The 44,393-nt window shown below is 30.0% G+C and carries 36 protein-coding genes and 8 pseudogenes (1 of these 44 cut by a window edge); 22 read left to right on the top strand and 22 right to left on the bottom strand.

Annotated features, from left to right (window positions below; genetic code table 11):
- The 4 genes from AJN70_RS05415 to nspC all read right to left on the bottom strand — a co-directional run.
- Nucleotides 1-2,057, bottom strand: partial view of a formate dehydrogenase subunit alpha gene (locus AJN70_RS05415; protein ID WP_079264430.1) — the 5' portion only. The gene continues 748 nt to the left of window position 1, outside the view; the window shows 2,057 of its 2,805 coding nt (coding positions 1-2,057); it begins with the start codon at nt 2,055-2,057; its stop codon lies beyond the left edge, outside the window.
- Entirely contained in the window at nt 2,057-2,248 is a 192-nt protein-coding gene (locus AJN70_RS05425; RefSeq protein ID WP_002851537.1) for a twin-arginine translocation signal domain-containing protein, read from the bottom strand. Before AJN70_RS05425 ends, AJN70_RS05415 begins: the two co-directional genes overlap by 1 nt.
- Entirely contained in the window at nt 2,223-2,936 is a 714-nt protein-coding gene (locus AJN70_RS05430) for a molecular chaperone (RefSeq protein ID WP_002851502.1), read from the bottom strand. Before AJN70_RS05430 ends, AJN70_RS05425 begins: the two co-directional genes overlap by 26 nt.
- Nucleotides 2,937-3,239: 303 nt before the next feature.
- Nucleotides 3,240-4,388: a carboxynorspermidine decarboxylase gene (gene nspC, locus AJN70_RS05435; RefSeq protein WP_044778903.1), complete on the bottom strand. Its 1,149-nt coding sequence runs from the start codon at nt 4,386-4,388 to the stop codon at nt 3,240-3,242.
- 123 nt (nt 4,389-4,511) lie between these two features.
- Between nspC and cueO the strand changes: the two genes are divergently transcribed.
- Genes cueO through AJN70_RS05455 form a run of 4 tightly spaced genes read left to right on the top strand, consistent with a single transcriptional unit; the run spans nt 4,512 to nt 7,917 of the window.
- Entirely contained in the window at nt 4,512-6,053 is a 1,542-nt protein-coding gene (cueO, locus tag AJN70_RS05440; protein WP_070292223.1) for a multicopper oxidase CueO, read from the top strand.
- Between the two features lies 1 nt (nt 6,054).
- Nucleotides 6,055-6,276, top strand: a complete 222-nt coding sequence (locus AJN70_RS05445) for a MoaD/ThiS family protein (protein ID WP_002779488.1) — start codon at nt 6,055-6,057, stop codon at nt 6,274-6,276.
- A complete protein-coding gene (locus AJN70_RS05450) occupies nt 6,277-6,723 on the top strand; it encodes a molybdopterin synthase catalytic subunit (protein ID WP_002855371.1) in 447 nt (148 codons plus the stop codon).
- Between the two features lie 3 nt (nt 6,724-6,726).
- Nucleotides 6,727-7,917, top strand: coding sequence for a molybdopterin molybdotransferase MoeA (locus AJN70_RS05455; RefSeq protein ID WP_070295578.1), 1,191 nt, complete (start codon nt 6,727-6,729; stop codon nt 7,915-7,917).
- A 296-nt stretch (nt 7,918-8,213) separates the two neighbouring features.
- Here AJN70_RS05455 and AJN70_RS09480 read toward each other — a convergent pair whose 3' ends face one another.
- From AJN70_RS09480 to cas9, 3 genes and pseudogenes are all read right to left on the bottom strand, one after another.
- The gene (locus tag AJN70_RS09480; protein ID WP_173405586.1) at nt 8,214-8,360 is read right to left on the bottom strand and encodes a hypothetical protein; all 147 of its coding nucleotides are present in this window, start codon (nt 8,358-8,360) and stop codon (nt 8,214-8,216) included.
- A 23-nt stretch (nt 8,361-8,383) separates the two neighbouring features.
- Nucleotides 8,384-8,658, bottom strand: a pseudogene (locus AJN70_RS09345) (type II CRISPR-associated endonuclease Cas1); the annotation flags it as partial.
- Nucleotides 8,655-11,572, bottom strand: a pseudogene (cas9, locus tag AJN70_RS05465) (type II CRISPR RNA-guided endonuclease Cas9). The pseudogenes cas9 and AJN70_RS09345, both read right to left, overlap by 4 nt.
- 203 nt (nt 11,573-11,775) lie before the next feature.
- Here cas9 and dcuC point away from each other — a divergent pair.
- Nucleotides 11,776-13,232 (top strand): annotated as a pseudogene (gene dcuC, locus AJN70_RS05470) (C4-dicarboxylate transporter DcuC).
- A 20-nt stretch (nt 13,233-13,252) separates the two neighbouring features.
- Here dcuC and purM read toward each other — a convergent pair.
- A complete protein-coding gene (purM, locus tag AJN70_RS05475) occupies nt 13,253-14,242 on the bottom strand; it encodes a phosphoribosylformylglycinamidine cyclo-ligase (protein ID WP_002862173.1) in 990 nt (329 codons plus the stop codon).
- Nucleotides 14,243-14,302: 60 nt separating this feature from the next.
- On the opposite strand from purM, the gene coaE reads away from it, so the two are divergent.
- The 3 genes from coaE to AJN70_RS05490 are packed head-to-tail and all read left to right on the top strand — an operon-like array spanning nt 14,303 to nt 16,360.
- Complete coding sequence (gene coaE, locus AJN70_RS05480; protein ID WP_002860686.1) at nt 14,303-14,908, top strand: dephospho-CoA kinase; 606 nt, start codon at nt 14,303-14,305, stop codon at nt 14,906-14,908.
- Nucleotides 14,905-15,654, top strand: coding sequence for a diaminopimelate epimerase (gene dapF, locus AJN70_RS05485; RefSeq protein ID WP_002867218.1), 750 nt, complete (start codon nt 14,905-14,907; stop codon nt 15,652-15,654). Before coaE ends, dapF begins: the two co-directional genes overlap by 4 nt.
- Nucleotides 15,629-16,360 carry a glucosaminidase domain-containing protein gene (locus tag AJN70_RS05490; protein WP_002855377.1) on the top strand — a complete coding sequence of 244 codons (732 nt, stop codon included), beginning with the start codon at nt 15,629-15,631 and terminating at the stop codon, nt 16,358-16,360. The genes dapF and AJN70_RS05490 overlap by 26 nt, the downstream gene beginning before the upstream one ends.
- On the opposite strand, the gene AJN70_RS05495 is transcribed toward AJN70_RS05490, so the two are convergent.
- The 7 genes from AJN70_RS05495 to tupB form a co-directional block, all read right to left on the bottom strand.
- Nucleotides 16,357-17,394, bottom strand: a complete 1,038-nt coding sequence (locus AJN70_RS05495) for an ATP-binding protein (RefSeq protein ID WP_002855524.1) — start codon at nt 17,392-17,394, stop codon at nt 16,357-16,359. The genes AJN70_RS05490 and AJN70_RS05495 overlap by 4 nt on opposite strands.
- A gap of 64 nt (nt 17,395-17,458) precedes the next feature.
- On the bottom strand, nt 17,459-17,908 hold the full coding sequence (locus AJN70_RS05500; RefSeq protein ID WP_002851546.1) for a Dps family protein: 450 nt from the start codon (nt 17,906-17,908) through the stop codon (nt 17,459-17,461).
- Nucleotides 17,909-18,035: 127 nt separating this feature from the next.
- Nucleotides 18,036-19,256, bottom strand: coding sequence for a glucose-6-phosphate isomerase (locus tag AJN70_RS05505; RefSeq protein WP_002867077.1), 1,221 nt, complete (start codon nt 19,254-19,256; stop codon nt 18,036-18,038).
- Entirely contained in the window at nt 19,250-20,074 is an 825-nt protein-coding gene (gene galU, locus AJN70_RS05510) for a UTP--glucose-1-phosphate uridylyltransferase GalU (RefSeq protein WP_002871129.1), read from the bottom strand. Before galU ends, AJN70_RS05505 begins: the two co-directional genes overlap by 7 nt.
- Before the next feature lie 81 nt (nt 20,075-20,155).
- Nucleotides 20,156-22,129, bottom strand: coding sequence for an acetate--CoA ligase (acs, locus tag AJN70_RS05515; protein WP_070295579.1), 1,974 nt, complete (start codon nt 22,127-22,129; stop codon nt 20,156-20,158).
- 137 nt (nt 22,130-22,266) lie between these two features.
- A complete protein-coding gene (gene tupC, locus AJN70_RS05520; protein ID WP_044778913.1) occupies nt 22,267-23,262 on the bottom strand; it encodes a tungstate ABC transporter ATP-binding protein TupC in 996 nt (331 codons plus the stop codon).
- Nucleotide 23,263: 1 nt separating this feature from the next.
- Nucleotides 23,264-23,950: a tungstate ABC transporter permease TupB gene (gene tupB, locus AJN70_RS05525; RefSeq protein ID WP_002871132.1), complete on the bottom strand. Its 687-nt coding sequence runs from the start codon at nt 23,948-23,950 to the stop codon at nt 23,264-23,266.
- 78 nt (nt 23,951-24,028) lie between these two features.
- Between tupB and tupA the strand changes: the two genes are divergently transcribed.
- From tupA to AJN70_RS09485, 4 genes and pseudogenes are all read left to right on the top strand, one after another.
- Nucleotides 24,029-24,838: a tungstate ABC transporter substrate-binding protein TupA gene (gene tupA, locus AJN70_RS05530; protein WP_002862184.1), complete on the top strand. Its 810-nt coding sequence runs from the start codon at nt 24,029-24,031 to the stop codon at nt 24,836-24,838.
- Nucleotides 24,839-24,977: 139 nt separating this feature from the next.
- Nucleotides 24,978-25,541 (top strand): annotated as a pseudogene (locus AJN70_RS05535) (5-oxoprolinase subunit PxpA).
- 9 nt (nt 25,542-25,550) lie between these two features.
- Nucleotides 25,551-26,270 (top strand): annotated as a pseudogene (locus AJN70_RS09615) (5-oxoprolinase subunit B family protein); the annotation flags it as partial.
- A pseudogene (locus AJN70_RS09485) lies at nt 26,256-27,078 on the top strand (biotin-dependent carboxyltransferase family protein); the annotation flags it as partial. The pseudogenes AJN70_RS09615 and AJN70_RS09485, both read left to right, overlap by 15 nt.
- Here the strand turns inward: AJN70_RS09485 and AJN70_RS05550 are convergent.
- Both AJN70_RS05550 and AJN70_RS05555 read right to left on the bottom strand, forming a co-directional pair.
- A complete protein-coding gene (locus AJN70_RS05550; RefSeq protein WP_070278709.1) occupies nt 27,064-27,960 on the bottom strand; it encodes a DMT family transporter in 897 nt (298 codons plus the stop codon). The pseudogene AJN70_RS09485 and the gene AJN70_RS05550 sit on opposite strands and share 15 nt — an antisense overlap.
- Nucleotides 27,961-27,992: 32 nt before the next feature.
- The gene (locus AJN70_RS05555) at nt 27,993-28,571 is read right to left on the bottom strand and encodes an NAD(P)H-dependent oxidoreductase (protein ID WP_002867872.1); all 579 of its coding nucleotides are present in this window, start codon (nt 28,569-28,571) and stop codon (nt 27,993-27,995) included.
- Between the two features lie 99 nt (nt 28,572-28,670).
- On the opposite strand from AJN70_RS05555, the pseudogene rrpA reads away from it, so the two are divergent.
- Nucleotides 28,671-29,017, top strand: a pseudogene (gene rrpA, locus AJN70_RS05560) (MarR family transcription factor RrpA).
- On the top strand, nt 29,005-29,454 hold the full coding sequence (locus AJN70_RS05565) for a lipocalin family protein (RefSeq protein WP_070278710.1): 450 nt from the start codon (nt 29,005-29,007) through the stop codon (nt 29,452-29,454). Before rrpA ends, AJN70_RS05565 begins: the two are co-directional and overlap by 13 nt.
- Nucleotide 29,455: 1 nt before the next feature.
- Here AJN70_RS05565 and AJN70_RS05570 read toward each other — a convergent pair whose 3' ends face one another.
- On the bottom strand, nt 29,456-30,532 hold the full coding sequence (locus tag AJN70_RS05570) for an NAD(P)-dependent alcohol dehydrogenase (RefSeq protein ID WP_053872489.1): 1,077 nt from the start codon (nt 30,530-30,532) through the stop codon (nt 29,456-29,458).
- 442 nt (nt 30,533-30,974) lie between these two features.
- Between AJN70_RS05570 and AJN70_RS05575 the strand changes: the two genes are divergently transcribed.
- From AJN70_RS05575 to AJN70_RS05605, 7 genes and pseudogenes are all read left to right on the top strand, one after another.
- Complete coding sequence (locus tag AJN70_RS05575; RefSeq protein WP_070274150.1) at nt 30,975-31,853, top strand: aminoglycoside 6-adenylyltransferase; 879 nt, start codon at nt 30,975-30,977, stop codon at nt 31,851-31,853.
- A gap of 61 nt (nt 31,854-31,914) precedes the next feature.
- Entirely contained in the window at nt 31,915-34,218 is a 2,304-nt protein-coding gene (gene hsdR / locus AJN70_RS05580) for an EcoAI/FtnUII family type I restriction enzme subunit R (RefSeq protein WP_070274645.1), read from the top strand.
- Between the two features lie 78 nt (nt 34,219-34,296).
- Nucleotides 34,297-35,586: an AAA family ATPase gene (locus AJN70_RS05585; protein WP_070295580.1), complete on the top strand. Its 1,290-nt coding sequence runs from the start codon at nt 34,297-34,299 to the stop codon at nt 35,584-35,586.
- The gene (locus AJN70_RS05590; protein WP_070287193.1) at nt 35,576-36,232 is read left to right on the top strand and encodes an RloB family protein; all 657 of its coding nucleotides are present in this window, start codon (nt 35,576-35,578) and stop codon (nt 36,230-36,232) included. The genes AJN70_RS05585 and AJN70_RS05590 overlap by 11 nt, the downstream gene beginning before the upstream one ends.
- Nucleotides 36,222-37,445 (top strand): restriction endonuclease subunit S, encoded by a 1,224-nt coding sequence (locus AJN70_RS05595; protein WP_251822601.1) that lies wholly within the window; start codon nt 36,222-36,224, stop codon nt 37,443-37,445. The genes AJN70_RS05590 and AJN70_RS05595 overlap by 11 nt, the downstream gene beginning before the upstream one ends.
- Nucleotides 37,446-37,565: 120 nt before the next feature.
- Nucleotides 37,566-38,636, top strand: a complete 1,071-nt coding sequence (locus AJN70_RS05600; protein ID WP_070274642.1) for a Fic family protein — start codon at nt 37,566-37,568, stop codon at nt 38,634-38,636.
- Nucleotides 38,636-40,118: pseudogene (locus AJN70_RS05605) on the top strand (N-6 DNA methylase). The gene AJN70_RS05600 and the pseudogene AJN70_RS05605 overlap by 1 nt, the downstream one beginning before the upstream one ends.
- A gap of 76 nt (nt 40,119-40,194) precedes the next feature.
- Here the strand turns inward: AJN70_RS05605 and AJN70_RS05610 are convergent.
- From AJN70_RS05610 to AJN70_RS05625, 4 genes are all read right to left on the bottom strand, one after another.
- On the bottom strand, nt 40,195-40,950 hold the full coding sequence (locus tag AJN70_RS05610; RefSeq protein WP_070295581.1) for a carboxymuconolactone decarboxylase family protein: 756 nt from the start codon (nt 40,948-40,950) through the stop codon (nt 40,195-40,197).
- A 106-nt stretch (nt 40,951-41,056) separates the two neighbouring features.
- On the bottom strand, nt 41,057-41,476 hold the full coding sequence (locus tag AJN70_RS05615; RefSeq protein ID WP_070247970.1) for a cupin domain-containing protein: 420 nt from the start codon (nt 41,474-41,476) through the stop codon (nt 41,057-41,059).
- 58 nt (nt 41,477-41,534) lie between these two features.
- Nucleotides 41,535-42,512: an aldo/keto reductase gene (locus AJN70_RS05620; RefSeq protein ID WP_070295582.1), complete on the bottom strand. Its 978-nt coding sequence runs from the start codon at nt 42,510-42,512 to the stop codon at nt 41,535-41,537.
- A gap of 126 nt (nt 42,513-42,638) precedes the next feature.
- On the bottom strand, nt 42,639-43,064 hold the full coding sequence (locus tag AJN70_RS05625; protein WP_070295583.1) for a MerR family transcriptional regulator: 426 nt from the start codon (nt 43,062-43,064) through the stop codon (nt 42,639-42,641).
- A 223-nt stretch (nt 43,065-43,287) separates the two neighbouring features.
- Here AJN70_RS05625 and AJN70_RS05630 point away from each other — a divergent pair.
- Nucleotides 43,288-44,393: cache domain-containing protein (locus tag AJN70_RS05630; RefSeq protein ID WP_222555531.1), on the top strand; the 1,106-nt coding region annotated here is incomplete at its 3' end.

The following is a 44,393-nucleotide window of genomic DNA, read 5'->3' on the forward strand; positions in this document are numbered from 1 at the left end:
GGATAACCTGTATCAATAGGCGAATTTAAAGGCGCATTTTTAGCAAGTAAACTCTCTCCTTCATACTCAAGTCCAAAATTGTTTCTAAAGCCCATACCACCTTTTGCTACTTCAATGTCGGTATTATAAAGCACAGGAGAACCTGGATGCTTATCACTCCAACAAGGCCAAGGAAGCCCGTAATACTCGCCAGCAACTTCGTCTTTTCCTTCTAAAGTTACCTCATCAAATTTATCCCAGTATAAAGTATGTTTTTTAAGCCTTTCAGGACTCCAACCATTAAGCCCTATACTTCTAACTGCTTTTGCAATTTCTCTTGTTGCATTTTCAGGCCAAACGATCTCACCTTTTTCATCGCGTAAAGTCTTGGTAAAGTCTTCATAAAAACCTAATTTTTTAGAAAGCTCAAATAAAATTTCTTGATCTTCCATGCTTTCATAAAGTGGATCTACAACCTTAAATCTCCATTGTCCACTACGATTTGTAGCTGTTACACTTCCGCTTGTTTCAAACTGTGTTGCTGCAGGTAAAAGATAAATCCCATCTTTTCTTTCTGCGATAATCCCTGCTTCATTTACAAAAGGATCAGCCAAAACTAAAAGCTCTAAAGCTTCCAAACCTTCTTTAACTTTTACTTGTTGTGCGGTTGAAGTGATACCATTTCCCATAACTACTAAAGCTTTTAAAGGCGTTCCTGCATTATCGATAGCATCATTTCCATCTTTTCCATTTAAAGCTGCTGCCCACCATCTAGCAAGTGAAAGTCCGGTTTTATGCATCCAATCTTTACTTACAAAATTTCCTAAAAGCCATTCATAATCCACACCCCAAATTTTGGCATAGTATCTCCAAGTCGCTTCATTTAAAGGATAATAACCAGGTAAATTTTCACTCAAACAAGCCATATCCGAAGCACCTTGAACATTATCGTGTCCGCGTAAGATATTAACTCCGCCACCAAATTTACCTATATTTCCAAGTACCATTTGCACAATAGGTGCTAAACGTGTATTTGAAGTTCCTACAGTATGTTGAGTTAAACCCATAGCCCAAATAAGCGTAGTTGGTTTGTTTTTAGCTACTTCGTGAGTGATTTGCACCAAAAGTTCTTTAGAAATTCCCGTAACATTTTCTACTTCTTCGGCTGTCCATTTTGCTGCTTCTTCGCGAATTTTATCAATTCCAAAAACTCTTTCATCAAGATATTTTGTATCTTCTAAGCCTTCATCAAAGATGATTTTTAGCATTCCATACATGAAAGCAATGTCAGTTCCTGGACGAATTCTTGCATAAATATCCGCTTTTGCTGCACTTTTTGTAAATCTAGGATCTACAACGATAAGCTTTGCACCTTTTTCTTTTGCTTTTAAGAAATGTCTAAAACCCACAGGGTGATTTACCGCTGGATTTGCTCCAATGATAATGATACATTTACTTCTTTGGATGTCTCCAAGATGGTTTGTCATAGCGCCATAACCAAATGTATTCGCCACACCGGCGACTGTTGCGCTGTGTCAAATTCTAGCTTGATGATCTACATTGTTCGTTCCAAAAAATGCTGCAAATTTTCTTATATAATAAGCTTGTTCATTATTAAGTTTTGCAGAACCTAAAAACATAACACTTTCAGGATTTTCTTTACGATAAGCAGCTAGTTTTTCTCCGATCTCACTTAAAGCTTGCTCATAACTTATGCGTTTCCATTCTCCATTTTCTTTTTTCATAGGATATTTTAAACGCACATGTGAACGCACCATATCGATCATATCAGATCCCTTGCAGCAATGTCCACCTGAACTCACAGGATGATCTTGAGCGATTTCTTGACGCACCCAAACACCATTTTGCACTTCTGCAATAATCCCACAGCCTACAGAACAGGCTGTACAAACTGTTTTTACTTTTTTACTACCTTCATAAGCTTCTTTAAGCTCATCAGCACTCGCTTCTCTTAAAGTTTCACTTCTAGCAAGCAACGGTGTTGCTAGGCTTGAAAGTGCTGCCATTTTAAGAAAAGAACGACGCGTAAGCTTGATATTTTCACCTACACTTGACATTACTCAGCCTTTATATAATAATTTTCCCAATTAGCACTTCTTTGAAAAAGCACTTCTTTTTTCTTACTTTTACCTTTAACCAAATCTTTTCTTTCTTCATCTTTAGCTAGAGCTAAAGTTGTGCTACCAAGCACTCCAGCAGCCCCTAAGGCAAAAGCGGATTTTTTAAGAAATTCCCTGCGATTTTTCACGAGTCCTCCTTTGTTTATTTGCTTCTCTTCTTAAAAATTCTGAACGCGATAGATCGTTTTGCACTTTTTTAGAATTTATTTTTGCAGGTTTTTCCACTTCAAAGCAAAGTCTTTCAAATTCCATAAAAGCCGATGCAATACTTGCAATTTCCTTATATAAATTCGCATTTTTATTCATGAAAACATCGCCTAAAAACTCATCAATGCTTTTATTGATCACTTTTTCAAAAAGCTCTTTGGCTAAATCATCTTCATTTTGCCTTAAAAATTCACTCATCAACAATAAACAAAATCCAACACTATCTTCACTTTCTTTAAAAAATTTTTCATTGCGTCTTATTTTACTTTTGACTAAAATTTGACGCACGCAAAGTAAAGGATTTGAATTTTCAAAACCTTCTTCTATGTAAGAAAAAGTCGTTGGAATACTATTTTTAAGACTTAAAAAAAGCAAATCATATTCTTTAAAAAATGCTTGTATAGAATTTTCATCATCTAAATGCTTAAGCAAGATATCAAAATTTGATTTTAAATTTTCATCAAATAAACATTCTTGCATTGTCTTTAAATACTCTTGTAATTTTGACAATCTTTCTTCAGAAAATGAAAAAACAAAAAGCTCTCCTAGACATTGATAATAAAGACTTCTAGCTAATCTTAATTTTTCCAAATCCATTAAAGCCCCCATGCATTCAAAATTTTCAAAAATAGCTTTAAATTTTGCTTGAATGAATATTATGCAAAATATACCTAATATTCATTTTAAAGCCGATTTTTAAATCGATTTATCTTAATACTATTTGATTTAAAAATCACTGAATTTCAATAAAATTCCACAAGGATTTAAAATATTAAAAAATCATACCAAAATATTGAAAATTAGATATTTGAGTTGATTTTATATTTGAAAAAATAAAATACTTTGCATAAAATTTATATCTTTGATTCTCTTCCAAATAAAATTAACATTTTATGCAAATTATAAATAATACTAATTTCTTAAAGAATAATCCTTATAAGAAAATTCTCTTATCATTTGAAGTTCATTTTTTGCATTTAAAAGCATGAGATTTGGAAGTCTTATACCATTAAAAGTTGTGTTTTTTACAATGGTGTAATGAATTTGATCTAAAAAAACAATTTTATCGCCGATTTTAAGCTTTTTATCAAAGGCGTATTCTCCCATTACATCACCCGCTAAACAAGTATTTCCAGTAAGCAAATAGGAAAATTCGTTCTCTTTTAAGTCTGAAATTTTTTCATTTTCTCTTGTGGCTAAAATTCTAGCATTTAAAACTTCACTTGTATAAGGCATGATGATAGTATCTGGCATATGTGCTTCGCTTGAAGTATCTAAAATGGCAATTTGTTTTTCATTTTCTATGATATCTACTACACTAGCCACCAAATTTCCTGTTTGCCAACCCACCGCTTCACCTGGTTCAAGATAAACTTGTACACCATATTTATCACTGAAATTTTTACACAAAGCAATAAGTTTTTCAACATCATAGCCTTTTTTAGTGATGTGATGTCCTCCTCCAAAATTCACCCATTTCATTTGCCCTATCCATTTACCAAATTTCTCTTCAAAGACCTTTAAAACAGCTTCTAAAGCGTCAGCACTTTCTTCACAAAGTGCGTGAAAATGAAGTCCTTCTATAGCATTTAAATCCACATTTTCAAAATCTTTAGCACGAATTCCAAGTCTTGAGTATCTTCCACAAGGATTGTAAAGTTCTTTTGGGGCTAGAGAAAATTCAACATTACAACGAAGACCTAAGGAATTTTTTTGTGTTTTGCTTTGAAATTTATGAAATTGAGCTAAAGAGTTAAACACTATATGATGAGATAAACTGGCTATTTCACCTATTTCATCTTCTTTAAAAGCAGGTGAATAAGTATGAATTTCTTTATCCATGTATTCTTTAGCAAATTTTGCTTCCCAAAGTCCGCTACAAGTACAACCTTTTAGGTATTCTCCAACAATTTTCATCGCTCCTGAAAAAGCAAAACCTTTTAAAGCTAAAAGCACTTTAGCACCACTTTTTTCACCAACACTTGCTAAAAGCTCACAGTTTTTTCTTAATTTATCTTCTTCTAAAATATAAGCTGGAGTTTGAATTTTTTCATAAAACATTATTTTTCCTTGATTAAATTGCTAAAATCATAACAAAATTAAACCAAATTTTCAAAATAAATATTTACTAAAACTAAAAAAATAATGACTATAATACAAAAAATCAAGCAAAAGGAAAAACTAATGAATAGAAGAAATTTTTTAAAATTTAATGCACTCACTCTAGCAAGTATGGGTGTAGCCTATGCAAATCCTATGCATGATATGCACTCCATGCATAAAAATCATTCTATAAATCATGACTTAGATACTTCTTTTATAAACTTTGCTCCAAAAAATTTAAAGCTTTTAGATCCAAAACAATTCCCCCAAGGAGAAATTTTAAAAGCCTTGCCTTTACTCAAAAATGAAAGTAAAGAAAAAAATATTTTTCGTGCTACCCTAGAAATCAAAGAAAATCATATAGAGCTTATCAAAGGTAAAAAAACCTTATTTTATACTTACAATGGTCTAGTACCTGCTCCAAAAATAGAAGTTTTTGAAGGAGATAAACTTGAAATTTTAGTCAAAAACAAACTCAAGGAAGCTACAACTATACATTGGCATGGCGTTCCTGTGCCACCTGATCAAGATGGAAGCCCACATGATCCTATCTTAGCAGGAGAAGAAAGAATATATCGTTTTGAAATTCCTCAAGATAGCGCAGGAACTTACTGGTATCATCCACACCCTCATTATACCACTTCTAAACAAGTTTTTATGGGTTTAGCAGGGGCTTTTGTGATCAAAGCAAAAAAAGATGCTTTAAGTCATTTAAAAGAAAAAGATTTGATGATTAGCGATTTGCGTCTTGATGAAAACGCTCAAATTCCAAACAACAACCTAAATGATTGGCTAAATGGTAGAGAAGGAGAATTTGTACTCATCAATGGACAATTTAAACCTCAAATCAAACTCGCCACAAACGAACGCATACGCATTTATAATGCTACTGCAGCAAGATATTTAAATTTACGCATACAAGGAGCTAAGTTTATACTTGTTGGTACTGATGGTGGACTTATAGAAAAAGCTATTTATAAAGAAGAACTTTTCTTAAGTCCTGCTTCTCGCGTAGAAGTTTTAATCGACGCTCCAAAAGATGGGAATTTTAAGCTAGAAAGTGCTTATTATGATAGGGATAAAATGATGGTAAAAGAAGAACCTAATACCCTATTTCTAGCCAATATTAACCTAAAAAAAGAAAATGTAGAACTTCCAAAAAATTTAAAAATTTTCAAACCTTCAGAAGAACCTAAGGAATTTAAAGAAATAATCATGAGTGAAGATCATATGCAAATGCATGGTATGATGGGAAAAAGTGAAAGCGAATTAAAAATCGCTCTTGCGTCTATGTTTTTAATCAATGGCAAAAGCTATGATTTAAAACACATTGATTTAAGCTCCAAGCTTGGAGTAGTTGAAGACTGGATAGTGATAAATAAATCTCACATGGATCATCCTTTCCATATACATGGCACGCAATTTGAACTCATCTCATCAAAACTCAATGGCAAAGTTCAAAAAGCCGAATTTAGAGCCTTAAGAGATACTATAAATGTGCGTCCTAATGAAGAATTAAGACTTAGAATGAAACAAGATTTTAAAGGACTTAGAATGTATCATTGTCATATTTTAGAACATGAAGATTTAGGAATGATGGGAAATTTAGAAGTAAAGGAATAAAATGGTAAAAGTGGAATTTTTAGGCCCCATAAATAAAGAAAATTTAGAACTTGAGGTAAAAAATTTAAAAGAATTAAAAGAAATTTTGCAAAAAGATGAGAGTTTAAAAGAATGGCTAGAACTTTGTGCCGTATCTTTAAACGATGAAATCATTTTTGATGAAAACACTAAGTTAAAAGATGGTGATAAAATAGCACTTTTACCGCCAGTTTGTGGGGGTTAAATGGAACATTTTACACTCTATCAAGGCTCTTTAGATATTCCTAAAATTTATAGCCAATGGTATGAATTTGCCAAGGATAAAAACTGCGGTGCTTTGCTGACTTTTTGTGGTATTGTGCGTGAAGAAGGAGGCATTGAGGCGCTTAGTTTTGATATTTATGAACCGCTTTTAAAAAAATGGTTTGATGAGTGGCAAAAAAGAGTAGATTTTGATGGTATTAGCTTGCTTTTTGCTCACTCTATAGGCGATGTGGCGGTTCATGAAAGCTCTTATTTTGCAGGAATTTTAAGCAAACAAAGAAAATTAGGACTTAAACTCCTTAATGAATTTGTTGAAGATTTTAAAGCAAGCGCACCTATTTGGAAGTATGATGTGATAAACAAAGAAAGAATTTATGCTAAAGAAAGATCAACCAAACTTTGCGGTGCAGGACTTTTAAAAGGATAAAAAATGTTAATGTCTTATGAAGAAAGTTTAAAAATTTTACACTCTCATATCAAAACCTATGAAAAGATTGAAAAAATAGCTCTTACAGAGTGTTTAGGACGCATTTTAGCTCAAGACATAAAAGCCCCTAAAAATCAGCCTGAATTTCCAACCTCGGCTATGGATGGTTATGCGATCAAATTTGAAGATCAAGATAAGCCTTTAAAAATTTTAGGCCTCACACCTGCAGGCACTATGCCACAATTTAGCGTGCAAAATGGCACTTGTGTAAAAACCTTTACGGGCTCACTCATGAGCGAAGGAAGCGATACTTTAGTCCCTGTTGAAAATGTACGCGTAGAAAATGATACTCTTTTTATAGAAAAAAAAGTTCCCCAAGCTTTTGCCGTGCGTGCGGTAGGAGAAAACTATAAAAAAGATGAAATTTTACTCAAAAAAGGCACAAAGTTAAATTATAGCGAGATAGCTCTTTTGGCTGAACTTGGATTTTTTCACATTAGTGTGTTTATAAAGCCTATTGTAGGGGTTTTAAGTAGTGGAAGTGAGATAAAAGATCTAGGAGAAGCCTTGGAAAATCCTGCTCAAATCCGCTCTTCAAATCATATCGCCATAGCTAATTTAGCTAAAAATTTAAATTGCGATACAAGGGTTTTTCCTCTTTTAAAAGATGATGAAAAAGCCACTTTTTCTACCCTTGAAAGTGCTTTGCAAAGTTGTGATATTTTAGTTACAACGGGCGGGGTTTCTATGGGGGATTTTGACTTTTTAAAAAAAGCCATCAAAGAATACGAAATCATCATCGATAAAGCCGACATAAAACCAGGTAGACATATCAAAATAGCCAAGGCTAATGAAAAATTCATTATCGCCTTACCAGGTTTTCCTTACTCGGCTATGGTAATGTTTAATCTTTACGCAAGAGAGATTTTAAACTCTTGGTTACTTCAGCCTAAAGACTATATTTGCAAAGCCTTCTTACAAGGAAGCTACAAGAAAAAAACACCTTATTTGGAATTTGTCGCTTGTAACATAAAGTTTGAAAATGGACGCATTTTAGCTAATCTTGAAGGTAAAAAAGAAGGCTCTAGTGCGATTATAAACAATCTTAACAATAAAGCTGCCCTTATGGTGGTGCCAAAAGAATGTGAAATGTTAGAAAATGAAAGTTTAGTGGATATTATCTTTATGCCTTAAAATTATTTAAATAATTTTATTTCGATTTTAATCAACCATAAATTTCAATAAATTTCAAATTTGCAACCTCCTTTTAGTGGAGTAATTAGCCCTAGCGGAGTTTCAATCCACTAGGGTTTTTTAGTCCCTTTTTAAATTTCTTTATGGTAAAATAGATATTTACCAGATAATGAAAATTTCAGGGTTTTTTAATAAAAATAGCAAAAATTATGCTATAATCTCATAAGAAATTTAAAAAGGGACTAAAATAAAGAGTTTGCGGGACTCTGCGGGGTTACAATCCTCTAAAACCGCTTTTAAAATTCAAATAAATTTTGCTGGTGATATTTTTCTTGTTTTTTGTTTAGTTGTATTTCTTCATTATTTGAATTTTTGTATTTAAATTCTCCATGACTATCTATATCAAAAAGCGTTAAATTAGTTTCGTTATTAACTTTTGCCACCAAGCAAAAATTCCATTTTATCAAATTGCTCTAATAATACAAGCCCTAATGATTGCATGGCCATAATTTAAAGCAGAATTTTCAAAACAAAGCTCATCTCTTGAAAAAGAAGCACCAAATAAAGTTTTAAAATACAACGCCGCCGTAACAGCTTCAATATTTTACTATCATTTAAGCTTGCTTTTTTAGCCAAATTTATAAGCTCATTCATTTGCTCTTTTGTGATTTTTGCACTTTGAAAATGCCCTAAAAAAGGAGTAAAAACACCATTTATACTATGAGTTTCATCGTAACTCATTTTTTAGAATCTTCTCTTTGTCTAAACTCAGCCTTTGTCACTTCTCCAAGCACTGAAACTATATATTTTTCAAATACTTTTAGATTTTAAATTCTTATACTTTTTGCAATGACTTCTTTTTCATTTGCATTTTTAAACAATATTTTTTCATTTTTGCTTAGCGTTTCAAATTTATTATCGTGTTTTGAAACAGTTAGGCTAGCATTTGAGTTATCTAGCCTTTCATAATAAACAAATTCTGGCTCTTGCATATCTTTAGTTTGAATTAAAATCAAACTATCTTTGTATAAAGAAAAGCAAAACTCATAATTTTCATCCATTAAAATCCAGTCTTTTATCTCACCTTTTTTACTTCGTGCTACAGCTTTATTTGGTAATACTTTTAAAGCAAAATCCATAGTATAAATTGGCACAGCATAAAATTTATTTGTCTTTTTGTGTTTAAAAATATCCACTCTAAACATATCGCCATTTTTAACTATTTTACCATTTACTTTGCGGATTTTACCAAGCTCTAGGGCTTTTAAAACTCCTTCTTTTCCGCCGTATGATTGATAGAATTCTTATTCTTTTCTAAATGTTTCTTCATGTAAAGCTCCACTTGGCTTTTTTCTCTCAGGTTTTGAGACAAAAATTTCATCAATTTTATCTAAAAGCTTTTGCCTAAAACCACTAAAAGGCTCAAAAAACTTCCTTTTGTTTTTATAATCTAATTCACTAATTTTTTTTGCATAAAGCTCTGCAGTGTTGCTTTCTTGCTCTTTTTTAAAATCTGAAAAATCCTTTACGATAGAATTATTTACATAAGCAATAATTGCTGCATCGATGGCGTGATGAAGATGATTGTTTCTATTCTTAGTGCTAAAGCCCCAAGTGTGCCTTAAAGCGGATGTTAGCATACCGCTTTTTGCTTCTACATATACTTTTGAGACTTTTTGTGTATCGTTTAATTTTGTATTTTCATCATCACTTAAAGGTAAAAAATCTAAATAATCTTTAGTATAGTTTAAAACAAGCCTTGCGATGTAGCGAGTATCGTTTAGATTTATATCTTTAAAGTCTTTTTGCTCTTTGTCTTTGTAATTTTTATCTAAAATTCTTTTTTGCTTTTTAATAGATAGGTTTTTTGCTAAAACTTCAATTTTCTGCCATTTTGCACTATCATTGCCAAAGGCTTTAAAGGGGTTTTATTAAGTTTTTCTTGATTTTGCTTGGTAAAAACTAAAACTTTATTCATGTAAGAATCATCAAAACTTCTAGAATAAGGGTAAATATGGTCAATTTTAAGCATTTTTTTATCTTGCAAATCACTAATTTTAATCTTTTCCCCACTATAAACACAAAATTCTTTTTGTTCTTTAAATAATCTTAATTTTAAAATATTTTTACTATTTTTTTAAGCCTAGTTTTTCACATTCAAGTTCAGCGTCTTTTTTGGCCTTGTAGTTTTCGTTTTGCTCTTTTTCTATTTTAGCTCTTTAGTTGTGATTTTTATCTACTTCTCTTGCTAATTCAATGTTTATTTTATGCACTTTACCATATTTTTTAAGCAAGGCATTTAAGACCTTTCTATATTCTTTAATCGCCCTTAAAACCACAGGATTAGTTACTTCATCTTTGTAATAAGTTTCATTAAATGCGGGCAAAAAGTCTTTTTTATCTTCATTAAATGCTATTTTTAAATTAAGCTCACTGCAAGCTTCATCGTATTTTTTAAAGGAGTGATAAGTTTTAAGGCTTTAAAACTTATATTTAAATGGTTTTTAAATTCCAATTTGCTTAAGCTATCAATTTGATTTTGATTTAAATCATATTTTGCTAAAGCCTTTTTAAGCTTAATCTCATCTTTTATAAGGGTAATACTTTTGCTATTTCATTTAAATCATCTTGGCTTAAGCTATGCTCACCTAGGGCTTTTACAAATTCTTTATATTTTTTAAACTCAATAAAATAAGTTCCTTTTTCTCCTTTAAATTCATAATCATCACTTAAAACTAAAAGCTTTTTTTGTTTGTTTATAAGTTAGAGTGCCATTTTTTAAAACTTCATTTAAAAGCGTGTTTAAATCATCTTTTGTATATAAAATTCCTTCAGTATTTTTAAGATTATTTAAAAGATTGATAATTCTTGTAAGTACTACAAACATAAAGGCTAAGGGCGAATTTTTTGGCACTCATTTTTCACCAGTAAAAAACTACAATTTTCCACCAAATGAGAAAAATCCTTTAAAGCCCTTTTATAAAATACTACACTAAGCACCTCTTCTTCAAATTTTTTTGAAAAAGAAAGACCAAATTCTCTTTGCTTTTGAAAAATAAGCTTTAATTCATCTTTTAAAAAACTTTGCACTATACAGCGTTCATAACTTTCTTTTTTATTTCTAACATTTATAAATTCTTTGGAATTTTCTTTGAATTTTTGAAAATACTCTTTATAAAGATACTCGCCTACACTTTGATAACTTACTAATTTTTCTTCATTTTGCTTGATAGCTTTTAAAATCTCGCCTTTTTCTTCATCACCATTATTTTTAATATCATCATAGCCACGCCTTTTTGCAATATGTAAAATCACTCTTGCAAAATCTTACTTACTTAAAAGCTCGTTTAAAGCTCTAAATCTTAACTCATAAGGGCTAATTAAAGAGCCTTTATAAGCCTTAGCTAAACTCTCATCAAAGCTTTGATAATCTTCGTAATTTAGCGATTAAATGTCTAAGTAATTTAGCCTTGCTTTGCTTCTAGCAAGGTGTTTTCTAGCACTTCTTGCAAGGCGTCTAAGGCTAAGGATTCTCCTGTTTTAGGATTTTCAGCTTTTGTAAAATCCTAGCTCCACATTCTTTTAACTCATCATTTTCGCTAAATGCCCAGCCAATAGAGCTTATACCTATATCAAATGCCAAAATTCTTGCCATACTAAATCCTTTGTGACGTTTATGATTTATTTATAATTATAATACAAAAATCATTTTTTATGCAAATATGAATTTTTCAGTAACCAAACTATACATATGTTAATTTTGCAATACAAAAAATAAGTAATTTTTAAATAAAAAATATTTTTTATTTAAAAATTTAGCTAAAATTAAATTCATAAGCTGTAAATTCAGGAGAAATCATGCCAATTTTTATGATATGTTCTACACTTTTAGCGGTAATTGTCGTTGCTTATTATATACTCAAAAAATACAATCCCATTTTTGTATTTTTTCTTTCAGGTATTATCTTGCTTATTTTTGCTTTTTACATCACAGGAACACCTATACCAAAAGCCCCAAGCAGAGAACATGCAAGCTTTTTGAATGTTTTACTTGATAGCTATGCTTTTATCACAGCAACTTTTAAAAGCCAGCTTTCTGGAGTAGGACTTATTATCATGAGTGTGGCAGGTTTTGCTGCTTATATGAAACATATCAATGCTTCGGCAAAACTTGCTTTTTTAGCAAATAAACCCTTAGAAAAAATCAAAAATAAATACTTGATTTTAAGTGGAACTTTTGTTGTTGGAATGGCTTTAAAAATTGTCATTTCTAGCTATGCTGGATTGCTTTTGCTTTTGTTAGCATGTATTTATCCTGTTTTAATCTCACTTAAAATCCGTCCTATTACAGCTGTATGCGTGCTTTCTTTAATTGCACTTGATTATGGTCCAAAAGATGGAAATTCAATCAATATGGCAGATATGGTAGGACAAAGCGATAATGTCGTAGGGCTTTTTTTTAAATTACCAAATTTATAGTGTGATTGCCTATGTTGTAGTTATTGCCATCTTGATTCCTTTTTATTTTGCTTGGATTGATAAAAGAGATAAAGAAAAAGGTGTTTTAAATGATGAAGTTGAAATTCCGCAAATCATTGATCCTAAATGTCCCACTTTTTACATACTCTTTCCTTGGTTACCTGTTGTATTTTTATTTACAGCGTATTTTTTTTACTATCAAGCTCGATGTTGTGACAGCAAATTTTGTAAGTATTTCTTTAGTTTTTCTTGTTGAATTTGCAAGACACAGAAATGCTAGAAAATTAGGCGAAGATATGATGGTGATTTTAAAAGCTATGGCTGAAATTTTTATCTCAGTCGTAAGCATAATCATCGCTGCTGGAGTATTTGCTGAAGGCATTAAAGCACTTGGTGGAGTTAATATCCTTGCTAACGCGGTTTCAAATCTTGGAACAGGAAATTTTGCATGGTTTGGAATTCTTTTGAGTATAGCTATTTTAAGCTTTTTAGTTTATTTTGCCACAGTGATTATGGGAAGTGGAATTGCTGCTTTTAATGCTTTTGGAAAACTAGCTCCTGATATGGCTACAAAATTAGGCGTTGCACCTATTACTCTAGTTTTACCTATAGAAATTGCATCTTGTTTAGGTCGTGCAGCTTCACCAATAGCAGGCGGAATCATAGCTTTAGCTGGATTTGCAAAAGTAGCTCCAATGGATATTATAAAACGAACCACTCCTCTTTTACTTATCGCTATGCTTGTAAATGTACTCGTAGCCTTTTATCTAGCACAAACCAATCCTTTGCCAAAAGAACAAAACACTACAAAAATAGAACTTAAAATACACAAATAAAGCGTATTGACGCTTTATTTTCACTCTAAAACAATACCTTCATTAATGCAAATTTCGCCGATAATAAAGGCATCTGAATTTTCTAAAACCTTACTTACATTAGAAGGATCTACAACCATTACTAAACCCGCTCCCATGTTAAAGCTTCTATACATTTCGCTTTCTTCTACAGCCTGTCCTATAGTATAAAAAATTTCAGGAGTTTTAAGATGATGTTTGCGTATAGTTGCACCCATACCACGAGGTAAAACGCGTGGTAAATTTTCTACTAAACCACCCCCTGTAATATGTGCTAGAGCACTGATATAAGGCTTTAGTGTAAGAAAATCACGCACATAAATCCTTGTAGGTTCTAACAAAATATCAATTAAATTTTTACCCTCTATCTTGTCATCAAATTTTAATTTTAAACTTTCAAAAAGTACTTTTCTAGCTAAAGAATAACCATTTGAATGAAGTCCTGAACTAGGAAGTGCCAATAAAATATCACCATTTTTAACAAATTTACTTCTATCAATCTCATCTTCTTCAGCCATACCCACTGCAAAACCCGCAAGATCAAAATCATCTTTTGCATACATTCCAGGCATTTCAGCAGTTTCTCCGCCAATTAATGCACAATTTGCCATCTTACATCCCTTGGCAATGCCTGATACAACAGCCTTTGCTACTTCTACTTCGAGCTTGGCTGTAGCATAATAATCTAGGAAAAACAAAGGCGTAGCAAAATTACAAATCAAATCATTCACACACATTGCTACTAAATCTTGCCCTATAGTATCATATTTTTTAGCATCAATTGCCAAGCGAAGCTTGGTACCAACACCATCTGTTGCACCTAAAATCACAGGCTTTTTAAAACCACTTGGCATTCTAAAAGCACCAGCAAAAGAACCAATTCCGCCTACAACATTATCATTAAAAGTTTCTTTAACCAAAGGTTTTATAGCCTCTACAAAGGCATTTCCATTATCTATACTTACGCCTGCATCTTCATATGAAATTTTCATTTATTTTCCTTTAAGAACTAAAAAGGTATTTTAACGAAAAAAGTTTTAATAAGGCATAAGATGAAAAATGCTTTTTTTGTAACCGCTTCAATTGCTTGTGGCAAAAGCACTTTTATAGAAATAGCGAATTCTTTAGGCTTTAAAAGCATTAGTGCAGACAAAATCGCTCATAAAATTTTAGATGAAAATGCTTTAGAACTTGAAAAGATTTTTTCTCCCTTTAACTTAAAAAATTTACTCACAAAAGAAAAGAAAATCGATAGAAAAATCCTTGGAGAAATTGTTTTTAACAACAAAGAAGCTAAAAAAACCTTAGAAAATTTCACTCATCCTAAAATTCGAGCTAAAATTTTAGAACAAATGCAAATTCTAGATAAAGAAAATAAAGCTTTTTTTGTAGAAATTCCTCTTTTTTTTGAAAGCGGTGCTTATGAAAATTTAGGCAAAGTCATTGTAATTTACACACCTAAAGAATTAAGCCTTAAAAGAATCATGCAAAGAGATAAGCTCAGCTTAGAAGCTGCAAAAGTGAGACTTGATTCTCAAATAGATATTGAAGAAAAACTTAAAAAAGCAGATTTTATCATTAAAAATACTAATTCTTATGTCGATTTTAGGCAAGAATGTGTTAAAGTAATACAAGAAATTTCTAAAGGAAAAATGTGAAATTTTATAAATATTGTGCAAGTGGGAATGATTTTGTCATAACAAATGCTGATAGAAAAGAAGATAGAAGTGCTTTAGCTAAAGAACTTTGCAATCGTTATGAGGGCATAGGTGGGGATGGCTTTATCGTGATATTGCCTCATGAAAAATACGACTTTGAATGGGAATTTTATAATAACGATGGCTCAAGGGCTGCTATGTGTGGCAATGGCTCAAGGGCTGCGGCACATTTTGCACATCATATTAACAAAATAAATCCTAACATGAGTTTTTTAACCGGTGCAGGAATAATAAAAGCAAAGGTAAATCAAGATAAAGTTGAAGTATCTTTAGGCAAAATAAAAAGCGTGCAAAATACTTTTGAAGAATTAGGAAAAACTTGGCAACTTTGCGACACTGGAGTTCCACATCTAGTGCATTTTTGTCAAAATTTAGATGAATTTGATACAATACTTTGTCAAAAAATGAGACAAAAATATAATGCCAATGTTAATTTTGTAAAAATTTTAGATGAAAATCATTTAAAAGTTCGTACCTATGAACGCGGAGTTGAAGATGAAACCTTAGCTTGTGGCACAGGAATGGGGGCTTGTTTTTATCTGGCATTTTTAAATAAAAAAGTACAAAATAAAGTTAAAATAACTCCTAAAAGTGGTGAAGAGGTTGGGTTTACATATAAAAATGAAGAATTGTTTTTTGAAGGAAAGGTAAAGTATTGTTTTGAAGCCAATTATAATTTTTCTTAGTCTTTTTCTAATCCCACTTTTTGCTGATGATCTAAAAAATGGCTTTGGAGAGGAATATTACAAACTTGATATAGATCAAAAAAGACAAATTTTTTTTATAAAAATGAATGAAATGTTTGATCAAAGCTTTAAAAAAATTGAACAAGAAAGAGCTTTTATCGAAGCCTTTTTTAAAGATGCTTACAAAACAGGCTTTAGGACTTCAAATCAAACAAATCTTGAAAAACTTATCACGATAAAAAACAAATATCGCATTGAAAATCTTTATGATTTTGCAGAATATAAAAAACGTATTCAAAAAATTCCAAAATCCATGGGTATAGCCCAAGCTTTAGTTGAAAGTGCTACAGGTACAAGTCGCTTCGCAAGAGAAGCAAATAATCTTTTTGGAGAATGGACTTGGGGTGAGAAAGGTTTAATTCCTGATTTAAGACATCCAGATAAAAAACATAAAATTAAGATTTTTGATAGTCTGCAAGATAGTGTTTACTCTTATGTTTTAAATTTAAATCGTCATTTTGCTTATGAAAAGTTTCGCGATGCAAGAGCTAAATTTGCAAGCGAAGGCAAAGAGATAACAGGACTAGAGGCTATTAAAACTTTAGATTCTTATTCTGAACGCAAGGGATATTATATCAATCTTATTACAAAAATCATCAAACGATACAACCTTGAAAAATACGATACAAACTCAAACAACACCTAAAATCCAAGTGAAAATTTATCAAAAGATATGACTTCAAATTTAACCCCTTGCTCAAAAAAACTATCCTCGCTTGAAAGAGTGATAAAAATCACATGAAAAATTCCAAGTTCTAAAGCCTTTGGTAAAATTTTCTTAGCACGTAATTTAATCAAATCAATATCTAAAGTTGGACTTGAAATATAAGCAATTTTAGATATTTGGCTATAAAAGTTAAAGTATTTGTTATAAAAAAATTCTTCTTTAAATTTAAACAACTCGCTTAAAACTAAATTTTCAAATAAATGTGAAAAATCCTTTGAAATACAAAGATTATTTCTTAGGCCAAAATCTTTAAAATAAATCTTTTGAAGTTTTTTTTCATCATGTTTTAAAGTATAGATCACATAAGTATTTTCTAATTTTTTGATAGCTTGATAAACACTATCTTTTGAAGTTTTTAATCTTTTTTTGAGTTCTATAAATATCTTAGAAATACTGATTTGCTGACCCAAATTTAAAGCTAAATACTTTAAAATTTCTAATTCTAAAAGAGTAAAGCTTTGTCTTAGAAGTATGTTTTTTTCTCCAAATTTACTGCGTCCACTTTGCAAAAAAAGACCTACTAAATTATTTATAGGTAAATTTTTCTTACTTACACTAATAAATTCTTCAAAATCAAAATAATCAAGTTCAAGCTCTTCAAACCCATTTACATTTAAATCTTTTATATTTGTACTTAAGATGATGGGAATGTTAATTTTTTCTAAATTAGGGATAAAATCCAAATTATAAAGGCAAAGAATTTTAATTTGTAAATTTTCATTCAGAAAATCAGCAAGTCTTTCTAAACTTTGTTTTTCAAAGCGTGTATCATATAAATCTAAAAACAAAATTTCACTTGCTTTAAATTGAGATAAAAAATTAAAAATAAGTGTTTTTTTACCACAAAATCGTGGGCCTTTTATGATAATATTTGGTTTTGAAATTTGATTTTTTCTTTCATAACTTACTTCAAATTTAGGGTGGTTTTCATAAAAAAAATTAAGTACTTTCAATTTTATCCTTTAAAAAAGGATATTATAACCTAGTTTGTATAATTGGGGCATAAAGCCCCTTAAATTACATTTTGCAAGCACCTTGTAAAGTAGCGCCTATCATCCAAAGACTTTTTTCATATTTTGCGATATTTTCTTGTGCAAAAGCAGCTGTTGTAGTATCACTTTCTTTTTCTGCTGCTTCATTGAGTTTTTTAAATTCTGCTAAAAGATATTCATAATCTTGTTTGATCAGTTCTATGACTTCAAGCGGAGTAAAGCAATCTTTTGCAACTTTTGGACTTTTCGCATTTTCCATTAAAACTTTTTGGCAAGTGATGGCTTTTTCGCCAAGTTGTAAAACTCTTTCAGCGCAACTATCAAAAAGTTCTGCCATTTCTTCATAAGCTTTTTCTGTGTATTCGTGTATAGAAAAAAATTGCAAACCTTTTACATTCCAGTGATAATTATGAAATTTAACCCATAGATGATGAGCATCTGCTTGCATTTGTAATAATTGTTTTGTAACTGACATGATTGACTCCTTTTTTTTAATTTTTAAAATTATAACATAAAATTCTTAAATAATAATTATTATTAATTAAAAATTTTTATTCTAATTTTAACTTAGAATCATTATACTCTTTTTTAATGAATTTTGATTAAGAATTTAATATATTTTTTAAGATCAACTTTCCAACTTCCACACCAGGTTGGTCATAGGTGTTAATCCCTAGCATAACACCGCAAGTTGAAGTAAAAAGTTCATAATAATACATCAAATATCCCGCATGCCAAGCGTCAAGTTTTTCAAGTTCTATCACATCAACACTCAAATTTTCGGCGATTAAAGCGTGCATAGTTGCATCACATTGAGCGTTTAAAAGTTCGTGAAGATTGACTTTATTACTTAAAGAATCTAAAAATTTAAAATGAATATCAGGGATAATAGGTGCTTTTTGAGCGTCTTTGATTTTTAAAAAAGTTACAGTTTTATTTTTAGGTCCATCCATGATGAGTTGTAAAAAACTATGCTGATCTCTTGCTCCAATGAGTGCAATAGGAGTTAAACCTATGCGTTTATAGCCTTGCTTTTTACCTAAACTTTCAGCAATAAGCTGGATATACCATTCATTAAAGCCTTTAAAAGCATCACTATATGAAAAAAGTACATTGATATTGGCATTTTTGTGTGTACAATAATGATAGGCTTTTTGTAAAATTTCATCTTTTTTGTGAGTAAAAAAATCTTCAAAACAAGCTTTAGCTCCTTCTAAAAGAGCTTTGGCATTATAGCCACAAAAACAAAGCGGAACTATACCTACAGCTGAAAGTATGCTAAAACGACCTCCTACATTTGCAGGGATAAAAAAGCATTTAATACCTAAATTTTCACCTTCTTGATGAAGTTTTGAATCCTTATCGGTAATAAAAACAAAGTATTTTTTTAATTCTTGCATATCAAGTTTAAAATGTTCAATAAGAAGTTTAAAAAGCGATACAACTTCTATAGTGCTACCTGTTTTACTGATGATTAAAAACAAACTTTCTTCAAGCTTGATTTTTTCTAAAGTCTTATTAAAAGAATGTGAACTTGTGTTATCGAGTATAAAAAGTTCTCTTTGATTACTTTTTTCATTAAAAAGCATATCACGCAAGGCTTTTACACCGCAACTTGAACCACCCATTCCCACTAAAACAATATTTTTTATGTGTTCTTTGTCTTTGATAAAAGCCAAACTCTCATCAATCAGGCTTAAGCTCGTGTCAATAAGATGATAATACCCTATATCTCCACTTTTTACCTCATCATTAATACGATTTGCATAAGAGCTTATAGTGTGAATTTCACTTTGTTTAAAAAAAAGTGTATTGTTTAACATTTACTTTTCTCGTAAAAATAATTTGTAGCCTCTACAAAGCCTTCTACACTTCCACAATCAAAGCGTTTACCTTGAAATTTATAAGCTAAAACCATACCATTGGTTGCTTGAGTTAAAAGTGCGTCGGTAAGTTGAATTTCTCCATTTTTTCCTGCTTTAGTATTTTCTAAAATTCCAAAAATATCAGGAGTTAAAATATATCTTCCTATGATAGCAAGATTACTTGGAGCTTCATCAGGACTTGGTTTTTCTATCATAGAATTAACCATGATAAGATTTTCTTCTACAAAATTTCCAGAAATTACTCCATAGTTTGAAACTTGCTCTTTTGGTACTTCCATCACAGCTATGATGGTGCAGCGATATTTTTCATAAATTTTTACCATTTGAGCCATAACATTTAAGCCTTCTTCATTGACACACAAATCATCAGCCAAAATTACACCAAAAGCTTCATCGCCAACCAAAGGTTTACCTTTTAAAACCGCATCACCTAAGCCTTTCATTTGATTTTGTCTTGTAAAAGTAAAGGTGCAACGATTGATCAAAGAGCGAATTTCATCAAGTAAGTATTCTTTTTTTGTACCTGAAATTTGATGCTCAAGTTCATAAGAAATATCAAAATAATCCTCTAAAGCTCTTTTTCCACGTCCTGTTACAAATCCCATATTTTCCATTCCTGCTTCCAAAGCTTCATCAACCCCATAATGGATCAAAGGTTTGGTTAAGATAGGTAACATCTCTTTAGGTAAAGTTTTTGTTGCAGGTAAAAATCTCGTCCCATAACCTGCCGCAGGGAAAATACAAGTTTGAAGCATAAAAATTTCCTTTTATTTTTTTTATCATTATAGCTTATTTTTATGAATTTTTATGCAACAAGGCAAAGTTCTTTTTGCTTGTTATTCAAACTCTGCCTTAGCTAATTTAACAATGGTTTCTACTACTCCAGAATCTTCGAGCGTTGAAATATCTTGTTTGATTTCTTCACCTCTTGCTATAGTTCTTAAAATTCTTCTCATTATTTTACCACTTCTAGTTTTTGGTAAACCTGGAGTATAAAGAATTTTTTCTATTTTAGCTATAGGTCCTATCTCTACTCTTAAAATGTCATTAAGTTCTTTTAAAGTTTCTATAGCTCCGCCAAGATCACAACTGGATGTAGGACTTAAAACCACAAAAGCAAACAGTGACTCGCCCTTAATCGCATCCAAAATACTCACTACAGCTGATTCTGCTACACTTGGATGTTTAGCAATAGCGCTTTCAATTTCAGCCGTTCCTATACGATGTCCTGCAACATTAACCACATCATCTGTTCTTCCTGTGATGGTAATATAACCATTTTTATCGTAAAAAGCACCATCGCCACTAAAATATACAGCTTTTCCATCTTTTTTAGCTTGAGAAAAATAACTTTCTATATAACGTTCATCATTACCCCAAATTCCACGAATCATCGAAGGCCAGGGTTTAGTTATACAAAGCAATCCATTTTCACCTTCATCTTTTTTATTGCCTTCTTCATCAATAACTTCTGCAAAAATTCCTGGTAAAGGCAAGGTGGCACAACCTGGTTTTAAAGGAGTAGCGCCTGGCAAAGGCGTGATCATATGTCCACCTGTTTCTGTTTGCCACCAAGTATCGACTATAGGACTTTTAGTTCCCCCTATTTCATCATAAAACCACTTCCAAGCACTAGGATTTATAGGCTCTCCAACCGTTCCAAGCACTTCAAGCGTACTTAAATCATATTTTCTTGGCTCATCAGGTGCATCAGCATGAAGCATTCTTATGGCAGTTGGCGAAGTGTAGAATTTGCTTATTTGATACTCTTCTATCATTCTCCACCAACGCCCAGAATTTGGATAAGTAGGAGTTCCTTCATGCATTATAGTCGTTGCTCCACATGCTAAAGGCCCATAAACTACATAAGTATGTCCTGTAATCCAACCCACATCAGCACTACACCAATAATTATCATAATCTTTAATATCAAAAACCCATTCCATAGTCATTTGTGCCCAAAGTATATATCCTGCACTTGCATGCATAACTCCTTTTGGCTTGCCTGTTGATCCTGAAGTGTAAAGCAAAAACAACAAATCCTCGCTATCCATGATTTCGGGTTCACACTTATAAGATTCATTTTTCACAAGTTCGTTATAAACATAGTCCCTTCCTTTAATATATTCTATAGGCTCATTATTGCGTATAACTATAAGTACTTTTTCTACACTTTCACACCCTTCACTTAAAGCCTTATCTACTGCAGGTTTTAACATATAAGGTTTGCCACGACGAAAAGCACCATCAGCCGTTACTACAAGTTTAGCTCCTGCATCTATAATTCTATCTCTTAAGGCTTCAGGAGAAAACCCTCCAAATACCATACTATGAATAGCCCCAATCCTTGCACAAGCTAACATTACTATAGCTGTTTCTGCAATCATAGGCATATAAATTACAACCCTATCGCCTTTTTTTACTCCGAATTTTTTAAGCAAATTGGCTGCCTTGCAAGTTTCATGCAATAATCTTCTATAAGTATAAACTTCATAATCCCCCATTTCACCTTCAAAAATCAAAGCAGCTTTATTGCGTCTTGTTTTCATATGACGATCAAGACATTGATAGCTTACATTTAAAGTTCCACCTTCAAACCATTTATAAAATGGAGCTTTATCCTCATTTAGCACTCTTGAAAAAGGCGAAAACCACTCGATCTTCTCAAGTGCTTGTCTTTTCCAAAAACCTTCAAAATCTTCCTTGGCTTCATCGCATAAATCATAGTATTCACATAAATTTTTTATACGAGCATTACGAGAAAATTCTTTACTTGGCTTAAAAAGCTCTTGATTATTTTGATTAAGCATAAAAACTCCTTTATGATTATTTTTAAACATTATATAAGAGTTTATTTGTATTAAATACAAATTTAAAAAATAATTAAGATAAATTTTATAAAAAATGAGAATATTTGTAATATTTTATTTAAATTTTATAATGTATGTTAATTTAAGAAACATATTGCATCTTCATAAAAATAAAGACTGAGTTCTTTGTATAATTTTAAATCGAATTTTAAAAATTCTTGTTTTTCTAAAGCAAATTCTAAAATTTTATCCATACAACTTACCCTTATAAAAACATCACTTTTCCTACTTCTAAGTGCTATAATATAACATTTTTCTAAAATAAACTCATAATTATTTTTTGGGATATTTTTAGAATTAAAAAAAGAAATTTTATAAGGATCAATCGCAATTTTACTTGGAGGTTTTTTAAAATCTTTATATTTTTTACAATTACTAAAATCTATAAAATTACAAAATTTTACACCTTGATTTTCTAGCTCAAAAACATTAGTATTTTCAAATTCTAAAATTTCTCCACTGTGTAAATAAAGTTTTTTTTGAGCCAAAGAATCTAAAAAATGTTTATCATGGCTTGCGATTAAAAAACCTGTATTGAAATTTTCGTGCATTTTAAGAATAGCTTTTTTAAATAAAAGCGTAGTATTTTTATCCAAAAAAGCACTCGGTTCATCAAGTAAATAATACTTCGCTCTTACGCTTAAAGCTATAGCAAAAGCTATTTTTTGACTTTGTCCTGATGAAAGTTCATTAGGATATTTACTTAAAAGACTTTCATCTAAATTTAAAAACATCAAACTTTCTTTTATACGTTCTTCGATATCTTCTTTAATCCCATAAGTTTTTAAAGTAAATAAAAAATTTGCCCTTACGCTACGATTTAACAAAATAGGCTCTGGAAAAAGCAAATAAATTTCACGCTTTTGTTTATTATTAAGTTTAAAATTTCCAAAATAAGAAATATTTTTTGAAAAATCTCCTTCTAAAAATTTTAATATTCTTAAAAATGTAGATTTTCCACTTCCATTCGTTCCCATTAAGATGCTAATTTTACTTGTATCAAGTTTTAAATTTTTAATTTTTAAAACTTCTTTGTTTTGATAGTTGAAAAAAAGATTAGAAATTTCTATCATTTTATGTTCTTTTAAGTTTGTGTGTAATGAAATTTAAACAAAAGGCAATGAGAATTAAAACCAAAGCCAAAGCTATACCACTAGCAAATTCGCCTTTGTTGGTTTCAAGAGAAATAGCCGTGGTTATGGTTCTAGTGTCGTATTTAATATTTCCACCCACTATCATCGCTACTCCTACTTCTGCTACAATGCGTCCATAAGCTAGTGCAACGACGCTAATCAAAGCAAAGCGTAATTCATAAATCATCATTAAAACAAGTTTTAAAGGACTTAAGTGAAAAGATTTTATAAGTAAAAAATGTTTTTTATTCATATTTTCTATCAAATTTGAAAAAAGTGCGATCACTATAGGAAGTGCTAAAATAAACTGCCCTAAAATTAAAGCCTTTATAGTAAAAAGTAGTCCAAATTCTCCCAAAGGTCCTCGACTTGAAATCAGTGCATAAAGTATAAGTCCTACCGCAACTGTTGGAAAAGAAAGGCTAGTATCTATGATAAGTTTTATAAAGCGTTTAAATTTAAAATCAAAAAAGCCTAAGATAAATCCCAAAGGAAAACCTATGAGCAAAGCTAAAACTATAGAAATACTTGAGCTTAAAAGTGTAGTTTTTATAGCTGAAATTACACTTTCATCAGCATTAAAAAGTAAAAATAAAGCTTGTTTAAAACCATCAAAAATATAATCCAAAAATATCCTTTTTAAAATAAGTAATTTTAGCATAATTATGCTAAAATATTTTTTTATGTAAATTTATAAGGAGAAAAAATGAAAAAAATCATTTCTTTAGCCCTTGCTTTAGCTTTAAGTGCAAGTGCAGCAGAACTTAAAATGGCAACCACAACAAGCACTGACAATACAGGACTTTTAGATGCTCTAAAGCCTCTTTATGAACAAGAAAGCGGCAATACCTTAAAATGGGTTGCAGTAGGAACAGGTGCGGCTTTAAAAATGGGTGAAGATTGCAATGCTGATGTACTTTTTGTACACTCTCCAAAAGCAGAAAAAGAATTTATAAAAAAAGGTTTTGGCGTGGATAGAACCCCTGTGATGTATAATGATTTTATCATCATTGCGGATAAATCAATAGCTTCTAAATTTAAAGGCAAAAATTTAAAAGAAAGTTTAGAACTTATCAAAAATGAAAAACTCACTTTCATCTCAAGAGGCGATAAATCGGGTACTGATAATAAAGAAAAAAGTCTTTGGAAAGATCTTGGTGGTGTGCCTGAAAAAGAAAACTGGTATCAACAAAGTGGACAAGGTATGCTAGCAAGCATTAAAATCGCTGAAGAAAAAAAAGGTGTGATTTTAACTGATCGTGGCACTTATATCAAATATGAAGCCAGTGAAAAAGGAAATCCAAGTTTAGTCATTGTAAATGAAGGTAATGATAGCCTTAAAAATTTTTATTCTGTTATAGCAACAAATCCTAAACATTGCAAAAATGTTAATTATACTGAAGCTAAAAAATTTATCAATTGGCTTACAAGTGACGATACTTTAAGTTTTATTAGCGGATTTAAACTGCTCTATAAACCTTTATTCGTAGTTGATGCAAAAACAAGGAAAGATTAAAATTAAGCAGGTTTTAGCCTGCTTAAAATATTATTTTTACTTATTGTAACTTTTTTATTTATTTTTCAAAACTTTCAGCTTATTTAAAATTCTTCTTTAGATACAATAAAATCAATAATTAAATATACAAGGTCAAATAATGTTCAAAGTAGATTTAAATAGTGATTTAGAGGAAAGTTTTGACACCTATAAAATGGGAATGGATGAAAAAAATTTTAAAAATTTGTAAGCTCAGCAAATGTCGCCTGTGGCTTTCATGCGGGTGATCCTTGTGTAATGGATAAGACCTTAAATTTAGCCAAGCAAAATGGTGTTTGCATAGGAGCACACCCATCTTATCCTGATCTTTTGGGTTTTGGAAGACGCAATATGCAAATAAGCTTTGAAGAAGTCAAAAACCATGCCTTGTATCAACTAGGAGCTTTGGCTTTACTAAGACAAAAGGTATGAAAATACAGCATTTTAAAGCTTATGGCACACTTTATAATATAGCAGCTATTGATAAAAATTTAGCGATAAACGCGTTGTAAAAATGATAAAAGAAGGCAAAGTTACAAGCATAAATGGCAAAGAAATTGATTTAAAAGCGGATAGTATTTGCGTTCATAGGGATAATGTAAAAGCTTTAGAATTTGTTAAAAAAATCAAAGAAAATTTAGAAAAAGAACAAATTCAAATTTGTGCTTTGGAAAATTTTATATAGGTTTTAACAATGTTTAGTGTGCATTTTAGTGGAAGCAAGGCTTTGCTTTTGCTTTTTATTAAACAAGAAATTTCACCTCAAATCAATGCTTATGTTTTAAGCACGAAACAAAGGATACAAAAAGCCCTAAAAGAAGGTGAAATTTTATGGTATTGATGAGTTGATAAGTACTTATGCAAGCTTGCTTATATACTTTAATCCTTGTATACTTTCTTTAAATTCTTTGCTTGATTTTTTGAAAAAAATTAAAAAGGATATTAAACTTACGGAGCAAAACTCAAGTCTTTGTATAGAAGTTCCACTTTGTTATGATGAAGAATTTGGACTGGATTTAGAATTTCAATCAAATTTAAAAAGAAGAACTTATATCTCTTCACACTAAGCCTTACTATCTTGTTTTTATGCTAGGTTTGGCAGGTTTTCCTTATCTTGGAGGTTTAGACAAAAAACTTTTTACCCCACGCCTTTCAAGCCCTAGAGCAAAAATAGAAGCTGGAAGTGTAGGTATAGCCAATAAACAAACAGGAGTTTATCTTATTTCAAGTCCAGGGGATTGGTAAATCATTGCTAGAACATCTTTGGAATTTTTTGATAAAGAAGATGAAAAAATTCCACTCTTTTAAAAGCGGGTATGTTTTTAAAATTTAAAGCCATTTCAAAAGATGAATTTTTTGAGTTCCAAGAGCAAGTTGCTAAAAAATCTATCAAAAGGAAATTTATGAGTATAAAATCATTGAAGCATTTATAAATTCGAGTTTGCAAGACTTTGGTAGAAAAAAATTTGCTAAATTTGGCATAGCAAGAAGTGGGGCTATGGATGAAGATGCCTTAAGAATGACAAATATCTTACTTGGAAACAAACAAGATGAAGCAGGAATTGAGCTTTATTTAAAGGGTGGAAAATATAAATTTTTAGATGAGAATTATTTTGTTTTAAGTGGGGCTGAATTTGAGGCAAAGCTTAATAATCAAAAAATAAAAACTTGCAAGGTATATAAAGCAAATAAAGGCGATATTTTAGAACTTGGTTTAGCAAAAATAGGTTTTCGTGGGTATTTATGCGTAGCAGGTAGCTTTGAAGTAAAAAGTTTTTTAAACTCTAAATCCAGCGATGCTAAAATGAGAGTTGGAATTTTTAAAGGAAGAGCTTTGCAAAAAGATGATATTTTAAATACTCATAATACTTTTATACCTTTTAATTTAGAAGCTAGAGAATGTGAAAATCCTATTTTTAAAAGCTCAAAAGATCCTATTATACGCGTTATTTTAGGAACAAATAAAGATGTTTTTACTCAAAAAGGCATAGATGCTTTTTTAAATACTAGTTATAAAGTGTGATAGAATGGTGATTTATACAGAATCTAGCAAAAGTATAGAGCATAAAAACTCAACAGATATTATTTCAGATCCTGCAGTTTTTGGAAGCATACAGGTACCAAAAAGTGGTATTCCTATCATTTTAATGGCAGTAGGACAAAGCACAGGAGACTATACAAAAATAGCCACGGTTATAGAAAATGATCTAAGCTTTTTTGCCATAAATATTGATAAAATATATAGCACCTATAGCCAAGGCACAACCTAACAAGGTAAGTGCATTTGGCACCTCATCTAGTATAAAATAGCTGCAAATTAAAGCACTAGCAGGAGTGATTAAAACAAAAGAATTTGCCTTAACACTCCCTAAAATGTGAATCCCATAATAATAAATACTAGTACCTATAATAGTTGATAAAAAAGCAACGACAAACATACTGATCCAAAATTTAAATTCAAAATGAAAAATTTCATAACTTTTTACATCAAACAATACCCAAGAAAACATTAAAACAGAAATGAGATTAATATAAAAGTTAATCGCCAAAGGGTGAGCTCCTTTGGCTTTATGATTAAACACTGCTATCAAAGCCCAAATAAAAGAACAAGTTAAAAATAAAATATTAAATTTACCAAATAAATCTTCTAAACTCCCTAAATTTAACAAACAAAATCCAGATAATAAACCTAAAAATAATCCTAAAATTTCACTCTTTGTGATCTTGTGAGTTGATTTTTTATCTTTTTGAAATAATATCGCTATCATAAATATAAAATAAGAAAAAATAGGAATCATAGTTGTAACCAAAACACCGCCTTTTCCAGCTAAACCATGCTTAATGGCAATAAAAAATACAAAAGTATAAAACCCATTTAAAATTCCTGCTATCAGCACCCATTTTAAAATAGATTTTTCAAGCCTTAAAGGAATTCTTAAAAAGCCTAATACCATCAAAGAGCCTAGCAAAACAAAGAAAAAACGCCAAAAAGTAATCACAGAAGTATCAGCATAAGCTGATAAAATCTTAGAAGTAGGCCAAGATGAGCCCCATAAAAACATAGCTAAAACAAGCAAGATATACAAATACTTTGTTCGAGTCAATGTTACACCTTGAAATTTTTAAGTCAAATTTTTTAAAAAATTTTTTTCAAGTGTAGTTCATACTCGTTTAGATATTTTTCCACTTGAGGATTTTTTACCACATCATTACACATAAAAGTTGGTAAAGCTTTCATACCTATAAATTCATGAGCCTTATGCAAATGCCAATACACCATATCTACACCCTTTCCTTCAAAAAATTCATTTTTATCATTAAAGGCTTCAAGAGGTGCATTCCAAGTGAGAGAAAACATGTATTTTTTACCATGATCTAAACCACCTTTTCCGTAGTTTTTACTAGGATTTTCATGAGTTCTTCCATCATTTTTAAAAAGCACTCCAGCACCCAAACCAAACACTTCATCGATATATTTTTTAACTATCCAAGGCTCGCCCATCCACCAAGCTGGCATTTGATAGATCACAGCATCAGCTTTTATAAATTTTTGTATCTCTTCTTTAGGATCATATCCTTGATCTATGTGAGTTTGATCTACTTCGTATCCTAATGTTTTTAAAATTTCTAAAGCATGATTATGCAATGTTAAATTAAGCTGTCCTTTTGAACTTCCAAATTCTTTAGCACCATTAAGCAAGAGTATATTTTTCATTTTTATCCTTTTTTAAATTTTATGATACAATTATAACTTAGCATAATATCATTTTCAATACAGAAAATAAAGTAAGATACTATACTAAAGGAATGTTAAATGACTAAAGAGAATTCTCAGTGCAATTTCGAAGAATGTGGATTTAACTATACTCTAGCATTAATTAATGGAAAATATAAAATGAGTATTTTATACTGCTTATTTCGCTATGAAATCGTGCGTTATAATGAACTCAAACGCTTTTTAAGCTCCATATCTTTTAAAACTTTAACCAATACCTTAAGAGAACTAGAAAATGATGGTTTAATTATCAGAAAAGAATACGCTCAAATTCCACCCAAGGTAGAATATAGCTTATCCAAACGCGGACAAAGTTTAATTCCCATTTTACAAGCTATGTGCAAATGGGGCGAGAAAGACAAAAAGGAAAAAAATGCTTGAATTAATTGGCGAACTTTCTTTACAAAATTATATGGGAGAATGGCTTGAAATGGCTAGAAAACCCGCCTTTTTTCAAAAATCTTGCCTAAATTCAAAGGCAAAATACGAGCTTAAATATAAAAATGGTGTTCCTTATGTAGAGATTGAGAATTTTTGCAGTAAAGAAAATGAAATTTCAAGCATAAAAGGTAAGGCAAAAATCGTTTCAAATAGACAATTAGCAGTGAGATTTAATATCTTTATGAACCTTTTTAATAGAGTAAATTATGAAATCATTTTTATTGATAGCGAGTATAAAGTTGCCATTGTGGGTAGTCCTGATAAAAAATATCTTTGGATTTTAGCAAGAAATATAATAGATGAAAAAAGCACAAAAGAGCTTTTAGACATCGCTAAGCAAAGAGGATTTGACATTAGCGATGTAGTTTTTGATAAGTATTAAATTATTCTTTTGTCATATCAATAACATAGCGAAATTTAGCCTTTCCTGAGGTTAGATTTTCATAAGCTTTATCGATTTCTTGTGGGGTAATAAGCTCGGTTTCTGGATAAATTCCATGTTTTAAAGAAAAATCAAGCATTTCTTGAGTTTCAGCAATACCGCCAATTAACGAACCATAAACCTTTTTGCCTGCCTTATGTACAAGCTCGTTTATGCCTATATTTACCTTATCTTCCACAGGAGGTAAGCCAACTATAGCCATTTCGCCACCAAATTTAAGTAAATCCAAATAAACAGCAGGATTATAAGGCGTTGGAATGGTTGAGATGATTAAATCAAAGCGTTCTTTTACGGCGTTTTTATCGCAGCTTGTGTAAAATGAGCTTACACCCATAGCCAAAGCATCGGCTTTTTTGTTTTCATTTCTAGCAAAAACGCTAACCTTTGCACCCATTTTAACAGCGTATTTTACAGCCATCATACCAAGTCCGCCAAAGCCTGCTATAGCAACGCTTGAGCCTTCTTTTATCTTAGAAAATTTTAAAGGCGAGTAAGTGGTAATACCCGCACAAAGCAAAGGTGCAACCTTATCCATCGGTGCACTTTTTGGCACACAAATGGCAAATTTTTCACTTACAACTATGTTGTTTGAGTAGCCCCCATAAGTGTTTTCATTGCCATGAAATACATCGCAACTATTGTAAGTAAAGATGGTTTTGCCATTTTCGCAAAACTGCTCTTGTGAGCGTTTGCAAGCATCGCACTCACCACATGAATTTACCATACAACCAACCCCTGCGTAATCTCCTACTTTAAATTTACTCACATTTTTACCCACAGCGATAACTTCTCCTGCTATCTCATGCCCAGGCACGCAAGGATAAGTAGCTTCTCCCCACTCGCTTCTTGCGGTGTGAATATCGCTATGACAAATGCCTGCATATAGGATTTTAATCAAAATATCATTATCACCAATAGCGTGGCGGCTAAATTCAAAGGGTGTAAATTTCGCATCCTTGCTAAGCATTGCATAACCTTTACTTGCAATGCGATTGTTTTCTAAAATTTTGTATTGCATTTTTGCTCCTTTTTTGATTTTTTATAATTATAAAACATTAGAGTAGCTATAAGTCAAGAGAGAAAATAATTTTTTAAAAATTAGAAAAATACTTGATGTGTTAAAATTTTTTTGATTTTTTAACGTATTTTTTTATAATGTTAAAAATCTTTAGAAATTTTAAAATATAAAAGAATTTATACAACCAAAGCTACTTCTAAATATAAAGAAATTGTGTGATAAAGGGGCGATTTAAATGAATGGAATATATAAAATAAAACAAATTTTTATAGCGAAGATTTCTTAGAGATTTTATTTTTTTATCCTTAAACAAGGATAGAATTTTTAATAAAATATTAAAAATTTATAAAAATTTAATATTTTTAAAGTATATCAAAATGGATAAAAATCATTATTATATAAATATAAAACTTTTAAGATTTTTTTTAAAAGGAATTTTTAGATGCAAAGCAAAAAAAGAATTTTAGAAAAAATTAAAAATATTGCTTTTATTTATAAACAAATTCGTCTTATAACACTTGAAGGTTCAAGAGTAAATAAGAAAGCTAAAAAGGATAAATATCAAGATTATGATATTTCATTTTTTCTAAAATCTAAAAATTTGAGAAAATTATTAAACCTAAACAAAAGCAAAGATATCAAAAAAGCAAAATTACCTAAATTTATTAAAAATTTTGGAAAAATTTTATTTTATCAAGCGCCTGAAAGCTTTGAATTCTATAAAGCTGATTTGCCTAAAAATTGGGTGAGTTTTTTGGTGATTTTTAAAAATGGAGTGAGAATAGACTTTAAATTTATCCCCTTAAAATCATTGAAACATTATTATAAATTTGAACCTTTAAGCAAAGCGCTTATAGATAAAGATCAAAGATTTAAGAAAACTCAAAATGAGAATGTTTTTTGCATTAAGAAACCAACAGAAAAAGATTTTGATGAAATATGCAATGAGTTTTATTTTACTTTTACAAAATTAGAAAAAGCTCTTTTAAGAAAACAATTTATAATGTCAAATTATTTGTTAAATTCTATGCGTGAAACACTTTTTGATATGCTTAGTTTTAAAGTCGGACTTAAATTTGGTTTTGAAATTTGGCTAGGTAAACAAAATACTGATATTCTAAACTTTTTAAAGCAAAAAGAAATAAAAATTATCTTAAATTCTTTTAATACTACTTCACTTGAACAAATTGAAAAAACAAGAAAAAAGCTTGAAAATTTATTTCACAAAAACACCAAATTTGTAGCAAAAAAGAATGACTTTAAGCTTTTTTCTTATCGAAAAAATGTAAAAAAATATTGCAAAATTTTAAGAAAATTGTAAAGTAACCGTTATTCAAATTAAAATATGTTATTATTATTTTAAAATTAATTTAGGGTTAAAAATGAATTTTTCAGAGCACGATACAAGGGTTAAAATTATAGATGAGAAATTAAAATTAGCTTTATGGAATGAAGAAAACATAATAAGAGAATACTATTTTAATGCAGGAAAAAAACTCATAGGCGGCAAAAGAGGGCAAAGAAAATTCGTTGATTATTTACTTAAATTTCAAAACAAACACCTAGCTATCATTGAAGCAAAGAAATTAAGCAAAGACCCGCTTGATGGACTTTCTCAAGCACAAGAATATGCAAAAAATTTAGATGTGCGTTTTGTGTATTGCACAAATGGAGAAAAGATTTATGAATACGATATGCAAAATGCAAGGGGCGAGTATGTGCAAAATTTTGCTAGTCCGCAAGTTTTATTTGAGCGTGTTTTTGGGAATTTAAAAGAATGGCAACACAAACTTCTTACACAAAAAGACTTATTTATCCCGCAAAAAGAATTAAGGTATTATCAAAAAATAGCCATAGACAAAGTCATAGAAGCTATTATAAACAATAAAGATAGAATTTTACTCACTCTTGCTACAGGCACAGGAAAAACAACCATAGCTTTTAATTTGTGCTATCGTTTGTTAGAGGCAAGATGGAATAAAGAAAACAAAGATCAAAAGCCTAAAATACTATTTTTATGCGATAGAGTGAGCTTAAGAGATCAAGCCTTAGGAGAATTTAATCCTATAGAAAGTGATTGCAAGGCAATTAGTGCTGAAGAAATAAAGAAAAATGATGGAAAAATCATAACAAATGCAAATGTTTTCTTTGGAATTTATCAAAGCTTAGCCGCAAATTCAAAAGAACAAGAAAACACCCAAGAAGAACAAGAGAGCAAATTTTATCTTCAATACCCAAAAGATTTTTTTGATCTTATCATCATAGATGAGTGCCACAGAGGTGGAGCAAACGAAGAAGGAAGCTGGAGAGCTGTGCTTGAATATTTTTCTTATGCGACTCAGCTTGGTTTAACCGCTACTCCAAAAAAAGAAGAAAACATAGACACTTATGAGTATTTTGGTGAGAGTGTTTATGATTATAGTCTTAAAAGTGGTATTGAAGATGGATTTTTAACCCCTTATAAAGTCAAACTCATAAAAACAACTTTGAGTGATGGTTATACCTATAATCCTGATGATTTGATACAAGGTGAGCTTGAAAAAGGCTTTTATAAACAAAGTGAGTTTGAAAGAAATATCTTTTTACCAAACTATAATGACTTTATCGCTAAGAAAATTTTAGAGCTTATAAATCCCATGGATAAAACTATAATTTTTTGTGCAAATCAAGCTCATGCAAACGAGGTAAAAAGAGCTATAGATAAATATAAAAGCGTTAAAAGAGATGATTATTGCGTAAGAGTTACGAGTGATGAAGGTAAAATAGGGCTTGATTATCTAAAATTGTTTCAAGATAATGACAAAAGCTATCCTGTCATACTTACTAGCTCTAAAATGCTCACAACTGGAGTGGATGCAAAAAATGTGCGAAATATAGTATTGCTAGCAAATATAGGTTCTATGGTGGAATTTAAGCAAATTATCGGGCGTGGCACTAGGGTTTATGAAGGCAAAGACTTTTTTACTATACTTGATTTTGTCGGTGCGACTAAGCTTTTTTATGATCCAAAATGGGATGGTGAAAAAATAGAAGAATTAAAAGAGCAAGATGAAAAAGAAAAAATCACTAAAGAACATATAAAACAAACAAAAGAAGAAAGCAAAGAAAAAAAGAGCGTAACCATACACTTAAAAGGCACAAAACTTAAGGTTTTAGATATCACAACTACTTATGTAGGAGCACAAGGTAAGCCACTTAGCACTAAGGAGTTTTTGGAATTTTTGATAGGAAAGCTTGGTGAGTATTATGATGATGAAGCAAAATTGCGTGAAATTTGGAGTGATCAAAAAAATAGAGAAAGATTTTTAAAAGCCCTTGCAAATGATGGAGTTGATGAAGATGCTTTAAAAGATCTAAGAGAAATTTTTCAAAAAGATTGTGATATATACGATGTTTTAGCGCATTTAAGCTTTAATGCCGAGATAAAAACAAGGCAAGAGCGTGTTTTACAAGTAGAAAATGGTGAGTTTTTAAAACGCTTTCAAAAAGAAAAAGCCATAAAATTCATAGAATTTTTACTAAATAGATATCAAGAATATGGCATAAAAGACTTTGATGATGGCTTAAAACCGCTTATAGAGCTTAGCTCTTTAGGCAATGTAAGAGAATTGGCCGATGAATTTGGTGGCTTAGAAATTCTAAAACAAAGTTTTGATGATTTACAAAGAGAGATTTATGCTATATGATATTTTTAAGATTAAATTTGAGATTTTTTGTTAAAATAATTATCTAAAATAGAATTTTATATATTTTTAGGAAGAAAAATGTTAATAGAATTTAGAGTGGAAAATTTTTTATCTATACAAGATGAGCAAGTTTTAAGTATGGTTGCAAGTAGTGATAATACTTTTTTAACTTCTCATACCAATAACGATAAAAAGTTAAAATTATTAAAAAGCAGTGTACTTTATGGAGCAAATGCTTCTGGGAAATCAAATATCATTAAAGCTTTAGCAATTATGAAAAAGATTGTTATTTCAAGTGCAAATGGGCAAAGAGGAGATAAATTACCCATAATACCTTTTTTATTAGGCAATGAAGATAATAAGTCTACAAAATTTGAAATTATTTTTATACAAAATGACACAAAGTATCAATATGGCTTTATTTTAAATTCTGAAAAAATTTTAGAAGAATGGCTTTTAGTTTTTGGCGAAAGCAATAGAGCGCAAAAGTGGTTTGAAAGAATTTACAATGAAAAAGAAGAAAAATATAATTATTCTTTTGGAGCTAAATTTCTAGGTTCTAAACAACTATGGGAAAATAGCACCAGAGATAATGCCTTGTTTTTATCTGTGGCTATTCAATTAAATAATGAGCAATTAAAACCTGTATTTGATTTTTTTCTAAAATATATTAGAGTAACTTGTACGGATAATTGGAATGATGGACAAGAAGTAACGATTGATATTTTACGACAAGATAAACAAAAAATTATATCTTATCTAAAACGAGCTGATTTAGATATTGAAGATATTGTTGTTGAAGAAACAGAATTAAATAAAACAAACTTAATGCAAGAAAATATTCCACAAGAAATTAAACAAATGATGCAAACTGATTTAGAAAAAGGTGCAAGATTAAAAAAAACAGATATAAAAACAATACATACAAATCAGCAAGGCAAACAAATATTATTTGATATGTTGGAGTTAGAATCGCAAGGAACGCAAAAATTTTTTAAATTGATTGGACCTTGGGTAGAAGCTTTAGAACAAGGATACACTATTGTAGTTGATGAGCTAAATACTCACCTACATCCTTTGATGACAAAATTTTTAGTAAATCTTTTTCATAATGAAGATTTAAACAAATCAAATGCTCAACTTATTTTTACCACTCACGATACTTCTATTTTAAATCAAGATGTATTTAGAAGAGATCAAATTTGGTTTTGTGAAAAGCAAAATAAAGCAACCAAACTTTATCCTTTAAGTGATTTTAAAGTGAGAAAAGATAAAACAAATTTAGAAAATGATTATCTTTTAGGGCGTTTTGGAGCTTTGCCTTATTTTAAAGAAATATTATCATTTTGGAGTGATAATGGGAACTGATGATTTACGCAAAAAAAGAAAAACAAAAATAAGAGATAGAAAAACAAGAAAAAACGAATATGAAGCTATACTTATAGTATGCGAAGGTGAAAAAACAGAGATTAATTATCTAAAACAATTAAAAAATTTTTTTAGATTGAATAACATAACAATAGATATTATTCCAAGCGAGAACTCAAGTCCTTTACAAGTGGTTAAATTTGCCAAAAAGAAAAATGATCTATTTGATTATAATGAGGTGTATTGTGTATTTGACAAAGATACACACGCAAATTTCATAAAGGCACAAAAAGAATGTGAAAAATATATAAAAGAATATATAAAAGAAGATAAGAATTTTAAATTTGAAGCAATTATCTCAAATCCTTGTTTTGAATTTTGGATACTTTTGCATTTTACATGCACCACAAAACCATTTGGTACAAATAGCCCTTGTAATGAATTAATTAATAAGGATTTAAAAAAATATATAAAAGATTATAAAAAGGATTATAATTTTACAAATATTATAAAGCAAAATCTTATTACAGCTATTACAAATGCTCGAAAGGCAAATAAAGAAGCAGAAAAAAATAATTATGAAAGCTCATATACCTTTATGGATAAACTAGCGATTAAATTTCAAGAATTGAACAATGCAAAATAACATAATGACAAATTTACCGCAGGGTTGGAAAATGGAAACACTTGGTGAAATATTATCAAGTGATAAATACTCTATAAAAAGAGGGCCATTTGGAAGTGCTTTAAAAAAAAGCTTTTTTATAGAAAAGGGTATTAGAATTTTTGAACAATATAATCCTATAAACAATGATCCACATTGGAAAAGATATTTTATTTCGCATGAAAAATTTCAAGAATTAGAAGCGTTTAAGGCAACAGAAGGCGACCTACTAATTAGCTGTTCTGGAACTTTGGGAAAAATAGTAGAATTACCCAAAGATACAGAAATGGGGATTATAAATCAAGCACTTTTAAAAATAAGGCTTAATAATATAAAAATCTTAAATAGCTATTTTATTTATTATTTTAATTCTCCAATAATGCAAGAGAAAATTTTAGAATCCACCTTAGGTTCAGCAATCAAAAATATAGCTAGTGTAAAAATTCTTAAACAAATCGAAATTCCGTTACCGCCGCTCAAAGAGCAAGAAAGGATAGTGGGAATTTTAGATGAGAGTTTTGCAAAGATAGATAAGAGTATTAAAATTTTAGAGCAAGATTTGCTAAATTTAGATGAGTTAATGCAAAGCGCCTTGCAAAAAGCTTTCAATCCATTAAAAGACAATGCTAAAGAAAACTATAAACTCCCACAATCTTGGGAATGGAAAAGCTTAGAAGAGATTAGCGAAAATATTTCTGCGGGTGGAGATAAGCCAAAAAACTGCACAGAAAGTAAAACTGCCAAAAATCAAATCCCTGTTTATGCAAATGGTGTAAATAATAATGGTTTAGTTGGATATACAGATAAAGCTACCATTATAAAACCTTCTTTAACTATATCTGCTAGAGGAACAATAGGTTTTGTTTGCATTAGAAAAGAACCTTATTTTCCTATTGTAAGGCTTATTTCTTTAATTCCTTGTGAAAATATATTATGCTTACATTATTTATATTTTTGTTTGAATTTTTTTATAGCAAAAGGTGAAGGTTCTAGTATTCCGCAACTTACTATACCAAAATTTAAATCCCTACAAATCCCCCTACCCCCACTCAAAGAGCAAGAGCAAATCGCAGAGCATTTAGATTTTATCTTTGAAAAGACAAAGGCTTTAAAAGAGCTTTACACTAAAGAACTAAAAGATTATGAAGAGCTTAAGCAATCCTTGCTTGATAAAGCTTTTAAGGGAGAATTATAATGTTAAAAAATTTGCCAAATTTTAACACATTGGCTTGATATGTTAAAAATTTTTGATTTTTTTAACATATTTTTTTATAATGTTAAAATTTTTAGAAAAAATTAACATAATTGGAAAATTATGAAAGAATTTATACCTCAAAAATTGCCTTTAAATATAGAATTAAATGCAAATATTTATAGTCTTATCATTAAAGCTTCTAGAAAATTAGCAGAGTTAAATGGACTTAGTAAAAGCATACCAAATCCAAGTATTTTAATCAATGCTTTGATTTTACAAGAAGCAAAAGATTCGAGTGAGATAGAAAATATCATCACAACACATGATGAACTTTTTTTATCACGAGTTGATGAAAACAAACTCACAAGAGCAGCAAAAGAAGTGAAAGATTATGAAAGTGCTTTGAAAAAAGGATATGAGTTATTAAAAAAAGAACAGTTATTAAGAAATGCACATATTTTAGAAATTCAAAAAAGATTAGAAAGAAATAATGCAGGTTTTAGAAAACAAAGTGGAACTATGCTTAAAAATCCTATTACAGGAGAAATCAAACACATACCACCCCAAAATCCTAATAATATACAAGAACTTATGGGAAATTTAGAACTATACATTAACGATGATAGTTTAGATGAATTTGATTTTTTGGTAAAGATGGCAATTATACATTATCAATTTGAAAGCATTCATCCTTTTTATGATGGCAATGGCAGAACGGGTAGGATTATAAATATACTTTATTTAGTATATAAAGGACTTTTGGATTTTCCTATTTTATATCTTAGTGCTTATATAGTAAAAAATAAAGATGAGTATTATAAGCTTTTGCAAAAAGTGCGTGATGAAGGGGATATTTTAGAATGGATAGAATACATACTTAAAGGCATAGAGCAAACCGCTGTAAAGACTATTGAAACTATTATTAAGATAGAAAAAATGATGCTAAATGTAAGCGAAATTTTACAAAATAAAACGAATTTTTATAGTAAAGATTTTGTGGAACTTTTGTTTTCTCATCCTTATACAAAGATAGAATTTTTAATAAAAACATTAAATATTTCTAGACAAAGTGCTTCAAAATATCTTAAAATTTGTGAAAATTTAGGGGTATTAGAGTGTATTAAAATGGGTAGAAATAATTATTATATTAATATAGAACTTTTAAAACTTTTCAAAAAAGGAATTTTTTAATGCAAAATAAAATAGATAAAATCACAGATATTTTAAGAAGAGATGATGGTATAAGCGGTGCTATGCACTATACAGAGCAAATTAGCTGGATACTTTTTTTAAAATTTTTAGATGATTATGAGACAAATTTAAAAGATTTAGCGTTTTTAGATGGCAAAGATTATAAAAGCATTTTGCAAGAAAAATTTAGCTGGAGTATTTAGGCAGCGCCTAAAAAAGATGGCAAACTTGATGTAAAAAATGCTTTAAATGGATCAGATTTGCTTGAATTTGTAAATAAAGAGCTTTTTCCTTATCTTAAAAATTTTAAAAATAATGATGATTTTAAAAGTATAGAGTATAAAATCGGTGGAATTTTTGAGTTTATAGACAACCGCATAGCAAATGGACATACTTTAAGAGAAGTGATAAATATCATTGATGAGATTAGTTTTAATAAAGAAGATGAAGTATTTGCCTTAGGTGAAGTTTATGAAAAACTTCTAAAAGATATGGGTAGCGATGGTGGAAATAGTGGAGAATTTTACACCCCTCGTCCTTTGATAAAGGCTATGGTGGAAGTAATAGATCCTAAACCAAAAGAAAGAATTTATGATCCATCTTGTGGTAGTTGTGGATTTTTAGTTGAGAGTTTTTTACATATTTTATATAAAGACAGAACCAAAGGCAAAAAAGCAAATTTAAGCGTAGAAGAGCTTGAATTTTTAAAAAATGATGCTCTTTTTGGTAAAGAAAAAACTCCACTTAGCTACGCAATGGGCGTTATGAATATGATACTTCATGAAATTTCAAGTCCAAATATCATAAAAACAAACACTTTAAGTAAAAAAATCACAGATATAACAGAACAAGAAAAATACGAAGTAATACTTGCAAATCCACCTTTTGGAGGTAAAGAAAAAGAACAAATTCAAGAAAATTTTCCTATAAAATTAAACGCTACTGAACTTTTGTTTTTAAACACATTTTAAAATCTTTAAAAAACAACGGAAGATGTGCGATCATCGTGCCTGAAGGTGTGCTTTTTCAAAATTCAAATGCCTTTGTGAGTGTAAAAAAGATTTACTAGATGATTTTAATTTAGAATGCGTTTTGAGTTTGACAAGTGGGGTATTTTTGCCTTATAGTGCTGTTAAGACTAATGTGCTTTTTTTCTCTAAAGGTAAAAAATGTATTTGTGAAGGCGATGGAGTTTATTACTACGAGCTTATACCGCCTTATAAACTTACTAAAAACAAGCCTTTAGAATACGCACATTTTAAAGAATTTCTAAAATGCTACAAAGAAAGAAAAATCACTGCTAATTCTTGGCTTGTTAGCAAAAAAGAGCTTGAAGAAAGAAATTATGATTTAAGTGCTAAAAATCCAAATGTAAAAGAAGAAAAAATCCTAAGAACTAGTGAAGAGATTTTAAATTCTTTAGAAGAAAATCTAAAAACACAACAAGAATATCTAAATGAGCTTAAAAGCATACTAAAATGATTGCAAGTTTTTTGATAAAACTAATTTACAAATAACTTATAAGCTCAATTTACAATAAATATTTATTGCTTGCATTCTACTTTTTAATATCATCAAGCAAATTTAGAGCATTTAAAGCCCTTGGATAACCGATATAAGGAATAAGAGCTGCAATGATATTTAGCAACTCTTTTCTACTTTGCCCCATGTTAAGATTGCCTTGTATGTGAGCTTTTACTTGATTGTCTAGCCCACCAAGTGAGATAAGATATACAAGGGTTAAAAGCTCTCTAGTTTTTAGATCAAGTCCCATGCGTGTATAGTAGTCTCCAAAACAATTCGCACTCAAAAAATCATTTATAAAAGCTTTATCTTCTGGTGTAGTTTCTATCATTTTAGTGATATTGGCTTCACTAAAAATAGCATTTTGTATTTCCCTGCCTTTTATTTTGCGATTTTCTTGCGTAGTGGTGTCTTGTGAAGTCAAAGATAAGGCAATATTTAGTTTTTTAAACACTTTATTGCAAAGGCTTAAAAAATCACATACTCTAGCAAAACCCACATAAGGCGTAGCTTGATAAATCACTTCTTTAATGACAATAGGACTTATATCGTTCTTGATTACACCTTGAAGTAAAGCTTTAAACTCTATTTTTCCACCTACTGCTAAAGTAGAAGCAAGAGTGATTAAAAAATATTTTTGTGTATCCAAATTTGCTTTTATAAAGCTCTCATCAAAAGTAAAATTTATATGATTGATAAAATACTCTTTATCACTTGCAAAAAGTTGATCCTTTTTTGCTCCTCCTAAGAGTTTTTCAAAAATTTCTCTTGCTTTTTGTCTTAATTGCATGGTTTTATCCTTTGTGGTTTTTAAAATTTGTGAAAAAAGAGCATTTAAAATACTCCAAAAACATAAAAGTTTTTATAAAATTTTTGTGTTTTATTTACAAATTTCTTTACTCTCTTGCTTCTTTTAAGGCATTTTCATATTCTTCATCGCTTACAAGCTCAAGCCATTCTACATTTTTACCTTCTTTTTCGCCTGTAAGTGCTATGTGTGCTCCACTACTTGTATTAGTTGCACCATGAAAATGCTTTACTCCTATAGGACAGCTTATCACATCGCCTTTTTTAGCTATAAAGGCTTTTTGCCCTGGAACTTTTGTGATGATTTCGCCCTCTGTTACGATTAAGGTTTGTCCTTGAGGATGAGTATGCCATGCACTTCTAGCACTGGCTTCAAATTCAACCAAAGCCCCACTAAAATTTCTCCACTCATTTGATTTAAACATCATAGAAACTTTTACATTTTTGCTAAAAAATTTACTATCGCCTTTAAAACTTCCATGAATTCCTTTACTTTCAAGTTCTTGCATTTACACTCCTTTAACAAAACTACATAAAACCATTACAATAAGAAATAAACCAAACTTTTTATTTCCCAACTCTAAGAGCTGCTTCACCGGCATACCGATCCCCTTTGATTATTATTTTTTCTAAAATACTCTTTAAATGATTTAATTCTTCTTGAGTAAAATGAGTATTAACAGCATTAATATTTTCTTCTAACCTTCGTAAATTTGTTGTTCCAAAAATAGGCACAATAAATGTTTTTTGCACCAAAACCCAAGCAAGAGCAATTTGTGCTAAAGTAGCATTTTTAGCTTTTGCTATATCTTCTAATGCATAAACTAAATCCAAATTAGCTTTTAAATTCTCGCTTTTAAAACGTGGAACTTGTGATCTAAAGTCATTATTTTCAAAAGTAGAATTTGCATCAAATTTACCTGCTAAAAATCCTTTTCCCAAAGGAGAAAAAGGAACAAAACCTATATTTAATTCTTCCAAAACTTTTAAAAGTTCTTTTTCTGGTCCTCTCCACCATAAAGAATACTCACTTTGAACCGCACTAAGCGGAAATACTGTATGAGCTTTTTTAATGCTTTGCACTCCTGCTTCACTCATACCCCAAGCTTTAATTTTTCCTTCCTTATAAAACTGACCCATTAAATTAGCAACTTCTTCAACTGGAACATTTGTATCAACTCTGTGTTGATAATAAAGATCTATACAATCTGTTTGCAAACGCTTCAAACTACCTTCTAAACTTTGTCTGATTTTACTAAGTGTACTATCGACAATTTGCTTAACACCCTCAATCCTGACACCAAATTTTGTTGCTAATACCACTTCATTTCTAAAAGGTTTTATTGCTTTACCTACTAATTCTTCATTAATAAAAGGACCATAAACTTCGGCTGTATCAAAAAAATCAATACCAAGATCCTTTGCCCTATGAATGAGTGTTATCATCTCTTTTTCATCTTTAGTTTCTCCATAACCAAAGCTCATTCCCATACAACCAAGTCCTAAGACACTTACTTCCAAATTTCTTAATTTTCTTCTTTGCATTTTTATCCTTTTTTTATTTTTTATTAAAAACTAATAGTTCTTAATTATTAAAACATTTTTCTATCATGTTAATCAAAAGTATAAAACCTAACATCTGGTGTAAGTCAAGAATAAAATTAAATATTTTTAAATTTTTACTCGTTTTTTCCGTTTAATATAATCTTTACTTAAAGGATTTAGCTCATCTTTATTTTCCATAACCATTTTTTCATAATAATCTATTTTAAAATCAAGTTTTTTTATAATACTCTCCAATTTTTTCATATCTTTTAGTGTTTTTTCTTTTAATTTTAAAATAATCTCTAATCTCTCTTTTGCAGTACTCTTTCCTTTAGCACATAAAAAAATATATCTTTTAAGATCCTCGATACTCATGCCAATTTGTTTATAACAATCCACCCAAATCACCCATTCTAAATCTTTTTCACTAAAATAACGCACTCCATTTTTATCTTTTTCCACAAAGGGAAATAAACCTTTATCTAGCCAAAACCTAAGTGTTCTACTAGAAACTCCTGTTTTTCTTTCTACCTCTATGATCGTATAAGCCATTCTAATCCTTTATAAGTATAAATTTCATACAATTCAATTTTTAACTAAATATTTTATTATTTTATATTAATGCTACTTTTTAGAAAAATACATATAATTTTCAATTAATATAATTAAATTTTTAAATTTTCAAGATAAAAGTCAAGAAATATTTTATATTTTTTGATAAAATAATACTAGATTTAATTTTAAATTTAAAAATAAATACAAATAAAGGAAAAAAATGAATAGTATAAAATTTAAGCTTTCTCTTATTGCAAATTTAATTGCAATTTTTGCCTTAATTATTCTAGGTATTGTAAGTTTTTATTTTACAAAAACCTCACTACATGAAAGTACTCTTAAAAATCAAACTGACCTGCTTAAAGTTACGCAATCTACTGTTGAAAATTTTAGGTCAACAAATATATCTTTTACTGAGAATTTAGAAAAAGATATAATAAATTTACCTTATCAATCTTTAAATACCGAAGAAAATATTATTAACAATGTTGGTCCAATATTGAAATATTATCGCCATAGTACAGACGCATTAAATACTTATTTAGGTTTAGCAAATGGAAAAGTTTTACTCAGCGAACAAGCTAATGATAACAAAAAAATAATGCCTAATTTATATGATAATTTGGATATAAAAGCAAAAGAATGGTATCAAGGAGCGTTAAAAACGAATAATGTTTTTATTACACCAACATATTTAGATACTGCAACAAAACAATATGTGATAACATATTCTAAAGCTATTTATAAAGATGGTAAATTTATTGGGGTGTTAGGTATAGATATGCCATCTGAAGATTTACAAAATTTAGTTGCAAAAACTCCTGGAAATACTTTTTTATTTGATGAAGAAAATAAAATATTTGCTGCAACCAATAAAGAATTATTAAATCCGTCTATTGATCATTCTCCTGTTTTAAATGCATATAAGGCTAATGGAGATTATAACTTTTTTACCTATGGATTAAAAGGACAAGAAAGACTTGGAACTTGTACTAAAGTCTTTGCTTATACAGCTTGTATTACCGAAAGCGCTGATATTATAAATAAACCTATTCATAAAGCTGCATTTATTCAAGCCATTGTTGTCATTATTGTAGTAGTATTTAGCGTCATCCTCCTTTATTTCATCGTATCAAAATATCTCTCTCCACTTGCAGCTATCCAAACAGGTTTGGCTTCATTCTTTGACTTCATCAACCATAAAACAAAAAATGTTTCTACTATAGAAGTAAAAAGCAATGATGAATTTGGACAAATCTCAAGTGCTATCAACGAAAACATCCTTGCTACTAAAAAAGGTTTAGAACAAGACAATCAAGCTGTTAA

It is taken from the genome of Campylobacter sp. BCW_4341, from assembly GCF_001764255.1.
Classification (GTDB): domain Bacteria; phylum Campylobacterota; class Campylobacteria; order Campylobacterales; family Campylobacteraceae; genus Campylobacter_D; species Campylobacter_D jejuni.

Coding starts and splice junctions, on each gene's coding strand:
- AJN70_RS05625 (WP_070295583.1), bottom strand. CDS start 43,064: ATGGCTTATACGATCATAGAGGTAGAAAGAAAAACAGGAGTTTCTAGT.
- AJN70_RS05455 (WP_070295578.1), top strand. CDS start 6,727: ATGTTAATGTCTTATGAAGAAAGTTTAAAAATTTTACACTCTCATATC.
- AJN70_RS05565 (WP_070278710.1), top strand. CDS start 29,005: ATGCTTGAATTAATTGGCGAACTTTCTTTACAAAATTATATGGGAGAA.
- nspC (WP_044778903.1), bottom strand. CDS start 4,388: ATGTTTTATGAAAAAATTCAAACTCCAGCTTATATTTTAGAAGAAGAT.
- hsdR (WP_070274645.1), top strand. CDS start 31,915: ATGAATTTTTCAGAGCACGATACAAGGGTTAAAATTATAGATGAGAAA.
- cueO (WP_070292223.1), top strand. CDS start 4,512: ATGAATAGAAGAAATTTTTTAAAATTTAATGCACTCACTCTAGCAAGT.
- AJN70_RS05555 (WP_002867872.1), bottom strand. CDS start 28,571: ATGAAAAATATACTCTTGCTTAATGGTGCTAAAGAATTTGGAAGTTCA.
- tupA (WP_002862184.1), top strand. CDS start 24,029: ATGAAAAAAATCATTTCTTTAGCCCTTGCTTTAGCTTTAAGTGCAAGT.
- AJN70_RS05575 (WP_070274150.1), top strand. CDS start 30,975: ATGCAAAGCAAAAAAAGAATTTTAGAAAAAATTAAAAATATTGCTTTT.
- AJN70_RS05445 (WP_002779488.1), top strand. CDS start 6,055: ATGGTAAAAGTGGAATTTTTAGGCCCCATAAATAAAGAAAATTTAGAA.
- purM (WP_002862173.1), bottom strand. CDS start 14,242: ATGAAAATTTCATATGAAGATGCAGGCGTAAGTATAGATAATGGAAAT.
- AJN70_RS05505 (WP_002867077.1), bottom strand. CDS start 19,256: ATGTTAAACAATACACTTTTTTTTAAACAAAGTGAAATTCACACTATA.
- AJN70_RS05615 (WP_070247970.1), bottom strand. CDS start 41,476: ATGCAAGAACTTGAAAGTAAAGGAATTCATGGAAGTTTTAAAGGCGAT.
- AJN70_RS05600 (WP_070274642.1), top strand. CDS start 37,566: ATGAAAGAATTTATACCTCAAAAATTGCCTTTAAATATAGAATTAAAT.
- AJN70_RS05620 (WP_070295582.1), bottom strand. CDS start 42,512: ATGCAAAGAAGAAAATTAAGAAATTTGGAAGTAAGTGTCTTAGGACTT.
- AJN70_RS05500 (WP_002851546.1), bottom strand. CDS start 17,908: ATGTCAGTTACAAAACAATTATTACAAATGCAAGCAGATGCTCATCAT.
- acs (WP_070295579.1), bottom strand. CDS start 22,129: ATGCTTAATCAAAATAATCAAGAGCTTTTTAAGCCAAGTAAAGAATTT.
- AJN70_RS05430 (WP_002851502.1), bottom strand. CDS start 2,936: ATGGGGGCTTTAATGGATTTGGAAAAATTAAGATTAGCTAGAAGTCTT.
- AJN70_RS05585 (WP_070295580.1), top strand. CDS start 34,297: ATGTTAATAGAATTTAGAGTGGAAAATTTTTTATCTATACAAGATGAG.
- coaE (WP_002860686.1), top strand. CDS start 14,303: ATGAAAAATGCTTTTTTTGTAACCGCTTCAATTGCTTGTGGCAAAAGC.
- AJN70_RS05450 (WP_002855371.1), top strand. CDS start 6,277: ATGGAACATTTTACACTCTATCAAGGCTCTTTAGATATTCCTAAAATT.
- galU (WP_002871129.1), bottom strand. CDS start 20,074: ATGCTTCAAACTTGTATTTTCCCTGCGGCAGGTTATGGGACGAGATTT.
- AJN70_RS05595 (WP_251822601.1), top strand. CDS start 36,222: ATGCAAAATAACATAATGACAAATTTACCGCAGGGTTGGAAAATGGAA.
- AJN70_RS05610 (WP_070295581.1), bottom strand. CDS start 40,950: ATGCAATTAAGACAAAAAGCAAGAGAAATTTTTGAAAAACTCTTAGGA.
- AJN70_RS05570 (WP_053872489.1), bottom strand. CDS start 30,532: ATGCAATACAAAATTTTAGAAAACAATCGCATTGCAAGTAAAGGTTAT.
- tupC (WP_044778913.1), bottom strand. CDS start 23,262: ATGATAGAAATTTCTAATCTTTTTTTCAACTATCAAAACAAAGAAGTT.
- AJN70_RS05590 (WP_070287193.1), top strand. CDS start 35,576: ATGGGAACTGATGATTTACGCAAAAAAAGAAAAACAAAAATAAGAGAT.